Below are 57,671 nucleotides of genomic sequence, written 5' to 3' on the forward strand. Positions count from 1 at the left end.
TAACAGACGGGAGCTTTTGTTATCGGTATGGGGAGATGATACGTTTTACAATTCACGCAATCTTGATGTGTACATCCGTAAAATAAGAAACTACTTCCAGGCTTCAGCACAGGTATCTTTGGTTACCCTGAAAAGTGTAGGTTTTAAGATGATACTGAAATAGTATGGCAATCATACACAAAAGGCTAAGTCTATCCCGAAGGTTAGCCTTAGCCTTTTAGTTTACATAGATTAACAAATATGACTAGAGATCGAAGCAGATCTCCTAAAACATCTTTTTATACACCACATAGTCATTATTGTCCTTCTCCGGTACCCATAGGAAATAACCAAATCTGGAGTTATCGGAATTGATAAACCTGGAATGCTCCAAGGGAATCTCAAATCTGCCCTCGACAGTATTATTCTCTATATTGTAAGCCAGGATTTTATTATGGCCCTTTCCACTTTTGTCAATTGAACAAAAAGTTATTAATAAATTTGGGTACTGCACATCCATTCTTTTAATCAAGATATTAATACCTTTAAAATTGTTCATAAGATCAGAAAATCCAAAGCGCTCATTAACCGGTATAAATAAGGAAGTAGCCTCCTCTGTTTCCAGATCGTACAAAATATTGCCTATCGTAGTCATACAATACTTATCACTAAATCGCAAATCTATAAACTGGTAACCCACTTCTTTGTGTATTGGCGGCACCTTAAACTGAAGGAATTTTTTAAACTGATAGGTACCATTTTCTAATTCGAACTTAGCCAGAAAATAATTAGGCTTATCCTTATCTAATTTCATCTTAACAACAGCGAAATAAGCCGCATTATTGTATATGTGGAATTTCGGAAGAATGTAATAATCATCAGGAAGCCGTTCATCGCTGATGGCACGGGAGCCGCAGTAAACCCCATCTTTATACAAATTCATAGTATAAAAACTCCGTAATACAGAGTCTTTCATATTTTGGATATAAGTATGCATAGAAGTAGCGTAAATAGAGTCTTTTACGTATTCAAACAGGATAAACTCATCTCTCTTGGGGATGCCTTCTGCTTCCACTTCTTTCAACTTGCTTACTGCTGTAAATGAATCTTTGAAGTTCAACAGGTAGTTATTAAATAAATGTTGTGGGGTAAGGGAAACCTTTAGCTGCTGCCTCCCGGTTCTGAGATCAATAAAATCAAAAGTATTGGTCTGGACAGCATTCTGAACGTACATCTGCTCCCTGTTACTCATCATGATGATCGAGGCAGATTTTTTTATTTTATAACTGCCCAGATCCAAAGTATCCTTTACTTTAAATGATTTAAGATCCTCAATAAGGACATCAATATTATCATAGATTTTATAATGGGAATCAGTACCAAACTCCAAAGCATATGATTGTGGAGGAAGATAGTATTTTTCAAACAAAGCGGTAGATAGTACAAATTGGTGGCTCTTAAATTCATCCAATTTATACTCTTTCTTGATGTAATCAAGGTCCTCTGAAAAATCTTCAGATAGCAGGAATGCATATGGAATATTCTTTATATCCAGCACTTTTAATTTCTCATAGAATTTTTCATTACAGAGATGGCAATTACCAGGTACAAAAGGGATTAATACCCTTACATGTTCCTGCTCTTGTTTATACTCCTTTGTATGCTGCGCCCTGCATTGTGCATTACTGATCAGAATGGCTATGTAAAAAATAATGTATTGAAAGTATCTGATTATATTCATTTATGTTCTATTATAGGTTTTAAATAGAAGGAATATGACATAATCATATTCCTTCTATGATTGAAAGCAGCAAATATTAATTGGACTAATTACTGATATGATCAAACTCAATCTCCAGAGTAGTTGGCGTTCCCTTAAGGTCCTCAATATTAGTTCCGTCATTGTCACCAGGATCCATCATACAATTAATAACGGTACCATAACCGACCATTTCATAATCGTTGTAAATCTTAACCCTTTGTCCGGGTTGGGGATACTTTCCATAACCTTCAAACTCCATGCAACGCGGAGCATGCAGATTATGGCATGTTACAATAGATGTAGGATTGGGAGTATTGCCAGGCCCAGACGCCCAGCTGGAGGGTTGCCACCTGATCCAGGAAGCATTTGCAGCAGTTGCCGTTCCAAACAGCGCAAAACTCAAAAACATTAATTTTCTCATAACAGTAAATTTTAAGGTTAAATAAAGTCCAAACCTACCACATATAACCTAATATTCATAATCGTTATTTTTACATTCATTGTATAGGTATAAACTAAAATTGTAGTAGAAGTTATATCAGTCAATTAAAATCTACACATACAGAAGTTATTCTTTGGTTAATAAAAACACTGTAAACAAAAAGGCTACCCAACGGATAGCCTTTTTACTTGCACTTTAGACAATATCTACGGCACAACTATAGAGTACACAATCATTCACCGCAAGAATAGATCTGATATAAAAGAAAAGAGACTACCCTTTCGGACAGTCTCTTTTCTTTTATATTCAGTAAAAGTATATTACCAAACGTGGCATAATACTTCACCACCTACGTTATTGTTACGAGCTTCTTTATCAGTCATTACACCTTTAGAAGTAGAAACGATAGCAATACCCAAACCATTCTTTACTCTTTTGATTTCAGAAGGTTTAGCATACTGACGTAAACCTGGGCGGCTGATTCTTTCTAATGAACGGATAACCGGCTCTTTAGATTGACCATCATATTTCAATGCAATCTTAATTAAACCTTGTTTGTTATCGTCTTCGAATTTATATTTTAAGATATAACCTTTATCATATAAAATCTCAGTGATTCTTTTCTTCAGATTAGAAGCTGGGATTTCAACGATACGGTGTTTAGCCATCTGAGCGTTACGAATGCGCGTTAAAAAATCGGCTATAGGATCTGTTACCATTTTTAAACTTTAAATTTTAAGTTGAGTAATTGACGCTAGTTACCATATTGCTATGGACATAGGCCTAATAATTTCAAACCATCAGAAACCGAAACCGGCAATGATAGTCGACTAAATGCTTACCAAGAAGCTTTAGTTACGCCTGGTATCAAACCATTCAATGCCATTTCGCGGAAGATAACACGGCCAATACCAAATTGACGCATGTAACCTTTAGGACGACCTGTTAATTGACAACGATTTTTAAGACGAACAGGAGAAGCGTTTTTTGGTAATTTGTCCAATGCTTCGTAGTCACCTGCAGCTTTTAAAGCAGCACGTTTTTCAGCAAATTGAGCTACCATTTTCTCACGCTTGCGCTGACGCGCTTTTACGGATTCTCTAGCCATGATTAATTAATATCTTTTTTAATATTTTTGAACGGTAAGCCTAATTCTTTCAGTAATTCGTAAGCTTCTTCGTTAGTTTTAGCTGTAGTTACGAAAGTAATATCCATACCAGAAATACGATTTACTTTATCGATATCGATCTCCGGATAAATGATTTGCTCTGTAACACCAAAAGTGTAGTTACCACGACCATCAAAAGATTTGTCATTGATACCTTTGAAGTCACGTACACGTGGCAAAGAGATAGAGATCAAACGATCCATAAATTCAAACATATTAGCACCACGTAAAGTTACGCGAGCACCGATAGGCATGTTTTTACGTAATTTGAAGTTAGAGATGTCCTTTTTAGATAATGTAGGAACCGCTTTCTGACCAGCGATCATTGTCATTTCTTTCACAGCATCATCAACTAATTTCTTGTCAGATGTAGAACCTTTTACACCTTGGTTAAGACAGATCTTAACCAGTTTAGGTACTTGCATCACGGTTTTATAACCGAATTTCTTCATCAAAGCCGATTTAACTTCATCAGCATACTTTTTCTGAAGACGCGGAGTGTATGTAGTACTCATTATTAAATTGCTTGACTAGTTTTTTTAGAAATACGAACCGTTTTACCATCGTTACGTTCGCGCGTTACACGTACAGGAGCTTTAGCTTTCGCATCCCACAGCTGTACATTTGAAATATTGATTGGCGCTTCCTCTTTTACAATGCCACCTTGTGGATTTTTTGCACTTGGTTTGATGTGTTTGGTAACGATGTTAACACCTTCTACCAATACACGCCCTTTAAGCGGATATACTGCCAATACCTGACGGGGAGTAGTGCGGCTTTTGTCATCGCCTGCGATTACTGCAACCTGATCGCCTTTCTTGATATTGAATTTTGGTTTGAATCTAGTTTTCATTTTAAACGAATTCTATAGTGCCGCTTGAGTCAACGGGCGGCAAAGGTACAAAATATTTTTTACAAAACCTCAGGAGCTAAGGAAACAATTTTCATGTATCCTTTATCACGCAGCTCTCTGGCCACTGGCCCGAAGATACGAGTACCACGAGGGTCGCCAGCATTGTTTAATAATACTACTGCGTTTTCATCGAAGCTGATGTAAGAACCATCTTTACGACGTAACTTGTTCTTTGTTCTTACGATAACGGCCTTAGTAACAGTACCTTTTTTAATGCCACCAGCTGGGATAGCATCTTTTACTGTAACCACAATCTGATCGCCTACATAAGCATATTGCTGACCTGAGTTGCCTAATACACGGATACAAAGTACTTCTTTTGCACCACTATTGTCTGCTACTTTTAGCCTTGATTCTTGCTGTATCATTTTATAAAAATGTTTAGCTGTTCGCTTTAATTGTTAATTGTTTAATCCTTACACAGCAATGAGCTGCTCCGGACTGTTTAAAATCTTTTCAGCGCTGCAACACGATGGAATGCAGATGAATAAAGATCGCGTGGTAAACTATTTAGCCTTTTCGATGATTTCTACTAATCTCCAGCATTTTGTTTTGCTCAGAGGGCGAGTTTCCATGATACGTACGGTGTCACCAATACCACATTGGTTAGTTTCATCGTGCGCGTGGAATTTAGTAGTTTTTTTCAAAAACTTACCGTAAATAGGGTGTTTTACCTTACGCTCTACTGCAACAGTGATTGTTTTATCCATTTTGTTGCTAGTAACTAAGCCTATACGGCTTTTTCTAGTTTTTCTTTCTACTGTCATGATGACTAAAATATTTTTAGTTTCCTAATTGTCTTTTGCGTTGCTCTGTAATTAGTTGTGCGATCTGACGACGTACTGAACGGATGATCATCGGATTTTCAACTGGGTTAACAGAGTGGCTGAATTTTAATTTATTAAGACGATCAGTCTCAGCACCAATCTTATCTAACAACGCCTCATCGCTTAATGAACGATAGTCTTCTACTTTTTTAGACTTTGCCATTTTAAATACTTTTTTAATGGTTAGAACTATGCTTTACAGCAAGATTCATGATGTTAATTATGCTTCAACGTAATCGTGACGAACAACGAACTTAGTTTTGATAGGCAATTTTTGAGCGGCTAATTCCATTGCTTCTTTAGCCAGTTCCATTGGTACACCTTCAACTTCGAACATGATGCATCCTGGTTTTACTACAGCTGCCCAGTATTCCAAGCTACCTTTACCTTTACCCATACGTACCTCTGCTGGTTTTGCAGTAATTGGTTTATCAGGGAAGATACGGATCCAAACAGTTCCTTCACGCTTCATATGACGTGTCATAGCCTGACGTGCAGCTTCGATCTGACGGTTAGTAATCCATTTTGGCTCTAAAGCTTTCAGACCGAAAGAACCGAATGCTACAGTAGCACCACGTTGTGCATTACCTCTGATACGGCCTTTATGCTGTTTACGACGCTTAACTCTTTTTGGTTGTAACATTATATTATATTTTATTCAGATTGTACAGGATGATATCTTTATTGATTACCAGCGCCTGAACCTCCTGAGCATACAAAATTATTTTTATAAGGCAGCGTGGTATAGCACCACGCTACAGGATAATTAGTCTTTATTTTGACGAGGAGCTCTGTCACCACCACGGTTGTTACCGCCACGGTTATTGCCACCGCGATTGTTACCACCTGGTCTGCGATCGCCACGACCTTCGCTACGCTCACCGCCACGACGGTCTGTAGAACCGGAAGTGATGTTCGGATTCAACTCTCTCTTACCTAAAACTTCACCTTTACAAATCCAAACTTTCAGACCGATTTTACCGTAAACAGTCATCGCATATACGTTAGCATAATCGATATCCATACGGTAAGTATGTAATGGTGTACGACCTTGTTTCATTTCTTCTGAACGCGCGATCTCAGCACCACCTAAGCGACCACTCGCTTTGATTTTGATACCTTCTGCACCCATGCGCATTGCAGTAGCGATTGCCATTTTGATAGCTCTTTTGAAGCTTACACGGCCTTCGATTTGACGAGCGATAGTTTCACCTACGATCTGTGCATCCAGTTCAGGACGACGGATCTCCATAATGTTGATTTGAACATCAGCATTAGCGGTTAATTTTTTCAGCTCTTCTTTAATTCTATCTACTTCCTGACCGCCTTTACCAATGATGATACCTGGTTTAGACGTGTGAATAGTAATGATTAATTTACCAAGTGTACGTTCGATAACGATACGAGAAACACCACCTTTGTTGATGCGGGCATTCAGATAAGTACGGATTTTGTGGTCCTGTACCAGGTTCTTGCCATATTGTTTCTGATCGCTATACCACATAGAATCCCATCCACGGATGATTCCTAAACGATTACCTATTGGATTTGCTTTTTGACCCATTATTCAGTTGTTATGGATTTGAAATATTTTAAATTAGTTTGCTTTGCTATCAACAATGATTGTTACGTGGTTGCTGCGCTTGCGGATGCGATATGCACGACCTTGCGGAGCTGGTAACATACGTTTTACCATACGACCACCATCTACAAAAATTGTTTTCACGATCAGGTTAGCATCTGCTACATCCTGACCCTGGTTTTTTTGTTTCCAGTTGTCAATAGCACTTAATAATAATTTCTCCAATGCTACTGAAGGATGCTTTGTGCTGAACTTTAAAATGCTTAAAGCCTTTTCTACTTCCATACCGCGCACCAGGTCCGCTAACAAACGCATTTTGCGCGGAGAAGTAGGATAATTTCTTAAACGAGCTGTTGCTTCCATATACCTTAAATCCTTGAAGGACTCTATTTAAAAAGGTTACTAAAAAAATTAAATACTGTACGTAAGGTTTAACTTACTTTTTCTTGTCACTGTGACCTTTGAAGTTACGTGTTGGCGCAAACTCACCTAATTTATGACCTACCATGTATTCAGTTACATAAACAGGGATGAATTTGTTGCCATTGTGAACTGCAAATGTGTGACCTACAAAATCAGGAGAGATTGTAGAGCGACGGCTCCAAGTTTTGATTACAGTTCTTTTAGCGCCTGCTTCGTTTTGAGCCAATACTTTTTGCTCAAGGTTATGGTCAATGTAAGGACCTTTTTTAATTGAACGACCCATTGTTGCGTTTTTTGTGATGATTTGGCAGGTTTACTTTGCAGCAAACCTGCCCATTTTATCTATTAAGAATTAATTATTATTTTTTCTTAGCACGTTGAATAATCAGTGCATTTGAAGGTTTAGTCTTGCTACGTGTTTTCTCACCTTTAGCATACTTACCAGTACGGCTACGTGGGTGACCACCAGAAGATTTACCTTCACCACCACCCATCGGGTGATCTACAGGGTTCATCGCAACACCTCTTACACGTGGACGTAAACCTCTCCAACGGTTACGACCTGCTTTACCCATAGATTCCAGTTGGTGATCGCTGTTAGAAACAACACCTACTGTTGCGTAACATGCGCTTAATACTTTACGCAGCTCGCCAGATGGCATTTTTAATACAGCATATTTATCTTCTTTCGCGCTCAGCTGTGCATAAGTACCAGCAGAACGAGCGATAGAACCACCTTTACCAGGTTGCATTTCAATGTTGTGAATTACAGTACCTAATGGCATGTTTTTCATCAACAGCGCGTTACCTACTTCAGGAGCAACGCTGTCACCACTGATTACAGTAGCACCAACCTGCAGACCCTGAGGAGCAATGATGTAACGTTTTTCACCATCAGCATACGCTAATAAAGCGATGAATGCAGTACGGTTCGGATCGTATTCGATTGTCTTAACTGTAGCAGGAATATCTTTCTTGTTACGTTTAAAATCAACGATACGATAGTGTTGTTTATGACCACCGCCAATGTTGCGCATAGTCATACGACCTTTAGAGTTACGGCCAGAAGAACTGTTCTTTCTGTCTAATAAGCTCTTTTCTGGTTTGTCAGTAGTAATTTCTGCAAACGCATTTCCTACTCTGAAACGAGTACCGGGAGTGGTCGGTTTGTATTTACGTAAAGCCATTTTTCTAAATAGAATTTAGTAATTTGATTATCTGGCGGCTAGCCAATAGCGTCAAATTATTATAATTAATGATTTAATTATTGTATTTCAATTATTACAGAGAGAACAGGTCAATTGTTTCTCCATCTAAAAGCGTAACTACTGCTTTCTTGTATGCTGGCTTACGGCCTTGTACATATCCGGCTTTAGTGAAACGGCTTTTATTTTTAGCAGGAACTACCATAGTATTCACTTCTTCAACTTTTACATTGTAGAAATTCTCTACTGCTTCCTTAATTTCCAATTTGTTGGAACGCTTGTCCACTACGAAAGTGTAACGGTTTTGTTTTTCCATTTGGCCATTTACCTTTTCGGTAATCACCGGGCGAACCAATACTTCTGAAAGTCTCATTGTTATTAAATTTATTTTTTTAGCTATTGCTAATCAAAAATTATTTTTTCTTTCGTCAACGTGAATCTTAAGCTTCAACTTCAACTGCGTCAGTAAATACTTTAGCAGCGCTTTCTGTTAATACCAGTGTTTTTGCATTCAGGATATCATAAGTATTGATATCGCTTAATACGCTAGCTTTAACTTTAGGCAGATTGCGTACGCTTAAGTAGAAGTTTGCATCGTAATCAGCATTTACTAATAACAATTTCTGATCTGCAACTTTCAGACTGTTTAATACAGCTAACATTTGTTTTGTGTTAGGAGCATCAACTTTAATGTCTTCGATTACTACGATTTTGTTATCTTTTGCTTTATACGTCAGAGCAGACATCTTAGCCAGATCTTTCACTTTACGGTTCAGTTTGAAATCGTAAGAGTGTGGAGCCGGACCATTCACTGTACCACCACCTTTATATAATGGGTTACGGATGTTACCTTTACGGGAACCACCAGTACCTTTTTGACGGTGTAATTTGCGGCTAGAACCTTTTACTTCCGCGCGGGTCTTTGTTTTGTGAGTACCTAAACGACGAGCTGCTAAATATTGCTTAACTGCTAAATAGATAACGTGATCGTTAGGCTCAATGTTGAAGATATCTTCTGGCAATTCCACCGTGCGACCGGTCTTTTCACCTTTGCTATTTAATACTTCGATTTGCATGATTATTTCTGAATTAAAACGATGGAACCATTGTGACCCGGAACTGAACCAGCAACTACGATATAGTTTTGTTCAGGAAACACTTTCATTACTTTAAGAGCTTTAACCTTTACGCGGTCACCACCCATTTGGCCAGCCATTCTCATATTTTTAAATACGCGGCTAGGATAAGAAGATCCACCAATAGAACCTGGTGCACGCTGACGATCGTGCTGACCGTGAGATGCCTCACCTACCCCGGCAAATCCGTGACGTTTAACAACACCTTGGAAACCTTTACCTTTTGTAGTACCGATTACACTAACTTTTTCGCCTTCAGCGAAAATGTCACATGTAATAGTTTCACCAACTTGTTTATCGATAGAGCAGTTGCGAATTTCTTTCACTACAGATTTCGCATCTGTATTTGCTTTTGCGAAGTGATTAAGAAGAGCTTTCGGCGTGTTTTTCTCTTTACGTGTACCGTAAGCTATTTGAAGCGACTCGTAACCGTCTGTTTCTACGGTTTTCTTTTGCGTAACAACACAAGGGCCAGCTTCAATAATGGTGCAGGCAACCTGCTTTCCATTAGCCTCGAACACACTTGTCATGCCGATTTTTTTGCCAATAATACCTTTCATTTGTTAGAGATAATTATTATTTCGTTATTACAAGGGACAACAATCCCGTTTTGTTTTATGTTTATTTAATAGCTCAATGGAAATTCAGAACCGTGTCTGACACCCTTAGTCAAGCGCCCGTTTCAGTTGTTATTGCCACAGTATTATATATCTGTCGCACTGATAGGGATTAACCGTTTATTCAGTTATGTATAAAGAACAAAGCTTTCGCTATTAAATTTTTTGATTTTTACTTGAAACTACAGCAGGTTAGGCTTTGATTTCAACTTCAACTCCACTCGGAAGATCCAGTTTAGACAGCGCATCAACAGTCTTGCTGCTAGATGTATAGATGTCTAATAAGCGCTTGTGAGTACATAATTGAAATTGCTCTCTTGCTTTTTTATTTACGTGCGGTGAACGCAGAACCGTAAATATTTTCTTATCCGTTGGCAAAGGAATAGGGCCAGTTACGACTGCTCCTGTACCTCTTACCGTCTTAACGATTTTTTCTGCTGACTTATCAACCAAATTATGGTCGTAAGATTTCAATTTAATGCGAATGCGTTGTGACATAATTCAAAAAACTTCCTTTAATAATTGGGAGTGCAAAGGTATAACTAAATTTTTAATATCCAAATTTATTTTTAATATTTTATTTTTTCAGCATGTTATCATACTGTAACCTCCTGCACAATGAGGCGCAAATCTATGCAAAATCAGGCATTCTAATTGAATTTATTATTTTTCACATCTCTAAATGATTACATGCCAAATAATTAGCTGTAAAATAAAACATATTTAATATTTAATAATCCATCAAAAGCTTCACTTTTTTTTTCTTTTTGATTAGGTTTGTAGGCTCCCTATGTTAACAAGTTATAAACAAAGTGCTATGGTTTAATCTTAAAAAGTAATCAAATTCTATCATTATGATGAAATTTACTGCGAAAGTAAAGTTGGCTCTTCTGGCCGCCATGATGTGCATCACACAAGGCTTTGCCCAGACGTACACCTTTACTAATGCCGGCGCAACCGGTACCAACGGCCCCACCCAGGCCCAGGTAACCACAGCCTATGCTGCTACTCCCCAGGCAGGCATGGTTACCGTAACTGGTGGTATTCAAAACTGGAGTGTGCCCGTCTCCGGTCTCTATAAGATAGAGGTATACGGAGCAAAAGGCTACGGCACGAATGCGGGCCGCGGTGCCTACATGAGTGGCGAGTTTAACCTTATTGCTGCAGATCAGCTCAAGATCCTGGTGGGACAGCAAGGCGGATGCTGTGTGGCCAGCGGAACACAGCAATTTGGCGGCGGCGGCGGTTCTTTCGTTGTCAAGGCAAGCGGTAATGTGCCTATGATCATTGCCGGTGGCGGTGGCGGCGCTAATGGCAATGCTGCACTGGTCGCTACAGCGGATGCCTCAACTACAACCTCAGGTAATCCTGGTGCCGGTAGCGGCAATGGCGCAGCCGGTACCGCTGGTGGTGGTGGTGGTGGCATCAACAATGCCGGTGGTGGCGGTGGCTTCTCCGGTGATGGTGGTGTTACTGCAGGCGATCCCGGCGGATACGCTTTCCTGAATGGAGGTATGGGCGGTACTGCCGCTACTACATCCGGCGGATGGGGCGGATTCGGAGGCGGCGGCGGTGCCAACTCCTGGGATAACCGTCGCGGCGGCGGCGGTGGTGGCTACAGCGGTGGCGGCGGTGCAGGATCTTCTACCGGAGCTGCCGAAGTCGGCGGTGGTGGCGGTTCTTACAACTCCGGCAACAACCAGGTAAATACAGCTGGCCTGGGAACCGGACATGGATCTGTAATCATTACATTACTAAACCCTGTATCCAGCATTCCAAACAATACTGGTGTGATCGGCTTCCCAAGCCTGGTAAATGGCGCCTGCCCCGGCGGACAAATGATTACAGCACGCATTATGAACTTCGGTAATAATTTCGTGGATTCTGTAAAAGTGGCCTGGTCTGTAAACGGTGTGTTGCAGACGAACAACTGGTACCAGGTAAACCTGGATACCATTACCACTCCAACCAGTCAGCTTAATGTAAACTTAGGCACCTACAACTTTGGCCCGGGCACTTACCTGGTTAAAGCGTGGACATCTCTACCCAATAATCAGAATGATACTGCTCACGGCAATGATACCTTCCAGATCAGTTTAACGACCAAACTGGCCGGTACCTATACTATTAACAGTGGTGCGGCCACCGGCGGTACAAACTTTACCAGTTTTAATGATTTTGCTACGGCCCTCAATACGCTCGGGGTCTGCGGCCCTGTTGTAGCTAATGTTGTAGCGGGTTCCGGCCCTTATAATGAAACTGTGGCCTTTGGCAACATCAATGGTTCCAGTGCGGCTAACAGAGTACGTATTAATGGTAACGGAGAATCAATTCAGTTCAACCCTACCAGTACTGCAAACTACAGGATCGTTACCCTGGACGGAACGAAGTATTTCACGATCAACAATCTTAAGATCAAATCACTGAATAATACCTACGGATGGGGCGTGCATATTACCGGCAATGCGATGAGAGACAGTATCGTGAACTGTGAGATCAATCTCTCTGCTATCACCGGTACCTCTTCTGTAAATGCCAATGGTATTGTTATCTCAGGATCATCAACCTCTGCAACTACTGCCAGTAATGTAACCCATCTGTATATCGGTAATAATAATGTTATTGCGGGCGCTAATGCCGGTTCCGGCGGTGCATACTATGGTATTACCTTCAGTGGTGTAAGTTCTACTACTCCAAACGACAGTATCTCAATTGTAGGTAATGAGGTATCCAATTTCTATTACTATGGTATACGATATACTTATGTAAACGGTGGTAGTTTAAACTATAATAATGTACACCGCAGCAACAAAACTGCGATCGGAACAACTGCTTATGGTATATACTCATACTATTGTATTGGTATCCGCACTATCGGGAACAAGATCCACGATATGGCGGCCCCTGGCGTAACCTCGACCAGCACATTCTATGCAATGTATAACTACCATTATAATAATACAGCGGCTACTCCTATTATCATTGCAAATAATATTCTGTATAACCTGGGCAACTATGTTGGTCTACAGTATCTGCTGCAGGCTACAGGCCCGGCAACAAAAGTATATCACAATACAGTGGATGTAGCCGCAGCACAAGGTACTTCTACAAGTGCTATTTATGCAATCTACATGAGCATCAATACCGGTTCTGAAGTAAAAAATAACATTGTAACCTTTACTGGTGGTAATAATGGTACTAAATACGGTGTCTATGTAAGCTCTGCCAGTACACCTGCCATTCTGCAGAAAAACAATGTGTTCTTTAATACCACGCAATCCGGTACGCAGACACCGTACTATTATGGTACGGCCTATGCAAGCCTTGCAGCATTCCAGGCGGCTTACCCAACTCAGGAAGTGGGCTCCCCTTCTGCAGATCCTCTGTATACCAACTCGGCGACAGGCGACTTAAGCCCTGCTTCTTCCAGCATCATCAACAACGGTACCAATGTATTTACAGATGTGCCTACCGACATCAATGGCCTGCCAAGAAGTACGGTGCCTACTATTGGTGCATTTGAATTTATTCCGTCAGGAAATAATGATGCCAAAGCAGTTGCTTACCTCAGCCCTTCCTCTACCTTCTGCGCCAATACTACATTACCGGTGCAGGTAATTATTGGTAACGGTGGTGCGAATACAATTAATACCATGACGGTAAACTGGAAGGTGAACGGTACTACCATGACTCCATTCAGCTATACCGGACCGCTGACTTCACCTGGCGCTCCTACAGGTCAGAGCATTGATACAATTACGCTGGGTAATGTGACCTTACCTGCTGGTCAGAACGACATCGTAGTATGGACATCCAACCCTAATAATACTAATGATCCTAACCATGCCAATGACACGATTTTCTGGTCAGGGTTATCCTCTCTCAGTGCAGGTACTTATACCATCAATAGTGCGGCGCCTACTGCGGGTACAAACTTCAATAGCTTTGGTGCTTTCGCAACTGCATTGAACGCGGGTATCTGCGGACCAATAGTGGCTAATGTGGTATCCGGCTCCGGACCATATAATGAGACGGTAGAGTTCCCTAACATTCCGGGATCCAGTGCAGTAAATACCGTACGGGTGAATGGTAATGGAGAAACGATCCAGTATAATAGTACCGGAATCGGCAACCATGTGATCGTTGGTCTGAATGGTACGAAATACTTCACACTGAACAACCTTAAGATCAAGGCCCTCAATAATACGTATGGCTGGGGTGTATTTGTGACTGGCGATGCTAGTCGTGACAGTATTATCAATTGTGAAGTAGACCTGTCCAACATCACCGGAACAAGCTCTGTAAATGCCAATGGTATTGTCATCTCAGGTTCTAACAGCTCTCCAACAACTTCCTGTAATGTAACGCATCTGCATATCAGGAACAACAAAGTAATTGCTGGTGGTACAGGAGCCGGTGGTGCATACTATGGTATTACCTTCTCAGGGGTCAGCTCTGTGGCTCAGAATGACAGCATCTATATTGTTGGTAATGAAGTAACGAACTTCTATTACTATGGTATCAGAGCATCCTATAACAAAGGTGGCGAGATCAGTTATAATAATATCCATCGCTCCAACAAAGCCTCTACTGCTACCGCAGCATACGCTATATACTATTACTATGGTATTGGTATTAAGTGTATCGGCAATAAGGTGCATGATATGGCTATGCCTGGTGTGAATAATGCCAGTACACTGTATGGTATCTACAACTACCACTACAACAACTCTGCAGCAACGCCAAACCTGATCGCCAATAACATCTTATATAACATGGGTACTTACTCCGGCTTGCAATACTTAATGTATGTATACGGACCATCTCAGAATGTATACCATAATACTATAGATGCCAGTGCCATTCAGTCTAATGGTGGTGGTACGATGTACGGAATTTACTTTGGCTACAATACCGGGTGTACTTTCAAAAACAACATGATCAACATTACGGGTGGCAGCACCGGGGTTAAATACGGTATTTATGGTTCATCGACCACTTATGCGGCCGACTTACAGAAAAACAATGTAAACCTCAACTCTACCCAAGTCGGTGCACAGTACCCATATTACTATGGCACTGCATATGCAACCCTGGCCGCCTTCCAGGCAGCCTATCCGGCACAGGAAGTAGGTTCGCCAAGTGTGGATCCTCAGTTTATCTCTTCCACTACAGGAGACCTGTCTCCGCTGAATATTGCGGTAATGACTGCGGGTAATAACTTAATGGCCGATGTACCTGCCGACATTAACGGTGCGGCACGTTCTACTACACCAACCATTGGTGCATTTGAGTTCTCTGTATCGGGTACAAACAATGCAAGAGCCCTGAGCCTGATCAACCCTTCAGGCAATTATTGTTCCGGTACACAACCGGTTGAAGTAATGATCGGTAATGTAGGTACAAACAATATCAACACCCTTCAGATCAACTGGAGTATAAACGGAGTATTGCAGACACCAGTTGCCTATAACAGCCAGCTGGTGCCGGTCGGCGCTACTCCAGGCCAGAGCTTCGATACGGTATTACTGGGCAATGCAACCTTTAACGCAGGTACTAACCTGGTGAAGGCATGGACCTCGGCTCCAAACGGATTGCCAGACAGCCAGCCGGCTAATGATACCACCACAACGCATACCAGCCCGGCAACATTTACCGTTACCGCAAGCAAGGCTACGATCTGTGCCAACGACACATCTATCCTGTCTTTGTCTCCGGGTTACGGCTATGCTGACAATGCTTTGGAATGGCAATCCTCTACCGATGGCATTAACTGGACCTCAATTGCCAACTCTGATACTGTAAATTACCTGGTTACCAACATTGGTACCAATACCCAATACAGAGTACGTATTCTTACAGGTGGCAATAACTGTACGTCTCCGACAACAACGATCAATGTTACCTATGTAGCTCCCCCTACGGTAGTGGGCGATGAGAGTTGTGCGCCGGGAGCGCTGATGCTGACTGCATCTACTGGCCCTGCAAATTTCATCAGATGGTATAACAGTACGACAACCAACACTGTCCTGCTGACCAATGACACACTCAACCTTCCTTATGTTGGCGTAACTGCAACGTACTATGCAGTGGCCGTTACCCCGACAGGATGTGCCAGTGTAAAAACACCGGTTAATGCAGTGATACATGTATTACCTCCTGTTAACTTCGGACCGGACTTTGATACCTGTACCGCCAATTCAGCTATATTCACGATTGACCCTGGAGTACAGCATCCTGGTGCGACTTACCTCTGGGATGATAACAGTACTGCCAGTACCCGTAATGTACACCTGTCCGGCACATATTTTGTTACAGTAACAGATACTAACGGTTGTTTCAATTCCGATACGATTAATGTGTCTATCAGTCCGAGACCGGTGGTAGACCTGGACGCAGACGGAACAGGATTCTGTATCGGGGCTACTAAAGTACTGGATGCAGGTCCTGGCGGTGAAAACGGTGGTAACTATTACTGGACTACCGGCGCTACTACCCGCACCATCACCATATCTAATCCGGGTACTTATATAGTATATGTAACCAGCAATGCCGGATGTCTGACGGTAGACACAGTAATCATGACCCAGGACGGATATGCTCCTACTGCGACTGGTATACTGGCATTAGCCAATGGCCCTACCGGCTTTACCTTCTCTGCTGTAAATGCCCAGAATGTAACCGCATATGAATGGGACTTCGGTGATGGTAGCCCGGTAAGCACACAGCCTAACCCGACGCATAACTATACTGCCGGTGGTTATTATACCGTCAGATTAAAACTGTTCAGTACTTGTGCAGATATCTCAGACAGCTCTACGGTATATATATTAGGTACCGGAACCAGAGATGTCAATCTTGCAAAAGATGCCATTAAGGTATACCCGAATCCGACTAACGGACAAAGCGTATTCCTTGAAGTGACTGACCCAGTTAAGATCAATGAAATAGTAGTGTACAACACATTGGGCCAGGAAGTATACCGCACAACGGTAAGCACCTCGGACAATAAGTACAGACTGGACCTGCCGGCGTATTTAAGCTCAGGAATGTACCAGTTAAATATCAATACCAACAAAGGGAATACTGTTCGTAAACTCGAACTGCTGAAGTAATTCCTGATATATTACTGATAATAAAGAAAGCCCCCGGTTCCGGGGGCTTTCTTTATTATCAGTAATACCCATAAGCTTATGTCATATTACTATTTTGTGATAATTTTAACATTTTCATTACACTTAATTCACATTGTTGCCAAAATCATCATTTCATTGCTAATCAATACCTTTTAAAAAACATAATATTTTACCGAATATATAATAAATATAATTTAACACCATATCTATCTCTGATCACGACAGTAAGCTAGGCGAAATTTCACTTTCCTATTCAAAAACTATACATTCGTTGACCTTTTTATAAAAAGGATTATCTTTTTTAATATTTATTAGTATGAAAGTAAAATTCACATCTTCCGGAAGGATTTGGGCACTGCTCATTCCCCTTCTCATGTCCCAGACAGCACGTGTGCATGGTCAGGCGCCTGCAAGCTGTACGCCCGTCTACAGCACAGGTTGTACCTCGAATGACAACATCAGGGACGTGACCCTTGTAGGGGCGACTAATACCCTTTCCAATTTGAACACGCCCTGTGCGACTACGCCAATTAATGGCTACACAGACTATACTACCAGTGCTACTCTTGGCGTACCGGATCTATACCCTGGATCCACTTACAACGGGACGGCAACAACGACCTATACCAGCAGTTCTGAATATGTGAAGATTTGGATCGATTATGATAATGATGGTGTATTTGCCGCAACAGAGCAAATTGCTGCATATGGCCCTATCAGTAATACTGCTGCAGGTACGTACAGTTTTACCGTTCCGGCAGCAGCGACTCCGGGTGTGCGCAGAATGCGTGTAATGCTTGTTTATGCCTCATCTCCAAGCGGCCCATGTGCATCAGCATCCTTTGGAGCATGTCATGACTACAAAGTCTTAATAGCTTCTAGTGCTCCATGTACTAACCCACCTGCACCAGGTGCCACAGCCGCATCTCCTTCAGGGCAGGTATGTCCTGGCAATACCGTATCGCTTTCTTTACCCAGCGTTACCGTACCGACTGGCCAGACCTACGAATGGGAAAGTTCACCCAACAACGTTACCTATACCAGTATGGGAGCCCCATCTGCGATACCTGCTTTTAACGTAGCTCCGCTAGTGACAACCTGGTACAGATGTAAAGTTGTATGTTCTGCCGGTACTCCGGTATATTCTACCCCTATACAAGTAAATGTGGCCTTAGGTCTGGCAGGTACCTATACTATTAACGCTGCTGTAGCAACAGGAGGTACAAACTTCCAATCTTTTACAGCTGCTGCTGCCGCATTAAACTGTGGTATTACGGCACCGGTAACGATCAATGTAGTACCCGGTTCAGGACCATATACCGAAACCTTCAATCTTGCAGCTATTGGCGGAGCCAGTGCTACAAATAAAGTACGTATCAACGGTAATGGAGAAACCATCCAGTTCAACTCAACGGCTACGACCAACATGAGAATTGTAACCTTAGATGGTACAAAATACCTGACCCTGGACAGCTTAAACATTAAATCGTTGAATGCTACCTATGGTTGGGGGATACATGTTACCGGAAATGCAGAGAAAGACAGTATCCTGAGATGTACTGTAGATATGTCTTCGATTACTGGTACCTCTTCTGTAAATGGTAATGGTATTGTGGTATCAGGCAATAGCCTCACGTCTTCCACAAATGCTTCTAATGTGAAAAATCTGTATATCGGCAGCAATAAAGTTATTGCCGGTCCTGCAAATGCTGCGGGCGGATGTTATTATGGTATAGCATTCAGTGGTGTAAGTTCTACATCCCAGAACGATAGTATCTATATCGTAAACAATGAAGTAAGCAACTTCTACTATTACGGTATCAGAAGTTATTATAACAAGGGCGGAGAGATCAGTTATAATAATATACACAGAGCAACCAAAACCGTTTCTACAGCCACTTCTGCTTATGGTATATACTACTATTATGGTGTAGGTGTAAAATGTATTGGCAATAAAGTACATGATATGGGTGCTCCTGGTGTGGCCAATACCAGTACGCTCTATGGTATCTATAACTACCACTACAACAATACAGCTACAACGCCTATCCTGGTTGCTAATAATATTCTATATAATCTGGGTACATATTCCGGCTCTCAATACTTACTATACTGTTATGGTCCATCCATAAAAGGTTATCACAATACGATTGATGCAAGTGCCATACAGGCGACTACAGCCAGTTCTATATACGGTCTTTATGTAGGATATAATACCGGTAGTGATTTTAAAAATAATATCATCAATATTACCGGAGGTAATGGTGGTACCAAATATGGTATCTACCATAGTTCCACTACTTATGCAGCAAACTACCAGAAAAATGACGTTTATGTAAACTCTACACAGTCTGGTACACAAGTACCATACTACTATGGCGTAAACTATGCGTCTCTTGCTGCATTCCAGGCGGCCTACCCTGCACAGGAAGTAGGTTCTCCTAATACTGCACCACAGTTCACCAGCCCTGCAACGGGTAACCTGACTCCGGCTGCTTCTGCACTGATCAATACTGGTACCAATGTATTTACAGATGTACCTACAGACATTAGTGGAATACCAAGATCTGCAACACCAACAATTGGTGCATTCGAATTCTTACCTGCCGGTGCCAATGATGGCAAATCTGTAGCATTCATCAGCCCTGCAGGCACATATTGTGCCAATACGAACACTCCGGTTAAAGTCGTGATCGGTAATGCCGGTTCCAATACCCTGAGCAATATGACCGTAAACTGGAAGTTGAATGGTACTACCATGACGGCGTTTAACTGGACCGGTACCCTGGTTGCTCCAGGTTCTCCGACCGGTAATACAACAGATACCATTGTTTTGGGTACAGTATTATTACCTGCCGGTTCGAACAATATCGTGGTTTGGGTAACCAGTCCAAATGGCCAGACAGATCCGGTACATAATAATGACACAATTACCTGGACAGCAAACTCTGCATTACCTGGTGGTACCTATACCATCAACGCAGGTGCCCCTGCTTCGGCAACAAACTTTACCAGCTTTACCGGATTCAAAAATGCCCTGGCATGGGGTATCTGCGGCCCGGTGGTAGCGAATGTTGTAGCCGGTTCTGGTCCATATAACGAAATGGTTGAATTCCCTAACGTTACCGGATCAAGTGCAGTAAATACGATCAGAATTAATGGTAACGGGGAAATGTTACAATACAATGTACCTAATGCCAATATCTTACCGATATTCTCTTTAAACAATACCAAATACTTCACCTTAAATAACCTGAAGGTAAAAACCCTGAACAATACTTATGGATGGGGTATCCTGCTGACAGGTGATGCAAGCCGCGACAGTATTGTAAATTGTGAAGTAGACCTGTCGACCATTACCGGAACCAGTTCTATTAATGCGAATGGTATTGTCATCTCTGGTTCTAACACCTCTCCTACAACTTCTGCGGCAGTTACTTATATTAACATAAAAAACAATAAAGTAATTGCGGGTAGTACAGCTGCAGGTGGTGCATATTATGGTATTACCTTTACTGGTAACAGCTCAACTGCTCCTAATGACAGTATCAATATTGTAGGTAACGAAGTAACTAACTTCTATTACTACGGTATCAGGGCATATTACAATAAAGGTGGTGAGATCAGTTATAACAACATTCATCGTTCCAGCAAGGCCTCTACTACTACTTCGGCATACGGTATCTACTATTACTATGGTCAGGGTATCAAATGTATCGGTAACAAAGTGCATGATATGGCTATGCCTGGTGTGAATAATACCAATGTCCTGTATGGTATTTATAACTATCACTACAATAACACTCCGGCAACACCTAACCTGATTGCCAATAATATCATGTACAATCTGGGTACTTACTCCGGTACACAATACTTAATGTATATATACGGACCTGCTCAGAATGTATATCATAATACTATAGATGTAACTGCGCTGCAGTCCAATACTGGTGGTGGTTCTATATATGGTATCTACTATGGGTATAACAACGGCTGCAACTTCAAGAACAATATCATCAACATTACAGGTGGCAGCACCGGTGTTAAGTATGGTTTTTATGGTTCATCTACCAGCTATACAGCTGACTTACAGAAAAACAATGTTTACGTAAACTCTACCCAAACCGGTGCACAGTATCCGTATTACTATGGTACTGCATATGCAACCCTGGCAGCATTCCAGGCAGCATATCCAACACAGGAAGTAGGTTCACCAAGCGTAAACCCTCAGTTTATCTCTTCCACTACTGGTGATTTATCTCCGTTGAATGTTGCGGTAATGACTGCGGGTAACAACTTACTGGCAGATGTACCTGCCGACATTAACGGTGCGGCACGTTCTACTACACCAACCATTGGTGCATTTGAATTCAGTGTTTCCGGTACGAACAATGCAAGAGCACTGTCTTTATTGAAACCTACCGGCAACTACTGCTCCGGCACACAACCGGTTGAAGTAATGATCGGCAACGTGGGTACAAACAACATCAATACATTACAGATCAACTGGTCCGTAAACGGGGTTACACAGACGCCTGTTCCTTACTCCAGCTTATTAGTACCTATTGGCTCTGCATCTGGTCAAAGCTTTGATACTGTTTTACTGGGCAATGCTAACCTTAATCCGGGTAATAATGCCATCAAAGCATGGACATCAATACCAAACGGCCAACCTGACCCTTACCCGGCTAATGATACTGCAAAAATCATTGCAGTACCGGCATCATTCTCCGTAACAGGCAGCCTGGCTACTATCTGTGCCAATGATACCTCTGTATTATCATTATCTCCTGGATACGGATATACACCGGGTTCATTACAATGGGAGTACTCTACAAACGGTACTACCTGGACGGCTATCCCGAATACGGATACCGTGGTGTACAAAGCGACCGGCATCTCAACTGCAACTCAGTACAGAGTACGTATCTTAAGCGGTGGTAATGGTTGTATTTCACCAAGCTTTACGCTGAATGTTAACTATGTTGCTCCGCCAACAGTAGTAAGTGCACAAAGCTGTAGCCCTACTGCCTTAACACTGAGTGCAACTCCGGGCAGTGGTAACACCCTTAAATGGTACTCCAGTGCAACCAGCAATACCGTATTGGCTACCACCAACAGTTACACGACGCCAACCCTGTATGCAACCACAACATACTACGTTGTTGCGGTAACACCATCAGGATGTGCCAGCGTAAGAACACCGGTTAATGCGTATATCCATATCCTGCCACCAGCCAATCTGGGTCCGGATTTTGATACCTGTACCTTAAATGCAGCTGCCTTTACTATAGACCCGGGCACACAACACCCTGGTGCGACATACCTCTGGGATGATAACAGTACCGGAAGCAGCAGAAGCATTACCCAATCTGGAACATATTACGTAACTGTAACCGATACAAACACTTGTTTTAAATCAGATACAATTAATGTAATCGTAAATCCAAGACCTATAGTAGACCTGGATGCAGGTGGTACCGGATTCTGTGTTGGTGCAACCAAAGTACTGGATGCAGGACCAGATGGTGAAAACGGTGGTAATTACTACTGGACTAACGGTGCGACTAGCCGTACCATTACCGCAACGGCTGCCGGAACATACATCGTGTTTGTAACCAGCGCAGAAGGCTGTCTGACTTCAGATACCGTTACCCTGACCCAGGCCGGTTATGCTCCTACAGCAACAGGTATCCTGGCCCTGGCCAACAGTCCTATGGGCTTTACCTTCTCTGCCGTAAATCCACAGAATGTTGTGGGATATGAATGGAATTTCGGAGATGGCACACAGGTGAGTAACCTGCCTACCCCATCGCATACATATGCTGCTGGCGGTTATTATACCATCAAAGTAAAACTGTTCAGCGTTTGTGCAGACATTACTGATAGCTCTACAGTATATATCCTGGGTACCGGTACTAATGATATTAATATCACAAAAGATGCCATCAAAGTATATCCTAATCCGTCGAACGGACAAACGATATTTATGGAAGTGGCAGATCGCATCCGTATCAAAGATGTGGTGGTATTGAATAACCTGGGACAGGAAGTACACCGCAAAGCATATAACAATGGCGGAAATAAATATGAATTAAACCTGCCTGCTCACCTGAGTGCTGGTATGTACCAGTTACATATCAACACCGGCGAAGGCACCACGGTTCGCAAAATTGAATTAATGAAGTAGGGATAACAATCCTTATCTGTAAAAAAAGGTCCGGCGCTCTATAGAGCGCCGGACCTTTTTTTATAGATAACACATCTGAAACAAATATCTATATGAAAAATACGGCCAAATGATTTTTTTAGTATAACTTTATACTCTCTCTAAATTATACTTTTTGTGTCGGCCTTCTCTGGCTGACGGGCTATTTATTATTGGTGCATTATCAATTATAAATACCAAAAGTATGTTACGCAAACCCTTTTACAATGTTTTTCATGCGCTTCTATTCCTGCTGACCCTGTATAGTTCAGGCAGTTTATACGCGCAGGCAGTGACCATTACGTCCTCCTCTACCACCGTTACCGGGCTGACCAATAGCTCAGGCGGCAGTACAACCACTATTAACTTCCAGAACAGTAATCCCTACCCCATCATTATTACGAATCTTTCGGGTGTATCAGGGACTTCAGGAAATATGAATGCGTCACTCTGGTACAAACCCGGTGCCATCACAGCAGCTCCAGGACTTATTTCAGCCGTAAACGGATGGCAACTTGCAGCAGCCGGCACATTTGCCAATACCGCAAATACCACTACAACCAATGCGGTACCTGCATTATCTAACATCAACCTGGTTATACCACCCAATACTACGTATGGACTTGCCGTATACCTTGATGGTCAGCGGACTTGCTTCCCGGCTCTGGCCGCCACATTAACCGGTGGTGGCTGTACGGTGACCATGAGCCCGACAACCAGCTATGGTAGTGGTATACCGAACAGTAGTCAGACAACTTCACTCTCCTATAACTGGATAGGGACGATCACTTTTATCAAAGGTGTAAATGGGATGAATAATGCAGGCATTACCCAGTTGAGCAGTCCGGCAGGCAATACCTGCGCCGGAACTTATCCGGTTAAAGTAAAAGTGAACAACGCCGGTAATAATTTAATCAACAATGTTACCGTACAATGGTTGCTTAATGGTGTGGCACAAACCCCATATGCACTCAGCCAACCGCTGGATACTTTTGGGGGCAGCGGGGTTAATGAAAGAGAGGTAACACTGGGTAATTATACCTTTGCATCCAATACCCCGGTTGCCATTAAAGCATGGACGACCCTACCGAACGGTGTAGCCGATACTGTTCCCGGTAATGACACCATTAATAAAGTTATTAAAACCGGCCTTTCCGGTACATATACGGTAAACAGCGCCGCCGCTACCGGGGGCACCAACTACGCTTCTTTTACAGCACTGGCCAACGACCTGAATACTTATGGCTTATGCGGGCCAGTAACGGTAAATGCTGTTGCAGGATCTGGACCATACACCGAGTATATCAGTTTCAAAAATTTCCCGGGCAGCAGCGCCACGAATACGGTACGCATCAATGGTAACGGGGTAACCGTAAAATACCTGAACACGGCAAACCAAAGACAGCTGTTAACATTGGAGGGCACCCAATATACCCGCATAGACAGTATTACATTCCAGTCTATAGCTACAGATTATTGCTGGGGCGCCTTATTGTATGGCAATGCACTAAATGATTCTATAACCCGATGTACGTTTGACCTGAGTTCCATCGTGACAACTACCTTCGCAAACTCCAGCGGCATTTTGCTCAATGGTGCTCCACTAAGCCTTTCTGTAGGAGGCACTAACGGTACGAACTGTTACATCGCCGATAACTATATCAAAGGCGGTACCGGTACCGGTGGTATGTATGCCGGCTTCTATATATTCGGCAACAACAATAACAATATCATCCGGAATAACCGCATTGAGAATTTCTACAATACCGGTATTTCATTGACAGACGGTATCAATAACATTGTTGAAAATAATGAAATCCATCGTGCCACTAAGACAGGTATGAGCTCCTTTACCGGTATTAGCTGCGGCGGATCAACCACCACCACCGGGAGCCTTATTGTACGCAACAATAAAATACATAGTCCTTACGGTGGTACCGCGGCGAATACCAACTCATTTACCGGTATCACAAACTCCGCCGACGGAACAAGTGCGAATCCAGCTCTGTTCTACAATAACATGATTTATGATGTTAACCAGGGAGGAACTATCTACGGCTTATTTATAAACAATGCGCAATACTCCCGTTATTATCATAACACCGTAGACTTTAGCAAACCACTGACCGGTACCGGTCAGGTATACGGAATGTACATTGCAGGCCCTGATACACAACTGTATGTTCATAATAATATGGTCTCCATCACCAGTGGGACACAAGGTACCAAATATGGATTTTACTATTTTAACGGAGTGTCTGTTACGGATGCGCAGAAAAACAATATTTATGTAAATTCTAATCAGTCCGGACTTCAGTATTACGGGTATCTCAATACCCCATACACGACACAGGCCGCATTTCAGGCCGTATATCCTGCGCTTGAAAATGGCTCCCCTATTGCAGATCCGCAATATGTAAATGCGGCTGCCAATAACTTTACTCCTGCCAATCCCAATGTAACCAATGCCGGACTTAATCTAACCAGCAATGTACCGGTAGATATCTTCGGTACTACCCGTACCATCATGCCAACTATCGGGGCTATTGAGGTGCTGCCTACACAAACGAATAATGGCGCACTCACACACCTGCTGACCAAAACATCGTTGTTCTGTGCAGGCAATCAGAACCTTTACCTGAGGCTGGCCAATACAGGAACCAATACCATTACCAGCGCTACACTGAACTGGCAACTGAATGGTGTAAACCAGACTCCTTTAAACTATACCGGCAATATGGTTGCTCCAACCAGCACCAGTGGACAATGCTTTGATACCATAACCCTCAGCAATGTACCCGTTACCGGCCCGTCAACGATAAAAGTTTGGCTGACACAGGTAAACGGCGCAGCAGACAATAATCACAACAATGATACCATACAGTTATCACTGAGCCCGACTACATTTGTAGTGGCATCAGCCAAAGACAGCATTTGTAGTGGTACTCTGGCTTATCTGGCTTTAACACCTAAAATCGGTTATCCTGCAGGTGGACTGCAATGGGAAAGCTCTCTGAATGGTAGTATCTGGACTCCATTGAGCAGTACCGATACTACCCGGTATGCATCCGCGGCACTGAGCGCCAATACCTGGTTCCGTGCCCGTATCATAAATGGTGGTACCGGATGTTATTCCAACAGCAAACTGATCAATGTAAATACCAATACCCTTACCGCTGCAGACACTTCCCGTTGCGGACCAGGCAGCGTAACCTTCAATACGAGTACGACTTCCGGCAATGTAGTAAAATGGTACACTGCAGCAACTGGCGGTACTCCTGTAGCTATAGGCAACAGTTTTACGACTCCTTCTCTCAGCGTGACTACGCCATATTATGTTGCATCCGAGTCCGCAAACCTGATGGATACCAGCGTTGGCCGTCAGTCCACAACATCAACTTCAAGCAGCGGAACCAATGAATCAGGATTGGTATTTGACGCCTTGCAATCTTTCATACTCAGCTCGGTAAATGTATATGCGATCGTGAATCCTGCAGGCCCGGGTACCGTAACGGTTTCTTTAAAAGATGCCAGCGGTACAGTACTGCAAAGCGGCACCTTCCCGGTTAATGCAACTTACCCAAATGGAACATTGGCAACCCTACCGCTGAACTTTACAGTACCTGCAGGCACCGGCCTGCGCCTGACACTGAGCGCCTCTACCGGTATTGCAGGCCTGGCCAGAGAAACGATTGCGGCTAATATCAACTTCCCCTACACCCTTAACGGTGTGTGTACTATTAACTCATCTTTCAGCGGCACCTCTATCCTGACAACACAATACCTGCACTTCTTCAACTGGAAGATCAAAAATGGTTGTAGTGGTGCACGCCAGCAAGTCAATGCCATCATCAAACCGAAACCAACCGTTACCTTAGGCAATGACACCGCTATCTGTCCGGGTAATAGTATTACCTTAAACGCTACTTCTACTCCGGCTACCGGTCTGAGCTATCAGTGGAGCACTGGTGCAACCACGAATAACATTACAACAAATACACCAAACACCTATTGGGTGAAGGTGACGAACAATGTAAGCTGCTCGGCTACTGATACCTTAGTATTGAGCAATGCACCGATTCCAACAAACGCACTGGCGGCTGATTACGCATTATGTACAGGAGGCAATGTAGTATTAAATGCCGGCAACCCTGGTAATACTTATCTGTGGAACACCGGCAGTACAAGCCAGAGTATTACCGTTACGACACCGGGTAACTATACCGTAAAAGTAACCAATGCAGGTGGCTGTAATACGATCTGTAATACACATGTTACCCAATATCCTTTGCCTTTAAAATCACTGGGTGCAGACCAGGTGATCTGCAGCTGGGATACTGCTATATTGAATGCAGGTAATCCGGGTTGTACCTATAACTGGAATACCGGTAATACAACACAGATCATTACAACACCAGACTCCGGTACCTACTGGGTAAAAGTTACCAGCACTGTAGGCTGTGTGCAGTATGACACGGTACATATTGCTTATGCAACCATACCACCAAATGATGGGTTCAACTTTATACCCCAGATCAATATCCAACCGGGACAAGTATTATTTGAACCGATCAATCCCCTGGCTGGCCTGAGTTATACCTGGAACTTTGGAGATGGCACCCCGGAAATAACACAAAACAGTCCGGTACATATTTACGCCTCAAACGGCAATTATGTAGTAAAAATGACCTCTTTCAATGGTTGTCTGTACCACGATACAACACTCACCATTAATGTTGATCTGCTGACCGGAATCAAACGAGTGCATGGACTGGAGGCAACTATTGATATATACCCTAATCCTGCACAGGACATTCTGAATATCGAGATCAGGGATAAGGATATCAAAATGAATGGCATTGCGGTGTACAACAGCATTGGTCAGACTGTATTCCAGCAAACCATGCTGCATACCACCAAACAACAAATCAGTCTGAGCAACCTGAGCGCGGGCAGTTATATCATACATATCATTACCCCGAACGGTATTACCTACAGAAGATTTAATATTATCCGATAAAGATCTGCTTATTACACTACATCAGGGGCTGTACTTTTGTACAGCCCCTTTTTTGCGGACTACATAATTTCGTCAGCGATGATTATTTTTGTATAAAACCTATTTAGCTATGTCCGGACAAGATGATAAACAGCCCACTTTTGATGCCTGGAACAAGGTTGCCGCATTGTATGAAAGCCGGTTTATGGATCTGGACATCTACAATGATTCCTACGACTTCTTTCTTGGCTTACTCAACCAAAATGCAACAGTTCTGGAGCTGGCCTGCGGACCGGGCAATGTTACCCGTTACCTCTTACAGCATCGCCCCGACCTGGAGATTACCGGTATAGATATTGCTCCGAATATGATAGAGCGGGCAAGGCATAATAATCCGAAGGCGGCATTTGAAACAGGTGATATCAGGGCAATAAAAAACAGAACAGATTGCTACCAGGCTATTGTTTGCGGCTTTGGTCTGCCCTACCTCAGCCCTGAAGAAACCGCTGCATTGTTCGCAGACTGCTCCGGGCTTACAGCAAAAGAAGGTGTACTGTATATCAGTTTTGTGCCGGGCGATCCTGCTCTGTCTGGTTTACAAACCGGCAGCAGCGGAGATCAGATGTATTTCTATTATCATGACCCTCTAATGATCGAACAGCAGCTTCTAGATACCGGATGGCAGGTACATCACCAACTGAATGTACCCTATACCCATACAGATGGCAATGCCTCGACGCATATCATATATATCTGTATAAAATAACTGACAGTCTTTATAACCACCACTTATGAAATCACTTATTTTTTTGTTACTCTTTCTTTATCCTCTGCAGATGCATAGTCAAGAAACCAAAACGAAGTTCTGGCATATAGACAGGGCCTATGGAGAAACAGGTACTATTTCAGGGTATTATTATCTGTATCGATGGATATACAAAACACAGGACAATAATGCTAGATGGCAGGATTTATCCTCTGGAATTTATACCGCTTGGGTTATGGGCAATAGTAAATTTCAGGCTAAAGCAAGGATCTCTACCAGCGGAGGTGGTCTTATAGAAGCGTCATATACCGATATTTCATTACTTGCCGGCCCGGTTTGCCACTTTCGTCATGCTGCCATGGAGCTGGCAATAGGATTGGGTTACCAGGAATATGAATTAGAAAGCTACAGGGTACAATATGGTCCTCCGGTCAAAACTATAGGTTTTGCTTTCGAAGCAGGAATGCAATTGATTCCGGTACACTTCTTTGGATTGGCACCATTCCTTCATGGCAACATTACTACCAGGACATTTAATATTGGAGCAGGATGTAAAATAATGTTCGGCAAAGTGGGTTATACCAAGAAAGAATATAGCAGCCTAAAACATAGTTAAAGCAGTAGGGATATAACTTCTGGATAAATTAACAGAACCAAAGGGTTACTTTTCCCCTCTTGCTCAATTAATGAAATAAACGCCGGGATACACTCGCCGGGAAATATGGTGTTTTGCCGAAATTATCATATCTTTTGTAAGTAAATGTTTATTTTGCGACACACCACACAAGAAAAACATCAATATGAATTATTATATTTTACCTGTTGTCATTAACGATCGCAGAGAGGTAACCTTGCAATTACAATCACAGGATCAGCCTGTACATAATCAATATTTAATCGAGGTTCCGGAAAATGTACATTTCAACTTATTCAGTATGTTGAAGGATGCTGACATCCGTACATTTATACCGGAAACACAGGATATACACATCGGAAATCTGAGTCCGGCCTACACGCTGGAAGGGAACAAACTGACCGTTACCCTCAGGGCTCAGGAGCAAGCGCCCATTGTACCTGCAGCACCGGATCCGGAACCGGAAGCAGAGGCACCGCTCACTTACGATGATCTGGACACATATAAACCGGCACCCAAACAACAACCACAGTTTTTTGATGCACCACCTCCGGTTATGTCTGCCAGCAGCAATATCGGCCATTTCGCAGGTTGTATTGAGATCACTGCAAATAATTACAGCAATGGTGCGTTCAATGTATTTGGTAACATAGGCCACAGACTGCCGGAGCTGAATAATGATCAGTTTCCTGACCTGCATATCAGTGTAGAGCTGGTTGTAGGCACACATACTTACATCCACCAGTTCATCATTTCTTTTGCACATCCGGAACAGTTCCTTGGCATGGCCCTCGACTTTGGTTCCGAATCCAGCCAACTGGCTGTAAAACGATATCAGAGCGGATTTGGCTACCAGGAAAAAAAACCGGAACACGAAAACCTCTTCCGAAATATCTACGCCTTCCACAAAGCAAAAGGCTGGATCGATCGTGAAGATACCTCTTCTTATTACCAGGAAGAAGAGCATACCAATTTCTACAAATCAATCTTCTTCCTGAAAGAAGACCTGACGGGAGAATATGAGGATATAGACAAAGAGCTCTTTATCCAGAATATGCCCGACAACCTGAAAATGCTGGTCAACAGCTCCAGTAAGGACAGTGGTTTTGTAACCCTTACAGAGAAAAGATTTCATCAGCTGCCTAACCTGAAGATTACGCATAAGTATGTAGATGTATTCAGCCGCCTGAATTTCAATATCAATAAAGAAGGCTATGACATCAATGTAAATCTGGGAGAGGTTAAGAACAAAACGTATAACAGCATCCTGAAAGTTATCATTGAATCCTTCCTCAAAAAGGAGTTCATCAAATACAGCCAGGCCAAGCGCAAAATCCGTTTTGTATTGCTGGTACCTAACATTTATGACTATGCAGATATACGTCATACGCAGCAGTTACTGCATATGATCTTCGCTGATTTTGCACAGCATGAATACAAAGACAAAATACTCGCATGGGAGATCCTGACCATCTCGGAAAGTGATGCGTCCTTCCTGGGATATATTAATAAGAATGATGTACAGGTACGCAAAGACAGCGATTATATCATTGTTGATGCCGGTAAAGGTACTACCGACTTTTCAGTGATCCGTACGGGCAAAGACAATCTGTTTAACATCAAACCTATTTACAGAAATGGCTTCGCCGGGGCTGGTAACATGATTACGTTTGCCATTTTTGAAACAGTACTGCACTACATTCGTGCCAATGCAGATAATGCTGCTGTAGCGTTCCGCTTTATTAAAGATCAGGTGTTACGCAACCTTACCGACAGCAACCTGGAGGTAAAAAACAGGCTGTACAAAGAACTGGAACGACTGAAGTATAACTATATCGACAATAAAGCTTATGCCCTGAACCAATGGGTAAATGCCAGATCGGGCGACTTTAATTTCCGTAACATTACCGAATCCGGATCGGACATTAATACCCTGATCGATCTCCTATCACAGATCGAAAACATCAGTGATTTCTATGGTTATGTAGAAGATACCAGCAAACTGATCGCCCAGCGCGTAGTGAGCAATCTGAAAATGATCAAGGATAATAAGGAAGACTTTAACTGCGGTGGCATCATCCTTACCGGTAGAGGATTCCTCTTTAAACCACTGGCAGAAGAGTTGCGTTCCAGCCTTACGGAACAACTACAGATCGCAGGTGGCTTAATACATATTCTGAACGGTACGGAGCTGAAAGATGTTTGTATCAAAGGCGTATTCAACAATACTGTACGACTGAATACAGAGCGTATCGGCTACCCGATTCAGATCATTGTAGGCGCGAAGCAGGATGCAGCTCCGGCACAACAGGAGACTGAGGAAGAGAAGAAAAAAGTAAGCCTGGGCAATCGCCTGATCAACCTGTTCTTCAACGAACTGAACGATATAGAAAATGCCAGGGCCGTACTGACAACTGATAAACCGATCACCTACGATACATTATACAAGAGCCAGATCCTGATCGGGGCTAAACGCTTTAAAGTATCCGGCAGCAGCTTGTATGACAATCCGGGACAATCCGTAGATGCCGACATCATATTCACACCACAGGGTTACCTGGTGCGCAAACTGGAGCATAATACAGTAAAACAAATACTGCAATTATCCGAGATATTTGATCATGATAAGGTAGAAATGAATATGGTCGTACCATCTCTGTTTCCGAACTATATCGATGAGCAATATATCTACAGTATTCGCCGGGACGATATCCGTAAGGCACCGATCCTGCCTCCGCCACCTTTCTCCGGAGGAGCAAGCCAGAACCCGGGATACAATGCACCGGTAAACAAACCGAAAGGACCACAATATTTCTAAATCTATAAGCCCTACATATCTTCATTATGAAGCAAGCTATTTTAATATCAGGCATGAGCTGCATCAGCCTCTTCAGTTTCGCACAGAATATTGACGCGCAGAAAGGCAGCATGCAACTTCCCGGCTACACCGGCAGCGCCGCTGTTATCATCAGCAACGATGTACTCAAAGTACAGAAGGATGAAAAAGTACAGGACTTTGCCATAAAACGTTCCGGAAAAACAATAGAGCTGGCCAATCCGCAGGATAGTACCGCGATATATAATTTACTCCAAGTATCTTCTGCACAGTTAACTTCTGTGCTGAGTGATAATGCAGGAAGCAGCACCATCAATAAGATGCTGGATGTTGCCGGTAAAATGCCGGATGGCAAACTGCTCATCAGCCAGAACGGAACCGCGGCTTCTGCTACTGATACCGTCGAAGAAGAAGGGGCACAACCGGCCGCTGAAGTTGCCGAAACATCTACCTCCAATGCATGGTTATGGCCACTGGTAAGTGGTGTTATAGCCCTGATCATCGGTTTTATTGCAGGTAAAATGATGCGCCCTTCCACACCGGTACCACAACATAATGACAATGTTGCACCAGCCGGCGCAGCCGATCCACTGGTCTTACAGCAATTACAGAAAGAGCTGACAGATACGCGAGATAAAAACCGCCTGATCACAGAGAAGACACAAGCCCTCATCTCCGGAGATGAGCTCTATTACAACCAGGTATTTCAGAAAATCGTACTTCCGTTGCAGGAAGCCATCAACCAGGGCAACCAGGCTGAAATCATGCGTCAGCTCAATATTGCAGCGACGCACCTGTCCAGCATTACCCGTACCAAGATCCGTAAAAAACTTAATTATGATGATGCCAATGTGCAGCTCATCACCGGCAATCCGACCTTTACCAATGAGTTCCCGGTTATAGGTCCGGATACCCCAATCGATAAAATACCGGCAAACATCCGTGTACTGCGGGATATCCTGCAGCGCAATGGTGTGACCGGACTGGATGACAGTATCGTACTGGGTTATAAATTAAAGCATATCTAGATGAAGAAACTTTTGTTCTTTGGTATACCGGCTGCCGCGATTATCGGCCTCAATATTGCCTTTGGCAGCGTGCTGAGCTGGTTCCTGAGCCTTACCATTATTGCATGTCTGTTTTTCTATGTAGCCAAACTGGGACTGGAAAACATTATCAATACCCGGTTAAAGCAATATAAGCAGGGCGATGAACGCATCGGTAAAATGGTCGCGTTCAATAATAAATGGAAAAGCGTACTGAATTTCGGTTTACTTACCCTTGTCTTTATGACAGGGGTATTTGCCGTATACTTTACCATGAACCCTTTGGGAGACCGCAGCTGGTTTACCAATAACGAGTACCATGGCTTAAGCAATACCGGTATTGCATTTGATAAAAAGCTGGATGTATTCCCCATCCTGCAGGACAGCACGAATCGTGATGCACGCATTACGATAGCAGCATCCGGTACAGATCAGGCCAGGGTGAGCTTCTCGGCATTCTATCAGCCGGTGATACAAGTTGGTGATGATGGAGAAAATCGCCTGCTCAATAACATTTTCACTGCAGACATTAAAGATCAGTTCAGCATCAGTAATGCACAGAACAAACTGAATGTTAGCATACAGGAGCAACACTACAACATATTTAAACGCCTGTTCGGTGCACCGGAAAGTGAAACGGTGTATACCATAAGCCTGCAATGTAATGATGCAGAATTGCTGGAACAGTTTAATCTTACAGCGCCGTATACCGATAATATTACCATCAAAGATGCTCCGCTTAAAAAGGGGATGTCCATCTTCGACCTGTTCCTCGATAACCGCAACTTCAGCTCCGGCAAACCGGAGAGTTACCAGGTACTGGAATCTATATTGCTGCAAACCGGCAATACCTACCTACTGGTTAATCATTCAAAGGATGCGCAATCACTGAAACTATTCCCGGACAGAAGCTTTTTTACCAACGGATACCAGTTACAGGTAGGCGGACAAACGATCAGCCCGAATATCAGCAACACAGCAACGATCGGCCTGGGAGAACAGTTCTACATCGGATTCAATAATAATAAAAAACTATTGCACCTGGGTAGTATTGCAGGTGCCGATTATGCCCTGGGCAACCAGAACAAACTGGCTATTGTATTTGACTATCCCAATACCTATATGCTCAAAAGCCCGGGTATCCAATCCAGGGGCGACAAGAATATTCGTTTCATTACTAATGATTTTGACCGCATCATTACGGATAACTTAAAAGAAGGCTTCTATTTTACGACCTACAACCTGCGTGTGAGCGAGGCTATTGATGGTAATATAGACTATGTGACCGGATCGCCCAATACCCCGCTGGCCCTTGCCGTAACGGACAATAACCGTAATGGTAAACACCAGGATGTAACCCAGCAGAAATTTAGTCTGAGTAGCGAAGACCATAGTGTGCATTATCTGTTTGATGTCAGGGACTTTTCTAAAAACGGATTCAGCCCGGACAATACAGTGCTGTACCTGGGCATTATCTATATCGCCTTTGTATTGCTTACGGTCTTCTTCCCCGGCAAGAAAATAGACCGCCTGGAGCCGATCATCCTTTCGGTGATCTTTGCACTGACAGCCTTACGTTTTATACTGTACTGGCGTGTAGCCACCTTCCCTCCGCTGGAGAATATTACCAAATACGAGCTGGAAAATACGCTGATCAATTTCGATTTCAACCTCGGATTTATACTGCCCGTACCGCTTACCCTGATCTGGATCTTGTTGTTTGTCCTGCTCATTATTATTTACAGAGCAGTACTGAACCGTAAAGGAGATTTTGAACTGGATCGTTTTCTGAAGCTGAATACAGGCAACATGGCCGGTATCAACAAGACCTATGCAATATTCATCGCGGCCTGTCTTGTACTCTTTATGCTCAACAAGAAGGTGATGCATATAGAGATCTTTACCCGTATTATTTCTATTCTGGTGCCACTGCTGGGCTATTGGTATTTTTCCAAGATCAGCAATCGCCGGTTCGAGTATAAGCCACTGGATATACTGGGTGAAAAATCCAAACTGAAAATACAGGCTAAGGCTTATTTCTATTATCTTTTCAATAATCCGACCTTCATCATTACTGCACTGACCATCCTGTTCTTTGCTGTTTGTGACCGCGGATTTGCCATCCTGTTTACCCTTTTCATCCTGCTGAAGAATATCTTCATCAACTTCCTGAAAAAGCCGCTGGATCGCAGCAACAACAGCATCAAACGGATGCTGTATAAACCGAACAACTATTGGATATACGGTATCACAGCGCTGATTGTATACCTGACTACCCTATCGTTCAAATCGCTGTTCTACTACCTGCTGACGTACAAATTGTTCGTCATACTGGCCGTACTCGTATTCGTAGCATTGATCATTTATGTGCTGTATCCGAAAGACAGTAAAGTACTGAAGATTACATTAGGTGTAACCGCATTGTGGATCATCCTGATCAGTATACCATACACCCGTGCAAGAGTAGATCATCAGTTGAATGATGTGGTGAAACACGTGCAGTACCGCGCTTCTATCATTCACCAGCCAATCAGTCAGCTGATGCAGGAGAATGAATATACCTCGTTCAAAACAAGGAAGATCATTGAAACCGCCGAGAACCAATGGTTCATCAACTCCTATATCAGCAAACCATATGATGAGCATTATACCATCAACCTGCGCCCGCACTCCCGTGTGGGGGTAGACTATCCTACGCAGACGCGTGATGTGGTAATAGCCCGTTATGTGATTAGTGAGCTGGGCGATTTTGTTATGTACCTGATCCTGTTCCTGATCTTATTGCCTATGATCCTGTACCTGATCTCGTACAAGGTACAACTGTTGCCATCCGATCCGTCCAAACCGAGAGACCTGGGCAGCTATGCGGGCTTAATACCGCTGATCCTGCTCTTTACCATTGCCTTGTTTGTATGGCTGACGGCCACCAACCGTTTTGTATTCTTCGGTCAGGACTTTCCGTTCCTGAGCCTTACCAGCCGTGTATCGGTTATATTACCTTTATTACTGCTGGGCTTAACACTGGTACAGGCACCTACACAACAGCACTCATTCAACATCAACCTGCAGGGCAATGCGATTAAATATGCTTTCTTCGTAGCGCTGATTGCAGCATTTGCCTTAACTACGGTACAGAGAAATGAACTGAATAATAAAAACTTCTCCATCACCCTGGACAAAACCCAGAAGCATATAGATGTGGACCTGAACGGGCTGCTGGCCACTATACAGGACAGTCTCGACAGTAAAAGAGTGAAGTATAATTACACCCAGCTGATCGGCATCCTGGGCAAGGATGATCGCTTTGCACACCTGAAAAACGATGTAGTCGGAGATCCTTACACGCGCAGTATCTTCAATAACCTGATAGACAAACCGTCTACAGCATTTGAACTGAATAATCCGTTGTTTATCATTTACGACAATGAACGCTACAATGCCGTGTACAATAAGAATATGTACCTCGAACTGCCTCCGGTAGAAAGTCGTATGATATGGAACGGAAATGTAAGCGAGTCTTTATTCTTTAATGATGTATCTACCGCATTGGTGAGCTATAATAACAGCGCCAAAAATGTGCTGTTGCCTTATTTCATTAATGATCCGTCCAGCAGCATACAGTTTGCCTTAATGCCGGGCAACTGGTTTGCAGGCAACAACCCGGAGAATGTAGGCATCATTAATGTAAACAATAGCAGCAAGGGCCAGGCACATATTTTTGTATATAAAAATGTACAGAAGAATATTGAGCAGAATGCTACTTCATTTGTCAGCACACTGAACAATGAAGATCAGGCAACCATCTTCAATCAGGACCAGTCCTTTACCCTGGGCTTCCGCAACTCCGGCAACCGCTATGCATTAAATAAATGGATCAACGGAGAATATAAGATTGTGTACCCGCTGAAAGAAAATAACTTCTGGATATACAACTTTGCCAATGCCCTGAAAACCGCTTACAGTAACGAGAAAGAGCTGAATAAGGAAGTACGCATTACCCTGGATTATGCATTATCAAAAGATGTGCAAAACGACATTAATGCAGTCAGCAAACAGATTGTTGATAAAAACAAGAAATACAACTTTAGTGTTATCGCCACCGATGGTGACGGAAACGTGCGCCTGATGGCAGACTACGTAACCAATCGTAATGTGCTGGATCCGAACAATGATGCTGCTATTTATGCCCTGCAAAGACAGCAGTTCTTCTTCAGCAATGCAAAAAATGAAAGGGACCAGTGGGGTAATCGCAACCTGCTCAACCTGTTCCTCGGACCAGGCTCCTCCATCAAACCACTGACGACCAGCCTCATCGCATCGCAGGTAAATGCAGGATGGGAAAACCTGGTATTGCATCCTGCCGGCATACCGGAGATCAATACTTATGCTGGTCTGAAACTGGTGAAACCATGGAAAAATGATGACCACTATTACGGTGATGTAGGCCTGACCAAGTTCCTGGAATTTTCCAGTAACTATTACCAATCGGTAATGATGTTCCTGGGTTCGTATAGCAAAGAAGATTACTTTAAAGATAACCGTTACAGCCTGGAAAATGTGCTGAGTAAGGGTGCAGGCGCCAATAACACCTTTCCGAATTTATCTTTTAAAGGATCAAATTATTACCTGCCTAACTTTAATGCCCGCAAAGGCAACTGGCCGGCTACGGATAAGGGTAAAACGCATAAAAGCTACTTTGGCAATGAGAACTCACTCATCGCTACGGGCTTTGAGCAGAATGCCAGCCTGCGTACCAAAGACAAGGACAAAAATGATTTCCAGGTGACGAGTATCGACAGGGTTAATTATGTAGACTCTGCCCTGTATAATGTACTGGACCGCAACCGCAGCGGTGGTTACTTATGGAGCTTCCCTGAGCAATCGTATTATCTGCAGTCAGAACGGGCATTCAACGAGATACAGCAGAACTTTAACCTGGGGTTGAAAACAGCCACCCTGGGTGGTTATCCATATCGCATCACACCATTTATGATGTTGCAGATGTATATGTCTATGGCCAGCCAGAACCGCAATTTCCGCATGAGTGTGACGCGACAAGCAATGCCAGTTAAGAACTGGCAGGTAGACTCCAGCTGGAGAGGAGATGGCAATTTCCGCACCTTTATGGCCTACAATATTATGCAGGGAATGAGCGATGTGATCAATGGTGCAAATGGTACCGGTAAGCGTTTATCAGGCCTTAAAGCGAAGTACAGTAATTACTTCTTCTATGCCAAAACGGGAACGATCAACGAGCAGACCTCGAAAGGAAAAAGCTCCAGGAGACTGATCGTTATTGTAGCAGACAAAGATCTGACCAGTGCGGCAAACATAGGACAGGCAAGACTATACGGATGGTATTTCACCGTAGACCATACAGGCGATTTTGACTGGGATCTGGTTAATCGTATCATCAGTCAATCTGTAGAATCACAATCATTCAAATACTATTTTAATAAAAAAGCATGAGATCAACACCCATAAAGATCATATTGATTATCCTGTCAATAGTTCTGACGATAGGCCTGGTTTCCTGGCTTAAATTAAGTATTAAAAATGCGGCACCCGATAAAGAAAGGGTTACGGTCCGGGACGATGCATTTGGCCCGGAGCATTACAATTGGATAAAAACCGATACCTTCGTGCGCCTTGTCCAGACTGCATATCAGCCTAATATTAAGACTGAAGTAGTAGACAGCCAGCTCCTGGTTACCCTTAGCGGGGCCAATGAGATTACCCGGGATTTCTATAACGGTAATGCTGCACTATTGAAATATGACCTGAACCAGTTCGGGTTTAAAATCACTTACGACAAGAACAACAATACCGTGTATGCGACATTTAAAATAAAGAATAATGCCATACCGGTACCTAATGACATCCTTATTAAGATTGTAGACAAAAACAACAAGTAACCTAAAGCACATGCAGATCAACAGCAGCAACATCAACGCATTTATCAAATACCTGTACCAAAGAAGATTGTCTCAGGAGGCCAGTGAAGAAGTATTGCAGAGCTGGGCAGGATTGAATGATGCAGAAATACAGCAATACCTGAAAGAGATGTTTCTCTCCTGGAATTATACCGGGGAGGATATACACAGGGAGATACAGGAGTTCTATGCACAGCAGGGTACGCAACCTGCAGGAGCAAAGGTACAGCCGGTGCAGGATATGCCTCAGCAACGCCAGCCCCCCCTGAGCCGTCCGGCTCCGGTGAGTGTAAAACAAAAACGCAGCAAATCCTGGATCGCACTGCTGTTTCTACCCATACTCGCTATTGTCGTATACGTACTGTATCAGTATAAGCAATTCAAAAGCCTGCATTATGTATATGTCACTACAGACAATGTAACGATACGCGACATCGAGGGTAAACCGATCGGTCGTATGGACATATACCCTACTGCCAATTCGGTATCTTATCTGCGTACAACAGATGCTAAACTATACCAGGTAAAGGTGAATGATAAAATGTATGCCAGCCGCCGTGTGGTGTTTGACAGTACCAGTTTCAGCGATTACCTGCTCAACAAACCGGAGGCTTTTGGTTATGTCAATGAGAATTATGTGATCGAAGACAAGGATAATTTTCTGGTGTACCGCAATGTATTCCGCGAGATCAATAATGTAAAAAATGAAAGCACTACCCTTACCTCTCCATTCCGTAAGGTAATTGTTGGCAGCATCAAACAGCAGCCTGCCCTGCAGAAACTGTATATCGTCAATACATGTAGCAATGGCAACAAGGCTTACTCCTCCATGATCAAACAGACCCTGAAGGATAATGTATATGGTGTAGTGGCGCAGCTTTCTGACGGTGGGTATTATGTGTTTTACGGTAATCCGGAAACGAATAGCTATGAAGCGCCGAAACCGCTTAAGTATAAGACAGCATACACAGAGAGCTATACCGATCTTAAAAATGACAATACCTTATTTAAGCTCGTGAACGGAACCTATTTTTTATTTAATTGTGACGGTTCTGCCAAAGAATATTATACTAAATTTGACAACTCAGGTAGAATCGAATACCTGAAATATGCTTTAGAACCTTAAAGAAAAAAAACAAACAATGATCAGCAGAAGCAATATTGTAGCGTATATAAGTTTCTTATATCAGAAAAAATTCGGACAGGAAGCACCACAGGATCTGTTAGATTCCTGGAATGGTCTTAATGATTCGGAAGTAAACATCCACCTCACCGGCTTGTATAAGCACTGGAACCTGGATGCCATCAGTTCTAAAAATTTCGAACAGGAGTTTTTAGGACAATCCCGTAGTAACCATATTCCGATCATGCCTACGCCACCACCGGCTCCGGCTCAGAAAATAGAGTATCCTACGCACAATACACCAATGGAGCATCAGAACTTCAGCAATGTGCCTCCAGAACCCTTCAATGCAGCATTGGTACAAAAGAAAAGCAATGCAGGCATGTGGATTGCCATTATAGTTGGCTTGCTGGTAGTCGGCGGCCTGGCTTATTATTTCCTGGAAATAGAGAAGCAAAATACTAATGTACCAAACGAGGTAAAGGCAACCGATACTGCAAATACAGCCGTAGCGACTGCCAAACCCACAGAGACTATTGAACCTGCTGCCCCGCCGCAAACGGAAGATGACCGCACCAATGCCCGCGAGATACAAACATTATTATCCGCAGAGCAGTCCCGTAATTTTGATGAGATCTACCAGCACTTCTCTCCTAATATGGAACGCTACTGGGATATCAATTACCCTACCTACGATGAGCTGAAAGACCGCTACCAGGGCACCTGGGATAAAACTCAGAACAACCAGCACAGCAATATCAAAGTAGAAAAGGTAAGTGATAATACCTACGATGTATCTACTACTTATTCTTACTTCTCTATAAAAGACAATAAGGAGAAAAAGGTAAACTCTAAAGTACGCTTTGTCTTTGATGCAGAGCACAAGATCATCAAAACATACGGACTATAAGCATGTAATCTTTTTTTAATATAAAATAAATTTTAAAAACAGCCTCAAATCGTTAAATTTGAGGCTGTTTTTATATTTAACCGCAAAGGCACAAATTAAGCTGAGATGAGTACACACAGAAACATCAAACAAGAAGCACTGGACTATCATGCGAACGGAAGGCCCGGAAAGATTAAAGTAGTACCGACTAAAAATACGAAAACACAAAGAGACCTGTCTCTGGCCTACTCTCCCGGCGTAGCAGAGCCTTGTCTCATGATCAAAGAGAATCCTGAAGACATTTATAAATACACCGCCAAGGGCAACCTGGTAGCGGTAATCAGTAATGGTACCGCGGTACTGGGCCTGGGCGATATTGGTCCCGGCGCCAGCAAGCCGGTCATGGAAGGTAAAGGTGTATTATTCAAAATATTTGCAGACATCGATGTATTCGACCTTGAAGTGGATACCAAAAACATTGATGAGTTTGTGACCGTGGTAAAAGCCCTGGAGCCCACTTTCGGCGGCATTAACCTGGAAGACATTAAAGCGCCTGAATGCTTTGAAATCGAGCGCAGGCTTAAAGAAGCCATGAACATACCGGTCATGCATGATGACCAGCATGGTACTGCCATGATCTCCGGTGCAGCCTTACTGAATGCCCTGGAGATCGTTAAGAAAGAACCCTCCAAAATAAAGATGGTGGTAAGCGGAGCCGGTGCAGCAGCAGTTGCCTGCGTAAAAATGTACCTGAACCTTGGGGTGAAGAAAGAGAACATCATCATGTTCGATGTAGATGGTGTGATCAATATACACCGTACCAACCTGGACGAGAGCCGCATGTTCTTTGCACAGGATACACATATCCAGACCCTGGCAGAAGCAATGGTGGGTGCCGATGTATTTATCGGACTCAGCGCAGGTAATGTACTGAACCAGGATATGGTACGCGCTATGGCACAGAACCCTATCGTGTTTGCCATGGCGAATCCTAACCCGGAAATCACTTATGATGATGCCGTGGCTGCACGCCCGGATATTATTATGGCAACGGGCCGAAGCGATTATCCTAACCAGGTAAACAATGTACTGGGCTTCCCGTTCATCTTCCGCGGTGCACTGGATGTGAGGGCCACTGCAATTAATGAAGAAATGAAAATTGCTGCAGTGTATGCGCTTGCATCGCTGACCAAGCAACCGGTACCAGACATCGTTAATATCGCTTATGGCGAGAAAAACCTGACATTTGGCCCGCAATATATTATTCCAAAACCACTCGATCCGCGTTTGCTCTCTACCGTAGCTCCGGCTGTGGCACAGGCAGCGATGAATAGTGGCGTAGCCCGTAAGCCGATCATGGATATGGAGGCTTACAAGCAGGAACTGAATGATCGCCTGGGCATCAATAACTCTATCGTAAGGGTGATCAATGAGAAAGCCCGTAAGAATCCGCAGCGTATTGTATTTGCTGAGGCCGACAATGTGAAAGTGCTGAAAGCCGCACAGATCGTGGAGGAAGAAGGATTTGCCTTCCCTATCCTGCTGGGTAATGAGAAGAAGATCAAACAGCTGATCGAGGAAAACAAGATTGAACTGAAAAACCCTCAGATCATTGATCCGCGCAGCGATGAGGCGATGCCGAAACGTATTGCTTACGGAGAGCAATTCTTCGAGAAGCGTCAGAGAAGAGGACTTAATGCATATGAGGCGAAAAAGATTATGCGCGAGCGTAACTACTTCGGCTGTATGATGGTTGCGGCCGGCGAGGCTGATGGACTGATCAGCGGACTGACCCGAAACTACCCGGACACAATAAGACCGGCACTGCAGACTATTGGAGTGGAACAAGGTGTAAAAAAAGTTGCGGGTATGTATATCGTACTGACACCTAAAGGACCTCTATTCCTGGCCGATACTACAGTGAACCTGAACCCTAATGCAGAAGAACTGGCAGACATTGCCTTACTGACTGCAAGAGAAGTGGCGCACTTTAATATTACCCCAAGAGTAGCCATGCTCTCTTACTCTAACTTTGGTAGCAGCGATACCCCTGAAGCACGCATGGTAGGTGAGGCAGCAAGAATAGCCAAGGCAAAACAGCCGGACCTGATCATAGATGGTGAGATCCAGGCAGCAATGGCTTTCGATAGCGAAACCTTAAGAGAAAACTATCCTTTCTCGGACTTAGTAGAAGGCGGTGTGAATACCCTTATTTTCCCTAACCTTTCTTCCGGAAATATTGCCTACAACCTGCTGAAGGAAGTAGCCGAATTTGAACTGATCGGACCAATATTGCTGGGACTGGAAAAGCCGGTGCATATCCTGCAACTGGGCAGCTCCGTACAACAGATCGTGAACATGGTAGTGATGACAGCATTTGATGCTCAGAAGAATAAAAAGAAATAAGGCATATGGCCAGACTAACGGTACATACTCCTTTCAATATTGATCTGGAATTTGCGGTGGCTCCTATCTTTAAGAGAGGAGCCGCTTATGGCATAGACCTGCTGATCACCGCCATTTTCGCATTTGTCATGACCAGCACGGTTTTGGACAAAGCTTCGGGGCTTGATGATCTGCTGGAAGCGTCCCAGCTCTTCCTTGTTGTGCTGCCCATATACCTTTACCATTTGGTATGCGAGCTGCTGATGAACGGACAAAGCCTGGGAAAGAAAATCATGCGCATAAGGGTTGTGAATGAATCCGGAAATGCAGCCAGTACCAGCCAGTTTTTACTACGGTGGATTCTGTCTATACCCAATCTTGCCTCAGTAGGCGTAGCCTATTACCTGCTTGCTATGCCGATGGTGGTTTTAGCAGTCGGCATCCTGGCATTACCGGACATCATCTCTATGGCAATATCGGAAACAGGCAAACGTATAGGAGACAGGGCCGCCAATACTGTAGTGATCGATCTTCGGTACCAGACAAATATTGAGCATACCATCTTCAGAGAAGTGGGTACACAAACCGATTATGTGCCCAAATTTCCTGAAGTCATGCAACTGACCGATAAGGATATCAATACCCTGCGCAACCTGTTGTCGCAGAAACGTACCAGCGACCTGGATCTTTATGTAGACCGTGTGGCCCGCAGAATCGAAGACGTACTTAAGATTCATAATAACAGTATGGATCCTTACTACTTCTTTGAAGAGCTGCTGCACGACTATAATTTTATTACCCAACAACAATCAAACCGATCTTAATTGAACTACCTCGGCCACGCATATTTATCGTTTAACCATCCGGAGCTTCTGGTGGGCAATATGATCGGTGATCATATCAAAGGCCGCATTGCCTTACAAAGCCTTCCGCAAGGCATTCATAACGGTGTATTATTACACCGGGAGATAGATCGCTTTGCCGACAATCACCCGGCGTCTCAAAAGGCCAAAACATACTTTCGGGAGCATTATCGCTTATATGCCGGTGCATTTGTAGACAGCCTTTACGATCATTTTATTGCGAACGATCCTCACTGCTTTACCAGTGAGCAGGCATTATTTGATTTTACCCAGGAGACTTACCACACACTGGAGCAATACCTGCCCCAGCTGCCGGAAGGCTTCCAAAAGATATTCCCCTACATGCGGGAGCACAACTGGCTGTATGGTTACCGTACGATGAAGGGTATGCAGAAGTCCTTTAACGGACTGGCACACCGGGCCAAATATATCGACAATGCCGACCAGGCCTATGTAGCCTTCGTGTCCCATTACTATACCCTAAACCAGTACTATTACGAGTTTATAGATGATGTAAAATCATTTGCACAAAGTGTCATAGACCAGTACGCAGAGAAGTAAAACTTATTGTTAATTTTTTCAGATAATTGCAGGTTAGAAGTAACTTCGCAATATTGTATTTTTTTGAAATGAATATTGATCAGTCTGTGATGAAGATCCTTAAAGCATCCCCTTATTATATCTTAGTATTTTCGGCATTTTTCCTTGCCTGTCAGGCAGGAGCCACCCATGAAGCGAGCGGCAAACCATTGATCAATAAAGAAAATTATAAAAAGATCAATATTACCTACGCCGATACCAGCAGCCCTCAGGCGAGACAGCTTATCGGTTCCCTCGATTCCTATTACAATGTACAGGTTAACCGTGGTTTTAACGGGAGTGTACTGATTGGCAAAAAGGGCAAGATCCTGTACCAGCGACACTTTGGTGTGGCCAATAAGGCAGCACAAATGCCATTGAGCGCTAATGTTTCCACCCAGCTGGCCTCCACCTCTAAGCCATTCACGGCAACTGCTGTGTTATGGCTGTATCAGAATAAATACCTGGATATTGAGCTTCCGGTAAATACTTACCTGAAGAACTTTCCATATACTAATATTACGGTAAAAATGCTGCTGGATCAGCGCAGCGGATTACCCGATTATACCAAAACGGGTGTGCCTAAATGGGCGGGTAAAACTCCGATGTATAATAATGATCTGCAGCAATATCTGGCTACTTATAAACCGAAGCTGATGTTTACACCGGATTCTCGCTTCAACTACAGCAATACAAACTATGCACTGCTGGCAAGAATCGTGGAAGAAGTATCGGGCATGCCGTATAAGCAGTTTATGAAAGAGCTGATCTTCGACCCGCTGGGTATGACACATACATTCGTATATGATCCTAAAGATGATTACAGCAATCGCCAGATGACGACCAGCTATAAATTTAACTGGCTGATCCATGATAACACACATGAGGATGGAGTCTATGGTGACAAAGGCATCTACAGTACAGTAGAGGATATGTATCGTTGGGATCAGTCTTTCTACAACCACGATATCCTGAGTGATAAAATGCAGAAACTGTCCATTACCGGCTATTCCAATGAAATGCGCGGCATGAAAAACTACGGACTGGGATGGCGTATGTACGACTTCCCTAACGGGCAGAAGATCGTATACCACAATGGTTGGTGGCACGGAAATAATACCGTATTTTACCGCTTTATTCAGGATAATACAACGGTAATTGTACTGGGCAACCGATACAATGCCAAGATATACGAACAAGGCAAAGAAGTATACCAGATCCTGAAAAGATTCTCTAAAGACTGCATCTATACCTTTGGCCAGGATGTAGCCGGAGATGAATAAACAAACCCTATTTTAATCATACTATTCAATATGAAAGTAGTCATATTTGCCGGAGGCAGGGGCACCAGAATATCAGAAGAATCGCAGCTCAGACCTAAACCCATGATTGAGATCGGTGGCAAACCGATTTTATGGCATATCATGAAAACCTATGCGCATTACGGGCATACCGAATTTATCATTTGCCTGGGTTATAAAGGCTGGCATATCAAAGAGTATTTTGCCAATTACTTTCTGCACAATGCCGATATGACGGTAGATCTGCAAAACAACAGTATTGAATTTCTGAATAATAATGCAGAACCATTTAAGGTAACGATGATTGATACCGGGCTGGAAACAATGACTGCCGGAAGACTGAAACGTGTACTGCCTTATACCAACAATGAGCCTTTCCTGCTGACGTACGGCGACGGGCTTATTGATGCTAATATTAATGAGACTATTGACTTTCATAAACAAACAGGAAAGATCTGTACCATGACCTCAATACAGGCGGGCAGCCGCTTCGGGGTCATCAAGATGCAGGACAATGGTGTGATCGAATCATTTGAAGAGAAGCCTAAAGATAGCGGCTCCTGGATCAATGCGGGATACTTCGTAGTAGAACCGGAGATCCGTAAATATCTCGAAGGTGATATGGATGATATTATGTGGGAAGCAGAGCCTATGGCAAACCTGGCAAAAGATCAGCAGATTGCGGCCTACAAACATCATGGTTTCTGGAAGTGTATGGATACCCTGAGAGAGAAAGAAGAGCTGGAAAGCATGTGGGAACAGGGCGCCAAATGGAAATGCTGGTAAAAAATAATTTATAATCATGCAGGATCTCAGACAAGTATTTAATGGCAAAAAGGTATTTCTTACCGGGCATACCGGCTTTAAGGGAGCCTGGATGCTGCAATTACTGCACCACCTGGGTGCTATTGTAAAAGGCTACTCCCTGGCCCCTGAGCAGGACCAGGACCTGTATAACCAGATAGATGGTGAAGCGCTCTGTTATGCCTCTGTAATTGACGATATACGCAATGCACAGGTATTACAGGGAGAGATTATACGCTTCGAACCGGATTTTGTATTTCATTTTGCAGCACAGGCGCTGGTTCGTAAAAGCTACGAAATACCGGTTGATACTTTTTCGACCAATGTAATGGGTACTGTACATATCCTGGAGGCTATGCGCCACCTGGAAAATCCTTGTACTGGTATCATCATTACCACCGATAAAGTATATGAGAATAATGAAAAAGGATTGCCCTTCCTGGAGCAGGATAAATTAGGCGGTTACGATCCCTACTCTGCCAGTAAAGCAGCATCTGAGATCGCGATCAGTTCCTACATCAATTCCTTTTTCAACCCGGCAGATTATGCCGTACATCAGAAAAGTATTGTGTCGATGCGTGCCGGTAATGTAATCGGCGGTGGTGATTATTCCACAGACCGCATTATCCCCGACATTGTACGGGCCATCCAGCAGGATGTACCGGTACAGTTACGCAACCCGCAGTCGGTACGACCATGGCAGCATGTGATTGAACCGCTGTATGCTTACCTGCAAATGGCAGCACACCTGCAGGAGCAACCGACACAGTATGCTACAGCATATAATATTGGACCGGAGGCGGCTGATGTATTAGATGTAAAAACTGTAACAGAGCAATTTATCCAGGCATTCGGCCGCGGGCAGTATGAAACTCCGGCCCAGAACGGGACTGCTGTACATGAGGCTAAATTACTCTTGCTGGACAATACCCGTATTAAAGAAGATATCGGCTTCCGACCCAAACTGAATGCTCAACAGGCGATACAATGGACAGCAGAATGGTATGCAGATAAAGAGCGTACCGCAGCTGAAAAATGTTGTGCCCAACTGGAAGCATATATGGCGCTGTAATAACGAAATAAAAATATTCAATACAATGGAATACTGTGAACGTGTTCCATTTTTTATGGACTAAACTGATGCTTTCTTTACTGCAATAGAAGTGCTATTACCTGCCGTATTTCATTTTTAAATCTTTTTCCAGATTATTAAATACATAGTCATGCTCCTGGCTAACACCTAACGTTTCCATTGGTTCCCAATAGAAACGTGGCGTTAGCACAGATGTGTAGGTGGTTATTCTGGTTAATTTGCAGCTATTATTGCCAACTGGCTCGAAGTAATAAATTGCTTGCTTAAATCCTATCCATTTCCTTCCGATCAAGTTATAATCAATAACGTCCATCTTCAATACTCTTCCAGGTTCCAGTTGTGTTACTCTTTCCGTAATCGTTCCTCCACCAAAGTCAGCATTACTTAATCTCCCGCCCCTGAAATAGCAAGTTCTCAATGCCCCCACTTCCTCTTTTTCCAGAATACATTTTGTAGGAATGGGTAAATCCAGTTTGAGTAAAAGTGGCTTTTCCGCATCAAGTGTATCAACCGACTTGATGGCATCATATACTTCGATTGGAGAGTAGTTAAAAACCTTTTCTGTTTTAACTACTATTATAGTTTCCTTGTCACTTTTAAGAAAATGTTCCGTTGGCGCGGCGATCAAAAAAGGAATTAAGGGTAAAACCAGAACAGAAAACCTGTTGGTCTCCTTGATTATTTTGTAACGCTTAACCAATCTGGTGATTACATAGCCTAAGAAGATGAATGGAACAATTAAGCCCAGGGCCATCACAATGCAAATAACACCAGAGAATCCGGGAATGTAAATCGCAATAAGTAACAGGATTGTGGTGATGACGGCTCCCAGAAGTGCATATCCTCTGACCTTCATAGTGCCAATAGCAACACCCAATACAACGGGAAGGAGGCCAAATAAAATCCAGCTATAGTCTGCAAGTCCAAAAAACAGAAATATAATTCCTGTCCCGATAAAGATTGTGGTCAGCAAAATAGACAGCCGGAAGCTTTTATCTTTCAGTATTGTATTCAGCATTTCTTACTCTTGTTTTTAAATTCTTACTCTTGTTTTTAAATTTAAAGGTAATCTGATAAATAGGTAATATAATAAAGCTGATCGTCCATATATAATATCCTATACTGATAGATATCTCCTGGTTTGTAAATACCGTTTTGAAGTCTATTACAGCTTCAAATATGAAAAAGCAAACAGCTAGTATGAATGCCATTATACCCACAGGATAGGTATCCTTACCTTTTCTGAATTGTCTGACATCAATATAGTACAGGATATTGGCAGACCAGAAGAACAAATAAGGCCATGCCAAAGGATAGAACGGAAACAGAAAGCCAGATATTAAATTTAATACGCCAATTTGACGATTAACTGCTGGCAGTAGACAGGACAGCGCAAACAATGCCAATGATAAATACAGGATGCCTTGTCTACTTAAGCTATTCATGTAATCTTGATCTTAAAACACCACGAAGATATAGGGAATATTTTAATACAGACTTTAATTCTTTGTCAGAGGAAATAAATATATTTCCTCTATTCATAAGGCATTAAACGCTATCAAAAAGGAACACATAAACGTGCTCCTTTTTTGATAGTGGTCTAAGTATCCGAACTGTGCTCAACGTGACACCAGATACCTTCTATAATTCGCAATAAAGCTTTTAGCTCAAACTGCCGATCTTCTAAACCGCCTGATCAGCCACCCGCCCATTACCCATACCATAATCAGGGCCACAATGCCTGTTATAATCGGGAGTACTAAGGCCATTAATGAGCCTCCAATAGAAGCCACATTCTCACCACTGGCAACTATTCCGTTACCGGTGGTCATGGTAAACTTCCCGGAAAGTAAGCGGGTCATAACCGTACCGGATTGTATGACTCCGGCACTACCACCACCTACAATAATGCCTAATCCCCAGCGCAGCATTTCATCATTTATAGGTAAGACCGCAGTGGTGAGCAATGTACCGGCTACCACTGCAAGGGGTGTTGCTATCGTATCCAGCGCATGGTCGACCACAGGGATATAATACGCTGCAATCTCTAATACAGATGCACTGCCAAATGCGACGATAGCCGCTATAGATCCCATCCAGGCAAACTGGTTGTGTACCCAACCGGGAAACCATCCGAAATGGGTAGCCAGGGCGGTAACCAGCATCGGCACAAATACACGGAAACCGCAACTGGCACTGAGTCCAATGCCCAGGAAAACAGCCATGATTATTTCCTTATTCATTCGGTATATTTTTAGTGTCTTATAAAGTTACCATTTATCCCGGATAAAGTATGGAAGATGCTGTATCGGGATTCCTTTAAAAGGGCTAATTTTGCAGTTCATTAAAAAGCTTTATGTCAGAAAATACGATACTGGGCCTTAAGCTGCCTACCGATCCGCGCTGGGTAGACATTGCCGCTATTTCACTGGAAGATATACTGACCGATCATGCATTCTGCGAACAGAAAGCCGCTACCACAATGATCTCCATTATTCAGCGATATTCTGATCGTGCCGAACTGGTCGATAAATTAGCTCCGGTGGTAACGGAAGAATGGGGTCACTTCCGCATGGTGCTGGCCGAGCTGAAGAAAAGAGGATTACACCTGGGTAAACAACGTAAGGATGATTATGTGAATGCCCTGCTGACGCGCGAGCCTAAGAACATCAGCCCGGAACAACGTCTGCTGCATAAACTATGTATCTGTGCATTGATCGAGGCCCGCAGCTGTGAACGCTTTCGCCTGCTGAGCCTGCATATCTCTGATGATAAACTGAAAGAATTCTATTATAAATTTATGGTTTCAGAAGCCGGGCACTATCGCCTGTTCCTGGATCTGGCGCGTACTTATTTTGAAGAGGAAACTGTACGTGACACCTGGCAATGGTGGCTGCAGGAAGAAAAAGAAATCATGGAAGCTATGCCTCCCCGTGCAGACCGTATACATTAATCCATTAAAACGATAACATGCAATATACCCAAACTGACAACTTCTTCCTGATGGCCGGTCCTTGTGCCATAGAAGGTGAAGATATGGCCCTGCGCATTGCAGAGCAGATTGTACAAATTACCAGTGCACTGAACATACCATATATTTTCAAAGGTTCTTACCGTAAGGCAAACCGTACCCGCCTCGATTCCTTTACGGGTATTGGTGACGAGAATGCGCTGAAAATCCTGCAAAAAGTGGGACAAACTTTCGGAGTACCGGTGGTAACAGACATTCATGATGCTTCGGAAGCAGCTATGGCTGCGGAATACGTAGATATTATACAGATCCCGGCATTTCTGTGCCGCCAGACTGATATTCTCGTGGCAGCAGCACAAACCGGTAAAGTCGTAAATATTAAGAAAGGACAATTCCTGGCTCCTGAGTCCATGCAGTTTGCAGTAAACAAAGTAAGAGAAAGCGGTAATGAGCAGGTGATCCTGACCGACCGTGGCACTATGTTCGGCTATCAGGATATGATTGTAGACTACCGTGGCATCCCCATCATGAAAGATATGGGAGTACCTGCGGTGATGGATTGTACACACTCTCTGCAACAACCGAACCAGACCTCTGGTGTAACCGGTGGTAATCCGCAGATGATTGAAACCATAGCGCGTGCTGCCATTGCGGTGGGTGCAGATGGTTTATTTATCGAAACGCATCCGGACCCTAAGCATGCAAAATCGGATGGTGCTAATATGCTGAACCTTGCTTTATTGCAGCCTTTGCTAGAGAAGCTGGTGCGTTTGAAAGCAGTAGTGAACACACTTTAATATACTAACCCATTTTTATAAAAGAATAGTGGCGCGCTCTACGAGCGCGCCACTATTCTTTTATAAATCTTGACTTAAGATTGATCTAAGAATTAGGTGCCCAGGAGGGTTTGAAATCACGCTGAAAATCCTGCCAGGTGGTCTTTTTAGGATATGCCTCCACGAAGAATTTCAGTATGCTTTCCATCTGGTCAATACGCTGGTATCCCGGAATCGGATTCACAAAACTCATGTTCTCGCCAAGAATAACCGTAGTCGGATAACTCATGCGTCCGCCCATCATTTCAGCAGCCAGGCGATTAGCGCGCAGCTCCTGCTCGAAGGCATATTCCTTACCATAGAACTTTATAACGTCTTTGGTTTCGGCATCAAACTTCACCGCATAGAAGTGCTGGTTTACATATTTAATCAGCTCTTTATTGGTATATGTTTTAGAGTCCATTACCTTACACCATCCACACCAGGAAGTATAAAAATCTACCAGTACCATTTTAGGTTTGGCTTTCATTTTAGCCTCCAGCTCTTCCATAGAGATCCATTGGATTTCATTGGTGTCTACCGCAGCATCTTTCACTACAGCAGAGGTCGTTTTAGAAGACTTGGCTGTGCTTTTTGTTTTTTTCTGTGCCCATAATGGTTGTGTAATACAACTTAAAGACAAGGCAGCAATTAACAGGTATTTCATAATTACAATTTCATGCGCTTAATAAGACCGGCATATCCGGCTCAGAGGTTTGTAAATTTAAGCTAAAAACCGCAATGAAAGCGTTAAGATTAGGGAAAGACCGGGACAAAAGTCTGCCTCAAGTCTGCTGCGCTACAGATTTAGCCGTACTTTTGCATGGTATTCAAATACAATATTCATCATGAAAATTGCAGTTGCCATTACCGGTGCCAGTGGATCGATCTACGCGAAACTTTTCCTGAAAAGCCTGAAAGCTTTGATCGATGAGGATCTCGACATACAGGTAGACCTTGTATACAGTAAGAACGCATATACGGTGTGGAAAGAGGAACTGGATGATGAATCTTACAATGAGTTCCCTTTTAAGATCTGGGAGACGCATGACTTCTATGCTCCTTTTGCATCGGGCAGTGCAGGATATGATGCGCTGGTGATCGTGCCCTGTAGTATGGGTACGCTGGGCCGTATTGCGACTGGCATCAGTGATAGCCTGGTGACCCGCGCAGCTGATGTAATGCTAAAGGAAAGACGTAAACTTATTTGTGTAATCCGGGAAACACCGTACAACCTGATACACATCAATAATATGAAAACGGTGACAGAAGCCGGTGGTATCATATGCCCTGCATCACCCAGCTTTTACAGCAAACCTAAAGACCTTACAGAAGCAGCGATGACGGTTGTGGACCGTATTATAGGCCTGCTGGGCCTGCCGGGAAAGGGATATAAGTGGGGAGAAAAATAAATCGGAAACCGCAACCGAGGTTTCCGCATGAGCACTTCCTATATCGCCTAATCGCTGCTGCCCTTCTAATGCCTCAGTATATTCATGATACAGTCTTAAGCAAAAGCTCTCAGCAGCTGATCTTTATACCCGGCCGAAACCTCTATCTCACTGCCATCGGCCAGTACAACATAACCTCCCGTACCCTTATGGTATTTCTTCACGAAATGGATATTGATGATATGCGACTTGTGTATGCGTACAAAAGGATAGGTCAGCAGTTCTTCAAAATGTTTTAAAAAGCGGCAGACCATTTTCTTACTGCCATCTTCCATAAAGATATCTGTAAAATTGCCATTGCCTTTCAGGCGCATAATGGCCTTGTTCTGCACCACTTCAAAGCCATCAATAGTAGGCAGGATCAGTTTTTGCAGTTCAAAGTTGTTCTTGTTATTATCAATCACCACCTGGTTGCGGCGTATACCATCCTTCTGCTGTATGAGCTGACCAACTTTCTGCACGGCGACGATCAGTTCTTCTATACTGACCGGTTTCAGCAGGTAGTAGGCTGCACTCTGATTCAGGGCACGTAAGGCATACTCAGAATAAGCGGTTACAAAGATTGTTTCAAAATCCAGATCACGACAGCCTTCCAGCACATCAAAGGCATTTCCAAAAGGCATTTCCACATCCAGGAATACCAGTTGCGGTTGCAGTTCATGTAATATGGCAATAGCATCGGTACAGTTATAGGCAATACCGGTAACTGTTACCTGCGGGCAATACTTGGCCAGGTAAGCTTTCAGTGCCTGCACCGCAGCCATTTCATCTTCTACGATAACGGCATTAATGGTCTGTATCTTCATCGTTTTTTCTTTGTATGGGTAAGGTAAGGGTTACAGTTGTTCCGTTTTTGCCTTCGCTGGAAAGGTCTTTCAGCTGGTAATTGATCTGTGTTTTATACAGGCTGTTCAGCAGCTCGATCCGCTCTTTGGTATTCTGCATGCCCAGTGATTTATAGGCTTTCTGGTTCTCTGTTTTCAGGGCCAGACTCTGCTCTATCCCGATGCCATTATCGGTTACCGTCATATAGAGCGTATTGCCCGCCTGCTTTATATCCAACCATAGCTGGCCCTTATCTGTTTTATACCGTAGCCCGTGCCAGATGGCATTCTCCAGAAAAGGTTGTAACAGCATATTGGGGATCATGATATCGTGCGATTCTATATTATCTGCTACATTGATGTGGTACTCAAACTGGCTGCTGAATCGCTGATACTCCAGTGATAAATATTTTTGCAGGTGATCCAATTCTACACTCAGGGGCACAAAATCATGACTGGAATGCTCCATTACCGTACGCATCAGGCGTGAATAGGCATTGAGGTAGGCATTCGCTTTGCGGTCATCGTGTTCAGCAATAAACTGGTTCACACTATTAAGGCTATTGAATACAAAATGCGGATTCATTTCTCTGCGCAAAGACTGCAGGCGGATCTGTTTATTTTTGCGCATAATGGCATAATAGGCGCGCAGCATCAGCCCCAGGAACAGCAGGATGACTACGACAATAGCGAGCAGCAAATAATTGGAGCGGCGCGATTGTACAATAATCTCTTTCTGTAATTCCTTTTCGTTCTCCAGTTGCTTTATTTTCTGTGCCGATAATTCCACTGCTTTTTTATCCATAAGCGCACTGTCCTTCAGCAGCAGCTCATCCATATCATCAAGGAACTGCAGCATCACAGACTGTGCTTTCCCGGACTCATTGGTCTGTATATAAAACTCGAGCAGATGTTTCAGCGCATTTTTGCCGGCCTGTGTATTATGTACTGATTTGGCGGTATCGTAAGCCTTGCGCAGGTTTTCTTCGGCCAGTACTTGATTTCCAGACTGCGCATATAGTGTACCCAGCTGTGTATAGGCAGTAACCTTTAGTTTGGATTGTGTCTGAGCATCCGTATTTTTTACCAGGCTCTTGTTCAGTGCAATGGCATCCTCAACCTTATTCTGCTGCACCAACTGGCGGGAAAGCTGTTCCGCCGCAGCTTCGGTACCGGCATTTGACTTATCCTGTTGTTTTACGGCATTGGTCAATGAATTAATGGCTGCTTTACTATCTTCTACATTATTCTGAGAGGTGGCCAATTGTGTATAGGCATCGCTCATTTCCTGCTGTACATCTACCTGCTTATCTTTCGTTTTCTGCAACAGGGAAACATTATCCTGCGATAATTGCTGCTGGTATTTATAATTTGTTGTGCGCAGGCGGCTGGCGTCATTGTAATTTAATTGCCGGTTCAGGTTGCTGTTGGCTCCTTTACCCGCGATGTCATAATTCTGGGCAGCCTGTTTCAGCTTGGCCTGCATCTCCTGTGCCTTCGCTACTTTACGCTTTGCCATAGAAAAGTCACGATCATTGTTTTTAAACAATACTGCTGCCTTTTCAAAGTATTGTTCTGCCTTGTTGTACTCCCCCTGTGTGAAAAACACATCGCCCATGCGCATATATCCGTCTGCCTGCTGATTATTATTATCGGAGCTGATGTCTTTCTCGGCTTCACTGGCTATAGTACCTATGCTTTTTGCCTTCGGCGAACTCTTCTTCAAGGATTCAGAACTGGCAGGTACAGACTGTGCCATCACTGAGCCGGTAAAGGCCAGTAAAAGCAACAATAACATACTCACTTCAAGACTTCGTTTCATCTGCATATTTTGAAAGATAAAATTATAACTAATTATCACAATGACCTCCTGTTTCACCAAGTCATACCCTGCATTCACCCATTAGTACCTTCTACACGCTATGTCACTGGCTATTTTTGAATTGTAAAATATCTCTCAATACAATTTTCGATTATGAAAAAACTCATTTTTGCCTTTACTGCTTTATGCTCCTCTTTGCTGTCCACAGCCCAGATCTCCGGCAATATCAATTACGAAGAAACGGTGCACTACCCGGAGCAAACCATTAATGTAGGAGCAACGGCTGACCGCAACCTGTATATCAACATTAAAGGTATGCTCAATGTAAAACCGGATATGCTGATCGCTACTTTTTCCGTCACACAAACCGGTAAAAGTGCACAGGAAGCACATGAGCTGATGGACAAGCGCATCAAGACGGCTACCGCTGCCATGCAGGCACTTAAAGGGGCGCAGATCTATGTAGATATGATTTCCTGTGTACCGCTCTATCAGACGCAGGTAGAACAAAAAATATTCAGTAAAAAGACCTACAATGAAGTACCTGCCGGATTTGAGCTCAAAAAGAATATACAGATAAGGCTCACCGACCCTGCGCTGATGGATGAGCTGATGGCCATCGCCGCAGAACAGGAAATATACGATCTGGTCAAAGTTGATTATACGGTACTGCATATGGAGGAGCTAAAAAAAGAGTTGATGGCTAAGGCGCAGAAACAGGTCCTGGAGAAGATCAAATTCCAGGAAACGCTCTTGGGTATCAGTCTTACGGGAACTGACCGTACCTACAATGATGGTTTCAAAGTTTTCCTGCCTACAGAAATGTATAAACGCTATACGGCTTACCGCAACAACTCAATCACCGGTGGCGTTAACACCAATCGCTTTAATGCAGCGGATAAGAATACCAGCCTTTTTTATCAGCCGGTGATGGATAAGGAATTTGATTTTGTACTTAACCCAGGCATTCTGGAACCATCGGTACAGATCCTGTACCAGGTGCAGCTTACGATTCTGAGAGATAAAGAAAAAGACAAGAAGCCGAATAAAGAATATATCCTGGTGAGTCCGGATGGTCAGTTCAAAACATTACCGATACAACCATAACATCAGTTTACCCTATTCTTTAGTTCATTCAT

At 43.4% G+C, this 57,671-nt stretch carries 45 protein-coding genes (1 of these 45 running past the window's edge); 22 read left to right on the plus strand and 23 right to left on the minus strand.

All coding sequences use genetic code 11. The annotated features are described in order from the left end of the window. Positions 1 to 163, plus strand: the final stretch of a protein-coding gene (locus EMP01_RS01895; RefSeq protein ID WP_129019802.1) for a response regulator transcription factor. 530 nt of this gene lie to the left of the window's left edge; 163 of the gene's 693 nt are visible here — the last part of the coding sequence; its start codon lies off the left edge, out of view; it ends in the stop codon at positions 161 to 163. 102 nt (positions 164 to 265) lie between these two features. Here the strand turns inward: EMP01_RS01895 and EMP01_RS01900 are convergent, their stop codons facing one another. The 18 genes from EMP01_RS01900 to rpsJ all read right to left on the minus strand — a co-directional run bounded on the left by EMP01_RS01900 (position 266) and on the right by rpsJ (position 10,552). Beyond that, positions 266 to 1,720 (minus strand): hypothetical protein, encoded by a 1,455-nt coding sequence (locus EMP01_RS01900; protein ID WP_129019803.1) that lies wholly within the window; start codon positions 1,718 to 1,720, stop codon positions 266 to 268. 85 nt (positions 1,721 to 1,805) lie between these two features. Beyond that, a complete protein-coding gene (locus EMP01_RS01905) occupies positions 1,806 to 2,162 on the minus strand; it encodes a hypothetical protein (protein ID WP_129019804.1) in 357 nt (118 codons plus the stop codon). Positions 2,163 to 2,503: 341 nt separating this feature from the next. After that, positions 2,504 to 2,902: a 30S ribosomal protein S8 gene (gene rpsH, locus EMP01_RS01910; RefSeq protein ID WP_129019805.1), complete on the minus strand. Its 399-nt coding sequence runs from the start codon at positions 2,900 to 2,902 to the stop codon at positions 2,504 to 2,506. 119 nt (positions 2,903 to 3,021) lie between these two features. After that, positions 3,022 to 3,291: a 30S ribosomal protein S14 gene (gene rpsN / locus EMP01_RS01915; RefSeq protein ID WP_129019806.1), complete on the minus strand. Its 270-nt coding sequence runs from the start codon at positions 3,289 to 3,291 to the stop codon at positions 3,022 to 3,024. A gap of 2 nt (positions 3,292 to 3,293) precedes the next feature. Next, positions 3,294 to 3,866 (minus strand): 50S ribosomal protein L5, encoded by a 573-nt coding sequence (rplE, locus tag EMP01_RS01920; RefSeq protein WP_129019807.1) that lies wholly within the window; start codon positions 3,864 to 3,866, stop codon positions 3,294 to 3,296. A gap of 2 nt (positions 3,867 to 3,868) precedes the next feature. Further along, positions 3,869 to 4,204, minus strand: a complete 336-nt coding sequence (gene rplX, locus EMP01_RS01925) for a 50S ribosomal protein L24 (RefSeq protein ID WP_129019808.1) — start codon at positions 4,202 to 4,204, stop codon at positions 3,869 to 3,871. 59 nt (positions 4,205 to 4,263) lie between these two features. Continuing rightward, complete coding sequence (rplN, locus tag EMP01_RS01930; RefSeq protein ID WP_129019809.1) at positions 4,264 to 4,632, minus strand: 50S ribosomal protein L14; 369 nt, start codon at positions 4,630 to 4,632, stop codon at positions 4,264 to 4,266. A gap of 138 nt (positions 4,633 to 4,770) precedes the next feature. Next, positions 4,771 to 5,031, minus strand: a complete 261-nt coding sequence (rpsQ, locus tag EMP01_RS01935; RefSeq protein ID WP_129019810.1) for a 30S ribosomal protein S17 — start codon at positions 5,029 to 5,031, stop codon at positions 4,771 to 4,773. Between the two features lie 16 nt (positions 5,032 to 5,047). After that, positions 5,048 to 5,254: a 50S ribosomal protein L29 gene (gene rpmC / locus EMP01_RS01940; protein WP_129019811.1), complete on the minus strand. Its 207-nt coding sequence runs from the start codon at positions 5,252 to 5,254 to the stop codon at positions 5,048 to 5,050. A gap of 57 nt (positions 5,255 to 5,311) precedes the next feature. Next, positions 5,312 to 5,734, minus strand: coding sequence for a 50S ribosomal protein L16 (gene rplP / locus EMP01_RS01945; protein ID WP_129019812.1), 423 nt, complete (start codon positions 5,732 to 5,734; stop codon positions 5,312 to 5,314). A gap of 123 nt (positions 5,735 to 5,857) precedes the next feature. Beyond that, positions 5,858 to 6,655: a 30S ribosomal protein S3 gene (gene rpsC, locus EMP01_RS01950; RefSeq protein ID WP_129019813.1), complete on the minus strand. Its 798-nt coding sequence runs from the start codon at positions 6,653 to 6,655 to the stop codon at positions 5,858 to 5,860. Between the two features lie 33 nt (positions 6,656 to 6,688). Continuing rightward, entirely contained in the window at positions 6,689 to 7,036 is a 348-nt protein-coding gene (gene rplV, locus EMP01_RS01955) for a 50S ribosomal protein L22 (protein WP_129019814.1), read from the minus strand. A 73-nt stretch (positions 7,037 to 7,109) separates the two neighbouring features. Next, positions 7,110 to 7,379, minus strand: a complete 270-nt coding sequence (gene rpsS / locus EMP01_RS01960) for a 30S ribosomal protein S19 (RefSeq protein ID WP_129019815.1) — start codon at positions 7,377 to 7,379, stop codon at positions 7,110 to 7,112. A 76-nt stretch (positions 7,380 to 7,455) separates the two neighbouring features. Further along, positions 7,456 to 8,283, minus strand: a complete 828-nt coding sequence (gene rplB / locus EMP01_RS01965) for a 50S ribosomal protein L2 (protein WP_129019816.1) — start codon at positions 8,281 to 8,283, stop codon at positions 7,456 to 7,458. Positions 8,284 to 8,377: 94 nt separating this feature from the next. Then, positions 8,378 to 8,674, minus strand: coding sequence for a 50S ribosomal protein L23 (rplW, locus tag EMP01_RS01970; RefSeq protein WP_129019817.1), 297 nt, complete (start codon positions 8,672 to 8,674; stop codon positions 8,378 to 8,380). 67 nt (positions 8,675 to 8,741) lie between these two features. Continuing rightward, entirely contained in the window at positions 8,742 to 9,377 is a 636-nt protein-coding gene (rplD, locus tag EMP01_RS01975) for a 50S ribosomal protein L4 (RefSeq protein ID WP_129019818.1), read from the minus strand. Positions 9,378 to 9,379: 2 nt separating this feature from the next. Then, on the minus strand, positions 9,380 to 9,997 hold the full coding sequence (rplC, locus tag EMP01_RS01980) for a 50S ribosomal protein L3 (RefSeq protein ID WP_129019819.1): 618 nt from the start codon (positions 9,995 to 9,997) through the stop codon (positions 9,380 to 9,382). A 249-nt stretch (positions 9,998 to 10,246) separates the two neighbouring features. Then, the gene (gene rpsJ, locus EMP01_RS01985) at positions 10,247 to 10,552 is read right to left on the minus strand and encodes a 30S ribosomal protein S10 (RefSeq protein ID WP_124635426.1); all 306 of its coding nucleotides are present in this window, start codon (positions 10,550 to 10,552) and stop codon (positions 10,247 to 10,249) included. A gap of 356 nt (positions 10,553 to 10,908) precedes the next feature. On the opposite strand from rpsJ, the gene EMP01_RS01990 reads away from it, so the two are divergent. The 17 genes from EMP01_RS01990 (at position 10,909) to rfbG (ending at position 48,628) form a co-directional block, all read left to right on the plus strand. Continuing rightward, positions 10,909 to 17,169 carry a T9SS type A sorting domain-containing protein gene (locus EMP01_RS01990; RefSeq protein ID WP_161971190.1) on the plus strand — a complete coding sequence of 2,087 codons (6,261 nt, stop codon included), beginning with the start codon at positions 10,909 to 10,911 and terminating at the stop codon, positions 17,167 to 17,169. Positions 17,170 to 17,506: 337 nt separating this feature from the next. After that, positions 17,507 to 23,380 carry a GEVED domain-containing protein gene (locus EMP01_RS01995; RefSeq protein ID WP_129019820.1) on the plus strand — a complete coding sequence of 1,958 codons (5,874 nt, stop codon included), beginning with the start codon at positions 17,507 to 17,509 and terminating at the stop codon, positions 23,378 to 23,380. Positions 23,381 to 23,603: 223 nt separating this feature from the next. After that, positions 23,604 to 28,418, plus strand: a complete 4,815-nt coding sequence (locus EMP01_RS02000) for an Ig-like domain-containing protein (RefSeq protein ID WP_129019821.1) — start codon at positions 23,604 to 23,606, stop codon at positions 28,416 to 28,418. A 109-nt stretch (positions 28,419 to 28,527) separates the two neighbouring features. Continuing rightward, entirely contained in the window at positions 28,528 to 29,163 is a 636-nt protein-coding gene (locus tag EMP01_RS02005; RefSeq protein ID WP_129019822.1) for a class I SAM-dependent methyltransferase, read from the plus strand. A 70-nt stretch (positions 29,164 to 29,233) separates the two neighbouring features. Then, positions 29,234 to 29,779: a hypothetical protein gene (locus EMP01_RS02010; RefSeq protein WP_129019823.1), complete on the plus strand. Its 546-nt coding sequence runs from the start codon at positions 29,234 to 29,236 to the stop codon at positions 29,777 to 29,779. 184 nt (positions 29,780 to 29,963) lie between these two features. Continuing rightward, entirely contained in the window at positions 29,964 to 32,615 is a 2,652-nt protein-coding gene (locus tag EMP01_RS02015) for an acetate and sugar kinases/Hsc70/actin family protein (RefSeq protein ID WP_129019824.1), read from the plus strand. Positions 32,616 to 32,641: 26 nt separating this feature from the next. Beyond that, the gene (locus EMP01_RS02020) at positions 32,642 to 33,661 is read left to right on the plus strand and encodes a hypothetical protein (protein WP_129019825.1); all 1,020 of its coding nucleotides are present in this window, start codon (positions 32,642 to 32,644) and stop codon (positions 33,659 to 33,661) included. Continuing rightward, positions 33,662 to 39,148 (plus strand): hypothetical protein, encoded by a 5,487-nt coding sequence (locus tag EMP01_RS02025; RefSeq protein ID WP_129019826.1) that lies wholly within the window; start codon positions 33,662 to 33,664, stop codon positions 39,146 to 39,148. After that, on the plus strand, positions 39,145 to 39,594 hold the full coding sequence (locus EMP01_RS02030; RefSeq protein WP_129019827.1) for a hypothetical protein: 450 nt from the start codon (positions 39,145 to 39,147) through the stop codon (positions 39,592 to 39,594). Before EMP01_RS02025 ends, EMP01_RS02030 begins: the two co-directional genes overlap by 4 nt. 10 nt (positions 39,595 to 39,604) lie before the next feature. Then, positions 39,605 to 40,738: a hypothetical protein gene (locus tag EMP01_RS02035; protein WP_129019828.1), complete on the plus strand. Its 1,134-nt coding sequence runs from the start codon at positions 39,605 to 39,607 to the stop codon at positions 40,736 to 40,738. Between the two features lie 16 nt (positions 40,739 to 40,754). Beyond that, positions 40,755 to 41,645 (plus strand): hypothetical protein, encoded by an 891-nt coding sequence (locus EMP01_RS02040; protein WP_129019829.1) that lies wholly within the window; start codon positions 40,755 to 40,757, stop codon positions 41,643 to 41,645. Positions 41,646 to 41,750: 105 nt separating this feature from the next. Beyond that, the gene (locus tag EMP01_RS02045) at positions 41,751 to 44,030 is read left to right on the plus strand and encodes an NADP-dependent malic enzyme (protein WP_129019830.1); all 2,280 of its coding nucleotides are present in this window, start codon (positions 41,751 to 41,753) and stop codon (positions 44,028 to 44,030) included. 5 nt (positions 44,031 to 44,035) lie between these two features. Further along, the gene (locus EMP01_RS02050; protein ID WP_129019831.1) at positions 44,036 to 44,833 is read left to right on the plus strand and encodes an RDD family protein; all 798 of its coding nucleotides are present in this window, start codon (positions 44,036 to 44,038) and stop codon (positions 44,831 to 44,833) included. Next, positions 44,834 to 45,433, plus strand: a complete 600-nt coding sequence (locus tag EMP01_RS02055; protein WP_129019832.1) for an acyl carrier protein phosphodiesterase — start codon at positions 44,834 to 44,836, stop codon at positions 45,431 to 45,433. 68 nt (positions 45,434 to 45,501) lie between these two features. After that, positions 45,502 to 46,734, plus strand: coding sequence for a serine hydrolase domain-containing protein (locus EMP01_RS02060; RefSeq protein WP_129019833.1), 1,233 nt, complete (start codon positions 45,502 to 45,504; stop codon positions 46,732 to 46,734). Positions 46,735 to 46,764: 30 nt separating this feature from the next. Beyond that, positions 46,765 to 47,538 (plus strand): glucose-1-phosphate cytidylyltransferase, encoded by a 774-nt coding sequence (gene rfbF, locus EMP01_RS02065; protein WP_129019834.1) that lies wholly within the window; start codon positions 46,765 to 46,767, stop codon positions 47,536 to 47,538. Between the two features lie 16 nt (positions 47,539 to 47,554). Further along, on the plus strand, positions 47,555 to 48,628 hold the full coding sequence (gene rfbG, locus EMP01_RS02070; protein WP_129019835.1) for a CDP-glucose 4,6-dehydratase: 1,074 nt from the start codon (positions 47,555 to 47,557) through the stop codon (positions 48,626 to 48,628). 97 nt (positions 48,629 to 48,725) lie between these two features. On the opposite strand, the gene EMP01_RS02075 is transcribed toward rfbG, so the two are convergent. Then, positions 48,726 to 49,667: a polyketide cyclase gene (locus EMP01_RS02075; RefSeq protein WP_237559445.1), complete on the minus strand. Its 942-nt coding sequence runs from the start codon at positions 49,665 to 49,667 to the stop codon at positions 48,726 to 48,728. Between the two features lie 649 nt (positions 49,668 to 50,316). Beyond that, entirely contained in the window at positions 50,317 to 50,892 is a 576-nt protein-coding gene (locus EMP01_RS02080; RefSeq protein WP_129019836.1) for a DUF4126 domain-containing protein, read from the minus strand. 113 nt (positions 50,893 to 51,005) lie between these two features. Between EMP01_RS02080 and miaE the strand changes: the two genes are divergently transcribed. Continuing rightward, a complete protein-coding gene (gene miaE, locus EMP01_RS02085; protein ID WP_129019837.1) occupies positions 51,006 to 51,602 on the plus strand; it encodes a tRNA-(ms[2]io[6]A)-hydroxylase in 597 nt (198 codons plus the stop codon). A gap of 17 nt (positions 51,603 to 51,619) precedes the next feature. After that, a complete protein-coding gene (kdsA, locus tag EMP01_RS02090; RefSeq protein ID WP_129019838.1) occupies positions 51,620 to 52,417 on the plus strand; it encodes a 3-deoxy-8-phosphooctulonate synthase in 798 nt (265 codons plus the stop codon). A gap of 85 nt (positions 52,418 to 52,502) precedes the next feature. On the opposite strand, the gene EMP01_RS02095 is transcribed toward kdsA, so the two are convergent. Further along, positions 52,503 to 53,102: a thioredoxin family protein gene (locus EMP01_RS02095; protein ID WP_129019839.1), complete on the minus strand. Its 600-nt coding sequence runs from the start codon at positions 53,100 to 53,102 to the stop codon at positions 52,503 to 52,505. Between the two features lie 181 nt (positions 53,103 to 53,283). Between EMP01_RS02095 and EMP01_RS02100 the strand changes: the two genes are divergently transcribed. After that, positions 53,284 to 53,847, plus strand: a complete 564-nt coding sequence (locus EMP01_RS02100) for a UbiX family flavin prenyltransferase (protein WP_202615971.1) — start codon at positions 53,284 to 53,286, stop codon at positions 53,845 to 53,847. Between the two features lie 95 nt (positions 53,848 to 53,942). Here the strand turns inward: EMP01_RS02100 and EMP01_RS02105 are convergent, their stop codons facing one another. Together EMP01_RS02105 and EMP01_RS02110 are read right to left on the minus strand one after the other, a co-directional pair. Further along, positions 53,943 to 54,692: a LytR/AlgR family response regulator transcription factor gene (locus tag EMP01_RS02105; protein WP_129019841.1), complete on the minus strand. Its 750-nt coding sequence runs from the start codon at positions 54,690 to 54,692 to the stop codon at positions 53,943 to 53,945. Continuing rightward, positions 54,673 to 56,532 (minus strand): tetratricopeptide repeat-containing sensor histidine kinase, encoded by a 1,860-nt coding sequence (locus EMP01_RS02110; RefSeq protein ID WP_161971191.1) that lies wholly within the window; start codon positions 56,530 to 56,532, stop codon positions 54,673 to 54,675. The genes EMP01_RS02105 and EMP01_RS02110 overlap by 20 nt, the downstream gene beginning before the upstream one ends. Positions 56,533 to 56,685: 153 nt before the next feature. Between EMP01_RS02110 and EMP01_RS02115 the strand changes: the two genes are divergently transcribed. Next, the gene (locus tag EMP01_RS02115) at positions 56,686 to 57,639 is read left to right on the plus strand and encodes an SIMPL domain-containing protein (RefSeq protein ID WP_129019843.1); all 954 of its coding nucleotides are present in this window, start codon (positions 56,686 to 56,688) and stop codon (positions 57,637 to 57,639) included. The last annotated feature ends 32 nt before the right edge of the window (positions 57,640 to 57,671 follow it).

This window comes from Edaphocola flava (assembly GCF_004118155.1).
In the GTDB taxonomy this organism is placed as follows: domain Bacteria; phylum Bacteroidota; class Bacteroidia; order Chitinophagales; family Chitinophagaceae; genus Edaphocola; species Edaphocola flava.

Bases quoted from the DNA above. Each gene is read 5' to 3' on its own strand.
- EMP01_RS01900 (WP_129019803.1), bottom strand. From the start codon at position 1,720: ATGAATATAATCAGATACTTTCAATACATTATTTTTTACATAGCCATT.
- EMP01_RS01905 (WP_129019804.1), bottom strand. From the start codon at position 2,162: ATGAGAAAATTAATGTTTTTGAGTTTTGCGCTGTTTGGAACGGCAACT.
- rpsH (WP_129019805.1), bottom strand. From the start codon at position 2,902: ATGGTAACAGATCCTATAGCCGATTTTTTAACGCGCATTCGTAACGCT.
- rpsN (WP_129019806.1), bottom strand. From the start codon at position 3,291: ATGGCTAGAGAATCCGTAAAAGCGCGTCAGCGCAAGCGTGAGAAAATG.
- rplE (WP_129019807.1), bottom strand. From the start codon at position 3,866: ATGAGTACTACATACACTCCGCGTCTTCAGAAAAAGTATGCTGATGAA.
- rplX (WP_129019808.1), bottom strand. From the start codon at position 4,204: ATGAAAACTAGATTCAAACCAAAATTCAATATCAAGAAAGGCGATCAG.
- rplN (WP_129019809.1), bottom strand. From the start codon at position 4,632: ATGATACAGCAAGAATCAAGGCTAAAAGTAGCAGACAATAGTGGTGCA.
- rpsQ (WP_129019810.1), bottom strand. From the start codon at position 5,031: ATGACAGTAGAAAGAAAAACTAGAAAAAGCCGTATAGGCTTAGTTACT.
- rpmC (WP_129019811.1), bottom strand. From the start codon at position 5,254: ATGGCAAAGTCTAAAAAAGTAGAAGACTATCGTTCATTAAGCGATGAG.
- rplP (WP_129019812.1), bottom strand. From the start codon at position 5,734: ATGTTACAACCAAAAAGAGTTAAGCGTCGTAAACAGCATAAAGGCCGT.
- rpsC (WP_129019813.1), bottom strand. From the start codon at position 6,655: ATGGGTCAAAAAGCAAATCCAATAGGTAATCGTTTAGGAATCATCCGT.
- rplV (WP_129019814.1), bottom strand. From the start codon at position 7,036: ATGGAAGCAACAGCTCGTTTAAGAAATTATCCTACTTCTCCGCGCAAA.
- rpsS (WP_129019815.1), bottom strand. From the start codon at position 7,379: ATGGGTCGTTCAATTAAAAAAGGTCCTTACATTGACCATAACCTTGAG.
- rplB (WP_129019816.1), bottom strand. From the start codon at position 8,283: ATGGCTTTACGTAAATACAAACCGACCACTCCCGGTACTCGTTTCAGA.
- rplW (WP_129019817.1), bottom strand. From the start codon at position 8,674: ATGAGACTTTCAGAAGTATTGGTTCGCCCGGTGATTACCGAAAAGGTA.
- rplD (WP_129019818.1), bottom strand. From the start codon at position 9,377: ATGCAAATCGAAGTATTAAATAGCAAAGGTGAAAAGACCGGTCGCACG.
- rplC (WP_129019819.1), bottom strand. From the start codon at position 9,997: ATGAAAGGTATTATTGGCAAAAAAATCGGCATGACAAGTGTGTTCGAG.
- rpsJ (WP_124635426.1), bottom strand. From the start codon at position 10,552: ATGTCACAACGCATTCGCATTAAATTGAAATCTTACGACCATAATTTG.
- EMP01_RS01990 (WP_161971190.1), top strand. From the start codon at position 10,909: ATGATGAAATTTACTGCGAAAGTAAAGTTGGCTCTTCTGGCCGCCATG.
- EMP01_RS01995 (WP_129019820.1), top strand. From the start codon at position 17,507: ATGAAAGTAAAATTCACATCTTCCGGAAGGATTTGGGCACTGCTCATT.
- EMP01_RS02000 (WP_129019821.1), top strand. From the start codon at position 23,604: ATGTTACGCAAACCCTTTTACAATGTTTTTCATGCGCTTCTATTCCTG.
- EMP01_RS02005 (WP_129019822.1), top strand. From the start codon at position 28,528: ATGTCCGGACAAGATGATAAACAGCCCACTTTTGATGCCTGGAACAAG.
- EMP01_RS02010 (WP_129019823.1), top strand. From the start codon at position 29,234: ATGCATAGTCAAGAAACCAAAACGAAGTTCTGGCATATAGACAGGGCC.
- EMP01_RS02015 (WP_129019824.1), top strand. From the start codon at position 29,964: ATGAATTATTATATTTTACCTGTTGTCATTAACGATCGCAGAGAGGTA.
- EMP01_RS02020 (WP_129019825.1), top strand. From the start codon at position 32,642: ATGAAGCAAGCTATTTTAATATCAGGCATGAGCTGCATCAGCCTCTTC.
- EMP01_RS02025 (WP_129019826.1), top strand. From the start codon at position 33,662: ATGAAGAAACTTTTGTTCTTTGGTATACCGGCTGCCGCGATTATCGGC.
- EMP01_RS02030 (WP_129019827.1), top strand. From the start codon at position 39,145: ATGAGATCAACACCCATAAAGATCATATTGATTATCCTGTCAATAGTT.
- EMP01_RS02035 (WP_129019828.1), top strand. From the start codon at position 39,605: ATGCAGATCAACAGCAGCAACATCAACGCATTTATCAAATACCTGTAC.
- EMP01_RS02040 (WP_129019829.1), top strand. From the start codon at position 40,755: ATGATCAGCAGAAGCAATATTGTAGCGTATATAAGTTTCTTATATCAG.
- EMP01_RS02045 (WP_129019830.1), top strand. From the start codon at position 41,751: ATGAGTACACACAGAAACATCAAACAAGAAGCACTGGACTATCATGCG.
- EMP01_RS02050 (WP_129019831.1), top strand. From the start codon at position 44,036: ATGGCCAGACTAACGGTACATACTCCTTTCAATATTGATCTGGAATTT.
- EMP01_RS02060 (WP_129019833.1), top strand. From the start codon at position 45,502: ATGAATATTGATCAGTCTGTGATGAAGATCCTTAAAGCATCCCCTTAT.
- rfbF (WP_129019834.1), top strand. From the start codon at position 46,765: ATGAAAGTAGTCATATTTGCCGGAGGCAGGGGCACCAGAATATCAGAA.
- rfbG (WP_129019835.1), top strand. From the start codon at position 47,555: ATGCAGGATCTCAGACAAGTATTTAATGGCAAAAAGGTATTTCTTACC.
- EMP01_RS02075 (WP_237559445.1), bottom strand. From the start codon at position 49,667: ATGCTGAATACAATACTGAAAGATAAAAGCTTCCGGCTGTCTATTTTG.
- EMP01_RS02080 (WP_129019836.1), bottom strand. From the start codon at position 50,892: ATGAATAAGGAAATAATCATGGCTGTTTTCCTGGGCATTGGACTCAGT.
- miaE (WP_129019837.1), top strand. From the start codon at position 51,006: ATGTCAGAAAATACGATACTGGGCCTTAAGCTGCCTACCGATCCGCGC.
- kdsA (WP_129019838.1), top strand. From the start codon at position 51,620: ATGCAATATACCCAAACTGACAACTTCTTCCTGATGGCCGGTCCTTGT.
- EMP01_RS02095 (WP_129019839.1), bottom strand. From the start codon at position 53,102: ATGAAATACCTGTTAATTGCTGCCTTGTCTTTAAGTTGTATTACACAA.
- EMP01_RS02100 (WP_202615971.1), top strand. From the start codon at position 53,284: ATGAAAATTGCAGTTGCCATTACCGGTGCCAGTGGATCGATCTACGCG.
- EMP01_RS02105 (WP_129019841.1), bottom strand. From the start codon at position 54,692: ATGAAGATACAGACCATTAATGCCGTTATCGTAGAAGATGAAATGGCT.
- EMP01_RS02110 (WP_161971191.1), bottom strand. From the start codon at position 56,532: ATGAAACGAAGTCTTGAAGTGAGTATGTTATTGTTGCTTTTACTGGCC.
- EMP01_RS02115 (WP_129019843.1), top strand. From the start codon at position 56,686: ATGAAAAAACTCATTTTTGCCTTTACTGCTTTATGCTCCTCTTTGCTG.